General features: G+C 67.3%; 61 protein-coding genes and 1 other RNA gene (1 of these 62 running past the window's edge). 15 read left to right on the top strand and 47 right to left on the bottom strand.

Annotation, left to right across the window (positions count from 1 at the left end; translation table 11 throughout):
- Together lptC and VKF82_00305 are read right to left on the bottom strand one after the other, a co-directional pair.
- Nucleotides 1–1602: the 5' portion of an LPS export ABC transporter periplasmic protein LptC gene (gene lptC / locus VKF82_00310; protein ID HME80495.1), read on the bottom strand. The gene continues 246 nt to the left of window position 1, outside the view; 1602 of the gene's 1848 nt are visible here — the first part of the coding sequence; the start codon lies at nt 1600–1602; its stop codon lies off the left edge, out of view.
- The gene (locus VKF82_00305; protein ID HME80494.1) at nt 1599–2201 is read right to left on the bottom strand and encodes an L-threonylcarbamoyladenylate synthase; all 603 of its coding nucleotides are present in this window, start codon (nt 2199–2201) and stop codon (nt 1599–1601) included. The genes lptC and VKF82_00305 overlap by 4 nt, the downstream gene beginning before the upstream one ends.
- A gap of 81 nt (nt 2202–2282) precedes the next feature.
- On the opposite strand from VKF82_00305, the gene VKF82_00300 reads away from it, so the two are divergent.
- Nucleotides 2283–2477, top strand: coding sequence for a hypothetical protein (locus tag VKF82_00300; protein ID HME80493.1), 195 nt, complete (start codon nt 2283–2285; stop codon nt 2475–2477).
- Between the two features lie 30 nt (nt 2478–2507).
- On the opposite strand, the gene VKF82_00295 is transcribed toward VKF82_00300, so the two are convergent.
- The 13 genes from VKF82_00295 to VKF82_00235 are packed head-to-tail and all read right to left on the bottom strand — an operon-like array spanning nt 2508 to nt 12904.
- Entirely contained in the window at nt 2508–3308 is an 801-nt protein-coding gene (locus tag VKF82_00295) for a transporter substrate-binding domain-containing protein (protein HME80492.1), read from the bottom strand.
- A gap of 16 nt (nt 3309–3324) precedes the next feature.
- Nucleotides 3325–4302, bottom strand: a complete 978-nt coding sequence (locus VKF82_00290; GenBank protein ID HME80491.1) for a rod shape-determining protein — start codon at nt 4300–4302, stop codon at nt 3325–3327.
- 43 nt (nt 4303–4345) lie between these two features.
- Nucleotides 4346–5701 carry a UDP-N-acetylglucosamine 1-carboxyvinyltransferase gene (murA, locus tag VKF82_00285; GenBank protein ID HME80490.1) on the bottom strand — a complete coding sequence of 452 codons (1356 nt, stop codon included), beginning with the start codon at nt 5699–5701 and terminating at the stop codon, nt 4346–4348.
- Between the two features lie 20 nt (nt 5702–5721).
- Nucleotides 5722–6114 carry an ATP synthase F1 subunit epsilon gene (gene atpC / locus VKF82_00280; protein HME80489.1) on the bottom strand — a complete coding sequence of 131 codons (393 nt, stop codon included), beginning with the start codon at nt 6112–6114 and terminating at the stop codon, nt 5722–5724.
- A gap of 6 nt (nt 6115–6120) precedes the next feature.
- The gene (gene atpD, locus VKF82_00275) at nt 6121–7536 is read right to left on the bottom strand and encodes a F0F1 ATP synthase subunit beta (protein ID HME80488.1); all 1416 of its coding nucleotides are present in this window, start codon (nt 7534–7536) and stop codon (nt 6121–6123) included.
- Between the two features lie 3 nt (nt 7537–7539).
- On the bottom strand, nt 7540–8394 hold the full coding sequence (atpG, locus tag VKF82_00270; protein HME80487.1) for an ATP synthase F1 subunit gamma: 855 nt from the start codon (nt 8392–8394) through the stop codon (nt 7540–7542).
- Nucleotides 8395–8441: 47 nt separating this feature from the next.
- A complete protein-coding gene (gene atpA, locus VKF82_00265; protein HME80486.1) occupies nt 8442–9953 on the bottom strand; it encodes a F0F1 ATP synthase subunit alpha in 1512 nt (503 codons plus the stop codon).
- 1 nt (nt 9954) lies between these two features.
- Complete coding sequence (atpH, locus tag VKF82_00260; GenBank protein HME80485.1) at nt 9955–10536, bottom strand: ATP synthase F1 subunit delta; 582 nt, start codon at nt 10534–10536, stop codon at nt 9955–9957.
- Nucleotides 10529–11026, bottom strand: coding sequence for a hypothetical protein (locus VKF82_00255; protein HME80484.1), 498 nt, complete (start codon nt 11024–11026; stop codon nt 10529–10531). Before VKF82_00255 ends, atpH begins: the two co-directional genes overlap by 8 nt.
- On the bottom strand, nt 11027–11461 hold the full coding sequence (locus VKF82_00250) for a hypothetical protein (protein ID HME80483.1): 435 nt from the start codon (nt 11459–11461) through the stop codon (nt 11027–11029). It lies immediately after the preceding gene.
- A gap of 7 nt (nt 11462–11468) precedes the next feature.
- Nucleotides 11469–11756, bottom strand: coding sequence for an ATP synthase F0 subunit C (gene atpE, locus VKF82_00245; protein HME80482.1), 288 nt, complete (start codon nt 11754–11756; stop codon nt 11469–11471).
- 9 nt (nt 11757–11765) lie between these two features.
- Nucleotides 11766–12491 (bottom strand): F0F1 ATP synthase subunit A, encoded by a 726-nt coding sequence (gene atpB / locus VKF82_00240; GenBank protein ID HME80481.1) that lies wholly within the window; start codon nt 12489–12491, stop codon nt 11766–11768.
- Nucleotides 12492–12499: 8 nt separating this feature from the next.
- Nucleotides 12500–12904 (bottom strand): hypothetical protein, encoded by a 405-nt coding sequence (locus tag VKF82_00235; protein HME80480.1) that lies wholly within the window; start codon nt 12902–12904, stop codon nt 12500–12502.
- 103 nt (nt 12905–13007) lie between these two features.
- Between VKF82_00235 and VKF82_00230 the strand changes: the two genes are divergently transcribed.
- Complete coding sequence (locus VKF82_00230) at nt 13008–13991, top strand: hypothetical protein (protein HME80479.1); 984 nt, start codon at nt 13008–13010, stop codon at nt 13989–13991.
- 12 nt (nt 13992–14003) lie between these two features.
- On the opposite strand, the gene VKF82_00225 is transcribed toward VKF82_00230, so the two are convergent.
- From VKF82_00225 to rpiB, 6 genes are read right to left on the bottom strand one after another with little or no spacing between them, the layout of a single operon-like run.
- Nucleotides 14004–14204 carry an AtpZ/AtpI family protein gene (locus VKF82_00225; GenBank protein HME80478.1) on the bottom strand — a complete coding sequence of 67 codons (201 nt, stop codon included), beginning with the start codon at nt 14202–14204 and terminating at the stop codon, nt 14004–14006.
- A complete protein-coding gene (gene wecB / locus VKF82_00220) occupies nt 14201–15367 on the bottom strand; it encodes a UDP-N-acetylglucosamine 2-epimerase (non-hydrolyzing) (GenBank protein HME80477.1) in 1167 nt (388 codons plus the stop codon). The genes VKF82_00225 and wecB overlap by 4 nt, the downstream gene beginning before the upstream one ends.
- Nucleotides 15367–16422 carry an MraY family glycosyltransferase gene (locus tag VKF82_00215; protein ID HME80476.1) on the bottom strand — a complete coding sequence of 352 codons (1056 nt, stop codon included), beginning with the start codon at nt 16420–16422 and terminating at the stop codon, nt 15367–15369. The genes wecB and VKF82_00215 overlap by 1 nt, the downstream gene beginning before the upstream one ends.
- Entirely contained in the window at nt 16419–16892 is a 474-nt protein-coding gene (locus tag VKF82_00210; GenBank protein ID HME80475.1) for a cytidine/deoxycytidylate deaminase family protein, read from the bottom strand. The genes VKF82_00215 and VKF82_00210 overlap by 4 nt, the downstream gene beginning before the upstream one ends.
- 12 nt (nt 16893–16904) lie before the next feature.
- Nucleotides 16905–18158 carry a serine hydroxymethyltransferase gene (gene glyA, locus VKF82_00205; GenBank protein ID HME80474.1) on the bottom strand — a complete coding sequence of 418 codons (1254 nt, stop codon included), beginning with the start codon at nt 18156–18158 and terminating at the stop codon, nt 16905–16907.
- A 2-nt stretch (nt 18159–18160) separates the two neighbouring features.
- Entirely contained in the window at nt 18161–19144 is a 984-nt protein-coding gene (gene rpiB, locus VKF82_00200; GenBank protein ID HME80473.1) for a ribose 5-phosphate isomerase B, read from the bottom strand.
- A 59-nt stretch (nt 19145–19203) separates the two neighbouring features.
- On the opposite strand from rpiB, the gene VKF82_00195 reads away from it, so the two are divergent.
- The gene (locus tag VKF82_00195; GenBank protein ID HME80472.1) at nt 19204–19896 is read left to right on the top strand and encodes a TIM barrel protein; all 693 of its coding nucleotides are present in this window, start codon (nt 19204–19206) and stop codon (nt 19894–19896) included.
- 29 nt (nt 19897–19925) lie between these two features.
- On the opposite strand, the gene ssrS is transcribed toward VKF82_00195, so the two are convergent.
- Nucleotides 19926–20107, bottom strand: a non-coding RNA gene (gene ssrS / locus VKF82_00190) — 6S RNA.
- A gap of 144 nt (nt 20108–20251) precedes the next feature.
- On the opposite strand from ssrS, the gene VKF82_00185 reads away from it, so the two are divergent.
- Genes VKF82_00185 through VKF82_00155 form a run of 7 tightly spaced genes read left to right on the top strand, consistent with a single transcriptional unit; the run spans nt 20252 to nt 26780 of the window.
- Entirely contained in the window at nt 20252–20677 is a 426-nt protein-coding gene (locus tag VKF82_00185) for an Mpo1-like protein (GenBank protein HME80471.1), read from the top strand.
- A complete protein-coding gene (locus tag VKF82_00180; protein HME80470.1) occupies nt 20674–21096 on the top strand; it encodes a hypothetical protein in 423 nt (140 codons plus the stop codon). The genes VKF82_00185 and VKF82_00180 overlap by 4 nt, the downstream gene beginning before the upstream one ends.
- Nucleotides 21097–21107: 11 nt before the next feature.
- Nucleotides 21108–22130, top strand: coding sequence for a dipeptide epimerase (locus VKF82_00175; protein HME80469.1), 1023 nt, complete (start codon nt 21108–21110; stop codon nt 22128–22130).
- A 9-nt stretch (nt 22131–22139) separates the two neighbouring features.
- Complete coding sequence (locus VKF82_00170) at nt 22140–23216, top strand: DUF1611 domain-containing protein (protein ID HME80468.1); 1077 nt, start codon at nt 22140–22142, stop codon at nt 23214–23216.
- A complete protein-coding gene (locus VKF82_00165; protein HME80467.1) occupies nt 23189–24838 on the top strand; it encodes a peptide ABC transporter substrate-binding protein in 1650 nt (549 codons plus the stop codon). Before VKF82_00170 ends, VKF82_00165 begins: the two co-directional genes overlap by 28 nt.
- A complete protein-coding gene (locus VKF82_00160) occupies nt 24826–25896 on the top strand; it encodes a peptidase C39 family protein (protein HME80466.1) in 1071 nt (356 codons plus the stop codon). Before VKF82_00165 ends, VKF82_00160 begins: the two co-directional genes overlap by 13 nt.
- Nucleotides 25897–25904: 8 nt before the next feature.
- Entirely contained in the window at nt 25905–26780 is an 876-nt protein-coding gene (locus VKF82_00155) for a hypothetical protein (GenBank protein HME80465.1), read from the top strand.
- A gap of 2 nt (nt 26781–26782) precedes the next feature.
- Here VKF82_00155 and VKF82_00150 read toward each other — a convergent pair whose 3' ends face one another.
- From VKF82_00150 to hisS, 16 genes are read right to left on the bottom strand one after another with little or no spacing between them, the layout of a single operon-like run.
- On the bottom strand, nt 26783–28189 hold the full coding sequence (locus VKF82_00150) for a DUF2079 domain-containing protein (protein HME80464.1): 1407 nt from the start codon (nt 28187–28189) through the stop codon (nt 26783–26785).
- Nucleotides 28190–29062: a halocarboxylic acid dehydrogenase DehI family protein gene (locus tag VKF82_00145; GenBank protein ID HME80463.1), complete on the bottom strand. Its 873-nt coding sequence runs from the start codon at nt 29060–29062 to the stop codon at nt 28190–28192.
- Entirely contained in the window at nt 29059–30912 is a 1854-nt protein-coding gene (aspS, locus tag VKF82_00140; GenBank protein ID HME80462.1) for an aspartate--tRNA ligase, read from the bottom strand. The genes VKF82_00145 and aspS overlap by 4 nt, the downstream gene beginning before the upstream one ends.
- The gene (locus VKF82_00135) at nt 30909–31853 is read right to left on the bottom strand and encodes a glycosyltransferase (protein HME80461.1); all 945 of its coding nucleotides are present in this window, start codon (nt 31851–31853) and stop codon (nt 30909–30911) included. Before VKF82_00135 ends, aspS begins: the two co-directional genes overlap by 4 nt.
- Nucleotides 31850–32833: a glycosyltransferase family 9 protein gene (locus tag VKF82_00130; protein ID HME80460.1), complete on the bottom strand. Its 984-nt coding sequence runs from the start codon at nt 32831–32833 to the stop codon at nt 31850–31852. Before VKF82_00130 ends, VKF82_00135 begins: the two co-directional genes overlap by 4 nt.
- A 60-nt stretch (nt 32834–32893) precedes the next feature.
- Complete coding sequence (locus VKF82_00125; protein ID HME80459.1) at nt 32894–33814, bottom strand: glycosyltransferase family 2 protein; 921 nt, start codon at nt 33812–33814, stop codon at nt 32894–32896.
- Entirely contained in the window at nt 33811–34857 is a 1047-nt protein-coding gene (locus VKF82_00120; GenBank protein HME80458.1) for a glycosyltransferase family 9 protein, read from the bottom strand. The genes VKF82_00125 and VKF82_00120 overlap by 4 nt, the downstream gene beginning before the upstream one ends.
- Complete coding sequence (locus VKF82_00115) at nt 34854–35861, bottom strand: glycosyltransferase family 9 protein (protein HME80457.1); 1008 nt, start codon at nt 35859–35861, stop codon at nt 34854–34856. Before VKF82_00115 ends, VKF82_00120 begins: the two co-directional genes overlap by 4 nt.
- Nucleotides 35854–36732, bottom strand: coding sequence for a glycosyltransferase (locus tag VKF82_00110; protein HME80456.1), 879 nt, complete (start codon nt 36730–36732; stop codon nt 35854–35856). The genes VKF82_00115 and VKF82_00110 overlap by 8 nt, the downstream gene beginning before the upstream one ends.
- Before the next feature lie 2 nt (nt 36733–36734).
- Nucleotides 36735–37976 (bottom strand): hypothetical protein, encoded by a 1242-nt coding sequence (locus tag VKF82_00105; protein ID HME80455.1) that lies wholly within the window; start codon nt 37974–37976, stop codon nt 36735–36737.
- Nucleotides 37973–38464 carry an adenylyltransferase/cytidyltransferase family protein gene (locus tag VKF82_00100; protein HME80454.1) on the bottom strand — a complete coding sequence of 164 codons (492 nt, stop codon included), beginning with the start codon at nt 38462–38464 and terminating at the stop codon, nt 37973–37975. Before VKF82_00100 ends, VKF82_00105 begins: the two co-directional genes overlap by 4 nt.
- Nucleotides 38448–39497 (bottom strand): PfkB family carbohydrate kinase, encoded by a 1050-nt coding sequence (locus VKF82_00095; protein ID HME80453.1) that lies wholly within the window; start codon nt 39495–39497, stop codon nt 38448–38450. The genes VKF82_00100 and VKF82_00095 overlap by 17 nt, the downstream gene beginning before the upstream one ends.
- Nucleotides 39494–40081: an HAD family hydrolase gene (locus tag VKF82_00090; protein ID HME80452.1), complete on the bottom strand. Its 588-nt coding sequence runs from the start codon at nt 40079–40081 to the stop codon at nt 39494–39496. The genes VKF82_00095 and VKF82_00090 overlap by 4 nt, the downstream gene beginning before the upstream one ends.
- Nucleotides 40078–40659, bottom strand: coding sequence for an SIS domain-containing protein (locus tag VKF82_00085; protein HME80451.1), 582 nt, complete (start codon nt 40657–40659; stop codon nt 40078–40080). The genes VKF82_00090 and VKF82_00085 overlap by 4 nt, the downstream gene beginning before the upstream one ends.
- Nucleotides 40656–41114, bottom strand: coding sequence for an acetyl-CoA carboxylase biotin carboxyl carrier protein (accB, locus tag VKF82_00080; GenBank protein ID HME80450.1), 459 nt, complete (start codon nt 41112–41114; stop codon nt 40656–40658). The genes VKF82_00085 and accB overlap by 4 nt, the downstream gene beginning before the upstream one ends.
- Complete coding sequence (hisS, locus tag VKF82_00075) at nt 41101–42396, bottom strand: histidine--tRNA ligase (protein HME80449.1); 1296 nt, start codon at nt 42394–42396, stop codon at nt 41101–41103. Before hisS ends, accB begins: the two co-directional genes overlap by 14 nt.
- Before the next feature lie 13 nt (nt 42397–42409).
- Here hisS and VKF82_00070 point away from each other — a divergent pair, with 13 nt between their 5' ends.
- Both VKF82_00070 and VKF82_00065 read left to right on the top strand, forming a co-directional pair.
- Nucleotides 42410–43270: a hypothetical protein gene (locus VKF82_00070; GenBank protein ID HME80448.1), complete on the top strand. Its 861-nt coding sequence runs from the start codon at nt 42410–42412 to the stop codon at nt 43268–43270.
- The gene (locus tag VKF82_00065) at nt 43270–43860 is read left to right on the top strand and encodes a hypothetical protein (protein HME80447.1); all 591 of its coding nucleotides are present in this window, start codon (nt 43270–43272) and stop codon (nt 43858–43860) included. The genes VKF82_00070 and VKF82_00065 overlap by 1 nt, the downstream gene beginning before the upstream one ends.
- Here VKF82_00065 and VKF82_00060 read toward each other — a convergent pair.
- Nucleotides 43838–44248, bottom strand: a complete 411-nt coding sequence (locus tag VKF82_00060; protein ID HME80446.1) for a hypothetical protein — start codon at nt 44246–44248, stop codon at nt 43838–43840. The two genes, VKF82_00065 and VKF82_00060, sit on opposite strands and share 23 nt — an antisense overlap.
- Nucleotides 44249–44255: 7 nt before the next feature.
- Nucleotides 44256–44732 carry a peroxiredoxin gene (locus VKF82_00055; protein HME80445.1) on the bottom strand — a complete coding sequence of 159 codons (477 nt, stop codon included), beginning with the start codon at nt 44730–44732 and terminating at the stop codon, nt 44256–44258.
- A 35-nt stretch (nt 44733–44767) separates the two neighbouring features.
- Between VKF82_00055 and VKF82_00050 the strand changes: the two genes are divergently transcribed.
- Nucleotides 44768–45103 (top strand): YbjQ family protein, encoded by a 336-nt coding sequence (locus VKF82_00050; GenBank protein HME80444.1) that lies wholly within the window; start codon nt 44768–44770, stop codon nt 45101–45103.
- A gap of 37 nt (nt 45104–45140) precedes the next feature.
- On the opposite strand, the gene purH is transcribed toward VKF82_00050, so the two are convergent.
- The 4 genes from purH to fabF are packed head-to-tail and all read right to left on the bottom strand — an operon-like array spanning nt 45141 to nt 52222.
- Nucleotides 45141–46712 carry a bifunctional phosphoribosylaminoimidazolecarboxamide formyltransferase/IMP cyclohydrolase gene (purH, locus tag VKF82_00045; GenBank protein ID HME80443.1) on the bottom strand — a complete coding sequence of 524 codons (1572 nt, stop codon included), beginning with the start codon at nt 46710–46712 and terminating at the stop codon, nt 45141–45143.
- Nucleotides 46705–50241 carry a chromosome segregation protein SMC gene (smc, locus tag VKF82_00040; protein HME80442.1) on the bottom strand — a complete coding sequence of 1179 codons (3537 nt, stop codon included), beginning with the start codon at nt 50239–50241 and terminating at the stop codon, nt 46705–46707. The genes purH and smc overlap by 8 nt, the downstream gene beginning before the upstream one ends.
- A gap of 4 nt (nt 50242–50245) precedes the next feature.
- The gene (gene rnc / locus VKF82_00035) at nt 50246–50971 is read right to left on the bottom strand and encodes a ribonuclease III (GenBank protein ID HME80441.1); all 726 of its coding nucleotides are present in this window, start codon (nt 50969–50971) and stop codon (nt 50246–50248) included.
- Entirely contained in the window at nt 50972–52222 is a 1251-nt protein-coding gene (gene fabF / locus VKF82_00030) for a beta-ketoacyl-ACP synthase II (protein ID HME80440.1), read from the bottom strand. It abuts the gene before it with no gap.
- Between the two features lie 368 nt (nt 52223–52590).
- On the opposite strand from fabF, the gene VKF82_00025 reads away from it, so the two are divergent.
- Entirely contained in the window at nt 52591–53772 is a 1182-nt protein-coding gene (locus VKF82_00025; GenBank protein HME80439.1) for an aminotransferase class I/II-fold pyridoxal phosphate-dependent enzyme, read from the top strand.
- A 52-nt stretch (nt 53773–53824) separates the two neighbouring features.
- Here VKF82_00025 and VKF82_00020 read toward each other — a convergent pair whose 3' ends face one another.
- The 3 genes from VKF82_00020 to VKF82_00010 all read right to left on the bottom strand — a co-directional run bounded on the left by VKF82_00020 (nt 53825) and on the right by VKF82_00010 (nt 55228).
- Nucleotides 53825–53965 carry a hypothetical protein gene (locus VKF82_00020; GenBank protein HME80438.1) on the bottom strand — a complete coding sequence of 47 codons (141 nt, stop codon included), beginning with the start codon at nt 53963–53965 and terminating at the stop codon, nt 53825–53827.
- A 154-nt stretch (nt 53966–54119) separates the two neighbouring features.
- Complete coding sequence (locus VKF82_00015) at nt 54120–55064, bottom strand: metallophosphoesterase (protein ID HME80437.1); 945 nt, start codon at nt 55062–55064, stop codon at nt 54120–54122.
- A gap of 26 nt (nt 55065–55090) precedes the next feature.
- The gene (locus VKF82_00010) at nt 55091–55228 is read right to left on the bottom strand and encodes a hypothetical protein (GenBank protein HME80436.1); all 138 of its coding nucleotides are present in this window, start codon (nt 55226–55228) and stop codon (nt 55091–55093) included.
- A gap of 153 nt (nt 55229–55381) precedes the next feature.
- On the opposite strand from VKF82_00010, the gene VKF82_00005 reads away from it, so the two are divergent.
- Nucleotides 55382–56020, top strand: a complete 639-nt coding sequence (locus VKF82_00005; GenBank protein ID HME80435.1) for a CGNR zinc finger domain-containing protein — start codon at nt 55382–55384, stop codon at nt 56018–56020.
- Nucleotides 56021–56030: the final 10 nt, after the last annotated feature.

Here is a 56030-nt window from a genome sequence, read left to right as displayed (position 1 = left end):
TGGCGTGTCGAACGTCCGGCCGTGCGGCTGCTCCGCATGCACGCCGCCGGTGACGTGCAGCAAGTGGGTCGAGTCGTTGAGGCTGATGACCTGACCGGTCATCCACTTCGTGCCCTGCGTGACCTTCGGATTGCCGGTGGCCGTGTAGGTCTTGGTGGCGCCGTCGATGCGCACGTGCGACGCGGTCAGCACCGTAGGATCTTTGTCTTGCGGCGTCTGCCGTCGCATGACGACGTTGCCGTCCAGATTGAAGAGGTTGTTCTTCGTGTTCCCGGTGGCGCGATCGGCCCGGAACGCGTCGGTCGTCGAGCGGCCCGTGACCTGAGACGGCGCCGAGATGGCCCCCGTGTCAGAATGGTAGATCACTTCGGCGGTATCCGCGCTGCGATCAGGCTGTTCCGTCGCGTGGACGCCGCCCGTCAGCTTCACGACGTGCACCACGTCGTCGAAGGTCAGCAGCGGCGCGCTCACCGTGCGCGTGGCCTGCGCGATCGTCGCGTTGCCCTCTGCGACGTAGCGCTTGTGCGCCTCGTCGATATGGATGTGGTCGGCTTTGAGCGCGGTCGGCGTCTGGTTGGCGCCGGTCGCGCGCTTGCCCGACGTGCGCACGACGGCATGGCCCGTCAGATCGTACACGCGCGTCTTCATGTTGCCGCGCACGCTATCCGCAGCGAAGTCGCCCTCGCGAGCCGACCCGCGGATCGCTCCGGGAACGGTGATCGCGCCCGTATCGACGTTGTACGTGAGCTGTTCGGTGTCGAACGTGCGATCGGGCGGCTGCTCGCCGTGCACGCCGCCGCTCAAGTGGAGATCGCCGGTCGCGTTGTCCAAGCTCAGCAGCGGCGCCGTCACCACCTGCGTGCCTTGTTCGATCTTGACGCTGCCGGTCGCTGTCACCGTCTTGGCCTGGCCGTCGTAGTGAAGGACGTCGGCGTAGAGCGCGACCGGTTCCTTCGACGGCCCGTTCGCTGCGGCGCCCGAATGGAGCACGACGTCGCCCGTCAGCGTGACCTGGCCCAGCTTGACGTTGCCGTCGGCGCGGTCGGCGCTGAAATCGCCGTTATCCGTGGTGCCGCTGACCGGCCCGGGCGCCGTGATGACACCGGAATCGTCGTGATACACCAATTGATCGGTCGCGAGCGAGCGGCCCGCTTCGGTGATGTGCACGTTGCCGCCAAGGGTGAACACATGGGCCGCGTCGTCGAGGCGCATCTGGTCGGCACTCATCGTCCTCGCGCCGACGATCGCGCTGACGTTCCCCGAGGCGATGTAGGTCTTGTTGCGCTCGTCGATGGTCGCGGTGTCGCTGTTGAGCGTGATCGGCGTGCCCGCGGACTTGCGATGGGCTTGGACATTGCCCACTAACGTGATCTCTTGGCGCTCGCGATTGCCGAACGCGCGGTCGGCGCGGAAATCGCCGTCCGGCCCCTTGCCGCTCACCCCGCCGGTGAGCACGATATCGCCCGTCTTCAGATTGTAGTTCGAATTGCGGAACTCGACCGAGAAACGCCCGATCTGCAGATCGGCGCGCGCGGCACGCGGCATCGCGCTCACGAGCAGCGCGAGCACGACGACGGCGGCGATGAGGTTGCGGGATCTCACGATGCGGCGGTCACCGACGCGATCGTCGCGTCGTCCACCGCGCCGCGGCGCACGATGCGCGCGGTCTCTCCGGTGCAATCAACGATCGTGCTTTCTTGCCGCAGTCTGGTCGGCCCTGTGATGAGCGCGAGCGTGGCGTCCGGCAATGCGCGCAGATCCGCACGCTCGCCCGTGTAGGCCTCGCCGCCTGAGACGTTCGCGGAGGTCGCGGCGAGCGGTCCAGTCGCGCGCAAGATCGCGGCGCACGCGGCGTCGTCCGGACAGCGAAGCGACAGCGTCGCGCCGCCGAGGGCGGCTGCGCTCGCCATGGCGGGCGCGCGCTCGACGATGATCGCCACCGGGCCGGGCCACAAGCGCTCGATGATCCGTCGTGCAGCGGGCTGGAGCGTGCGCGCGAACTGCGCCGCAGCTTCGGGCCACGCGAGATGCACCGCCAGCGGCTTGTCCGGCGGACGACGCTTGGCCCGGAATATCGCCTCCACGGCCGCGGTGTCGTCAGGCGCGCAGCCTATTCCATAGACGGTCTCGGTCGGGAAGATCAGCGTTCCACCGTGTGTGATGCAGGCGGCCGCCTCCGCCAGCGCGGCGGCGTCGGGCATACCCGCCGTTCGTATCACCCGCACCGAGGTATGCGCCTCGCGGCCGGAGGGCGAAACGAGCCGTTTGGAAAAGCTCTACTCATGATGTCCCGCCTTCGCAACCAGCTCTTCTATGCCGGACTCGCGGTCGTCTTCACGGCCGTCTATTCGGCGCTGGTGCCGATCGGGGTCGGTCGGGAACTGCGCCGCAACGCGGGCAACCGGGTCGAACGCGCGCGCCGCCGCGTCATGCGCGCGGGCGCGAGCTTCGTGCGCCGCCTGCGCTCCGCCGCCTAGACCTCGGCCGTCGCGCGCCGCGCGCGCGCCCTATTTGATGTTTTCGAAATAGATGCCCCACGTGCGTTGCCACGTGTTGAGCAAACCTGTCTTATCCATATCTGTGATCTGATCGGCGACCCACTTGGCGAGCGCATTCTCGCCTTTCTTGGTCGCGACGCCGTAGGGTTCGCTGCTATAGCGGCCCGGCAGGATGACCGCACCCGGATCCTGCTGCGCGTACGACTTGAGGATCGAGCTGTCGGTCGAAAACGCTTGGACCCTTCCGTTCTCGAGCGCGTTGAGCACTTGTCCGTAGGTGTCGAACGCGGCGAACGTCAGCAACGTGTCCGTGCCGGCCTTGGCCATGAGCGCGCTTGCCGTGGTGGTGTCCTTGGCGATGCCGATGGGCTTGCCGCTCAGATCGGACAGGCCCTTGATGCCGGAAAGCTTGGGCACCAACAGCGCGATGCCGTCCGTGTAGTAGGGCGGGCTGAAATTGTACACGATCTGACGTTCGGGCGTGATGGTGAACGTCGCGATCACCATGTCCACGTCGCCGCTGTCGAGCATCACGCCTCGGGTGCTCGGCGTGACCGCCGTGAAATTGATCTTGTTCGGATCGCCGAGCAAGCGCTTCGCGAGCTCGTGGGCGATGTCGATCTCATAGCCCTCGTAGTGCTCGGTCTTGGGGTTGAGATAGGCGAACCCGACCACGTCGGCCTTGACGCCGACGTTGAGCGTGCCGCGCGCTTTGATCGCGGACAAGGCGTCGGCGTGCGCCGGCCGCGCCAGCGCGAGACCGAGGGCGAACGCGGCGAACGCTAAGGTCGCGAGCAGACGAGTTCTCATGGTCGCCTTCCTATTCTCACATCCGTACGTGTTGGCCGGTGCCGATGACGACGCACGACATCGGATCGTCGGCCACGATGACCGGGATGCCGGTGACCTCGCTCAGCAGCGAGTCGAGTCCGCGCAGCAGCGCGCCGCCGCCGGTGAGCACGATGCCGCGATCGATGATGTCGGCCGCAAGCTCCGGCGGCGTCTTCTCGAGCACCGCTTTCACCGCGTCGATGATCGACCCTAATGGCTCGGCCATCGCTTCGCGCGCCTCTTCCGAGGTGATGGTCACGGTCTTGGGCAGCCCATTGATCAAGTCGCGGCCGCGGATATCCATCGTCATCTCTGGATCGAGCCGGTAGGCCGACCCGATGCCGAGCTTGATGTCCTCAGCGGTGCGCTCGCCGATCATCAGATTGTAGACGCGGCGGATGTGGCGCGCGATAGCCTCATCGAGCTTGTTGCCGGCGACGCGGATCGACTGGCTGACGACGATGCCGCCCAGCGAGATCACCGCGACGTCGGTGGTGCCGCCGCCGATGTCGACCACCATGTTGCCGCTCGGCCCATCGATCGGCAGACCGGCGCCGACGGCCGCGGCCATCGGCTCTTCGATGATGTCGACGCTCTTCGCGCCGGCGAGCTTGGCCGCGTCGCGCACCGCGCGTTCCTCGACCGACGTGATCTCGGCCGGCACGCAGATGGTGACCGCCGGCTTTGGCCGCAGGAACGAGAAGAAGCCGTTGCTGCGCGTCACCTTCTTGATGAAGTAGTTGAGCATCGCCTCGGTGACTTCGAAGTCGGCGATGACTCCGTCGCGCATCGGGCGGATGGCCTGGATGTTGCTCGGCGTCTTGCCGAGCATCAGACGCGCCTCTTCGCCGACCGCCAGCGTCTTGCCGCTGCGCACGTCGCGCGCGACCACCGACGGCTCGCGCAACACGATGCCCTTGCCGCGGACGTACACCAAGACGTTGGCGGTGCCCAGATCGATTCCGATTTCCAAGATTCTTCCTTATATATCTGTAGCGGTCGAATTCATTCGACCGTCACGGTGCGAACGGCGTCACGACCCGCGGCAGCGTCTCTGTCACGGTGATGTCAGGTCTCGGCAGCACCGGCGCGAGTCCGCTGACCCGCATCGCCGACGCGCCGAGCGCGGTGAGCTTCTCCTCGATGAACTCGTAGCCGCGGTCGATGAACTCCAGGCCGCCGATCTGCGACGTCCCCTCGGCGGCGAGCGCTGCCAACACGAGCGCGCCTCCCGCTCTGATATCCGGCGCCTCGACGACGGCATCCTTGAGCTTGTCGACGCCGTTGACCACCGCGTTGCGACCGGAGACCTTGATATCGGCCCCCATGCGCGCCAGCTCGCTGACGTAGACGAAGCGGGCGTCGAATATAGTTTCTTCGACGAGCGACGTTCCCTTTGCCAAACTCAGATATGAGACGAACGGCGCTTGCAGATCGGTCGGAAAACCCGGATAGGCCGATGTGACGACGTCGACCGGACTCCAAGCAGGAATCCCCTGCACGCGCAGGCTCACGCCCTGCGCATCGACGGTCGCGCCGGTGGCGCGCAGCTTGACCGACAGCGCGTCTAACATCGCCGGGTCGAGCCCCTGCAGCGTGACGTCGCCTCCGGTGATGGCACCCGCGATGAGATACGTGCCCGCGACCACGCGGTCGGGAATGACGGTGTGCTCGCAGCCGTGCAGCTTGCGCACGCCGTCGATCGTGATGGTCGGCGTGCCTTGCCCGTGGACGCGCGCGCCCAACGCGTTGAGGAAGTCGGCCAGGTCGACGACCTCGGGTTCTTGCGCCGCGTTCTCGATGACGGTGGTGCCACGCGCCTTGGTCGCGGCGAGCATGATGTTCTTGGTCGCTCCGACCGAGCGCTTGGCAAGCGTGATCGCGGCGCCGCTCAGGCCTTCCGCGTTCGCGATGATCGTGCCGTGTTCGAGATTGATGTCAACGCCGAGCGCTTCGAAGCCGCGAAGATGCAGATCGACGGCGCGCGGGCCGATGACGCAGCCGCCCGGCTGCGGCACTTCGGCACGGCCGAAGCGCGCGATGAGCGCGCCGGTGACGTCGAACGATGCGTTGAGTCGGCTGACGAGCGCGTAGGGTGCGCGATACGAATTGACCGACGACGTGTCGATGACCAGCGTGCCGCCGGCTTGTTCGCGTACGCGTGCGCCCAGGCTCTCGAGGATGGCAGCCATGACGTCGACGTCGGTGATGCGCGGCACGCGGTGCAAGACCACCTCGCCCTCGGCGAGGATCGCCGCGGCCATGATGGGCAGGGCTGCGTTCTTGGCGCCGGGCGCGTGCAAGACGCCTTCGAGCCGGCGACCGCCGTCGATGACGAGCCTCGTGGAGAGCCCGTCCAGCGAATCAAGCATGACGGCATCCGGCTGCTGGCTTACTCTCCGGTTCGGCCTGCGACCTCAAGCTTGGCGTGCGCCCATGCCAAAGCGGCGCGTTCCTCGGAATCATCGGGGCCTTTCTTCTGCGCAAGCGCCTCCTCGGCCCGCTTTAGCTCGGCGCGAGCGGCCTCGACGTCGACCTCATCTTTGGCGAGCGCCATGTCCGTCAGCACGATGACCCGGTCCGGCAAGACCTCCATGAATCCGCCGTTGACGGCGAATTCGACGTCGCCGGCTTTCACAAGGCCGATGCGCAGCGTGGTCAGCAGCGGCGCGTGATTCGGCAGCGCGCCCAGATCGCCGGCCGCGCCCGGCGCGATCACCAGCTCGACTTCGCCTTCGAATTTCTTCGATTTCGGCGTGACGATGAGCAGGTGCGTCGTCGCCACTGATCGCTACGCCTTCGCCGCGAGCGCGTCGGCGTTCGCCTTGGCTTCCTCGATGTTGCCGCACATGTAGAAGGCCTGCTCGGGCAGGTCGTCGAGCTTGCCGTCGACGAGCTCCTTGAAGCCCGCGATCGTCTCCTTGAGCGGCACGTACTTGCCCGGGCGCCCCGTGAACGCTTCAGCGACGAAGAACGGCTGGCTCAAGAAGCGCTGGATGCGCCGCGCGCGGCCGACGATGACCTTGTCCTCCTCGGAAAGCTCTTCGACGCCGAGGATGGCGATGATGTCCTGAAGATCTTTGTAGCGCTGCAGCGTCTCTTGCACGCGGCGCGCGACCTGATAGTGCTCCTCGCCGACGTAGCGCGGTTCGAGCAGCCGCGAGGTCGAGCCGAGCGGATCGACCGCCGGATAGATGCCTTTGTCCGAGATCGAGCGCGACAACACGGTCGTCGCGTCGAGATGCGAGAACGTCGTCGCGACGGCCGGGTCGGTGAGGTCGTCAGCCGGCACGTAGACCGCTTGCACCGACGTGATCGAACCCTTGCGCGTGGACGTGATGCGCTCTTCGAGCGCGCCCATCTCCGACGCGAGCGTCGGCTGATAGCCGACGGCGGACGGCATGCGGCCGAGCAGCGCCGACACCTCAGAACCGGCCTGCATGAAGCGGAAGATATTGTCGATGAACAGCAGCACGTCTTTGCCGGCCTCGTCGCGGAAGTACTCGGCCATCGTGACTCCGGTGAGGCCGACGCGAAGGCGCACGCCCGGGGGCTCGTCCATCTGCCCGAAGACGAGCGCGGTCTTGTCGATGACGCCCGAGTTCTTCATCTCCATCCACAGATCGTTGCCTTCGCGCGTGCGCTCGCCGATGCCGGTGAAGACCGAGAAGCCGCCATGCTCGGCGGCGATGTTGCGGATCAGCTCCTGGATGAGCACCGTCTTGCCGACGCCGGCGCCGCCGAACAATCCGACTTTGCCGCCGCGCACGTATGGCGCCAGCAGATCGATGACCTTGATGCCGGTCTCGAACATCACCGTGGTCGGATCTTGCTCGTCGACCTTGGGCGCGGGGCGATGGATGGGATAGAAGGCTTTGGCGTCGACCGGCTTGTCCGAGTCGATTGGCTTGCCCAGCACGTTGAGGATGCGGCCCAGCGTGGCTTCGCCGACGGGCACCGTGATCGGCGCACCGGTGTCGCGCACTTCTTGGCCGCGCACCATGCCGTCGGTGCCGCCCATGGCGAGCGTGCGCACCTGATTGTTGCCCAGTTCGCTTTGCACTTCGAGGGTCAGCTCGTGCTCTTTGCCATCGGCGCCCTTCAGCGTCGTGAGCAGTGCGGTGTTGATGTCCGGCAGCGTGTCGAGCGTGAACTCCACGTCGACGACGTTGCCCAGCACTTGGGTGACTTTCCCCGTACCTGGCATATCCTATCCCTTCAGCGCTTCCGCGCCGCCGACGATCTCCAATATCTCTTTGGTGATCGACGCTTGGCGCGTTTTGTTCATCTGCAATGTGATCTCGTCGATGAGTTTGCCGGCGTTGTCGGTCGCGTTGGTCATCGCGATGAGCCGCGCGGCGTATTCCGACGCCTGCGTTTCGAGCAGTGCCTGGAAGATGATGAATTCGAGATACTTCGGCAACAGCGCGGCCAAGACCGAACGCACGTCGGGCTCGAACTCGAACGAGTTCTTCGACGGGTCGCGTTGCCCGCCGGATGCCGCGATCGGCAGCAGCTGCATGGACGTCGGGCGCTGCACCATCGTCGAGACGAAACGGCTTGAGACCAGCGTTACCGAATCCACCGCGCCGGAGATGAAGGCGTCCGAAACTTTGGCGGCGATTTCTTTGGCGCGCGCGGCAAAAGGCATGCCGCCGAGCGTCCACTCCGCGGCGACCGGATAGGGTGAGCGTCGCAGCTGAACGCGTCCCTTGGTGCCCACAAGATACAATGCCACAGGAGCGTCGCCGCGCGCGTCCGCCGTCGCCGCGCGCACCAGATTCGAATTGAACGCCCCGCACAGACCCTTGTCGGCGGTCATGAGCAGGACGGCTCGCTTCTTGACGTCGCGTGCCTCGAGCAGCGGATGGTTGAGGCCGCTGCCGCCGGCCGATGCGAGCTGCGCCAGCATCTCGCCGATCGCCGCCGCGTACGGACGCGCCGCGCGCATGTCGAGCTCGGCGCGCCGGATCTTGGCGCCCGCGATCATCTTCATGGCACGCGTGATCTGCTCGGTGTTCTTGAGCGATTTAACGCGGTCTCTGAGCTGGCGTAACGTCGGCATCAGCGCGCCGGTCGACTAAAGTCGACCGCTCCATTTCCGCACATAGGCTATGATGCCGCCTTGAAGCGCTGCTTGAACTCGACGATCGCAGCGTCGAGTTTCGTGCGCAGATCGTCCGTCAGCTCTTTGCGGTCGGCGATGAATTTCGGGATGTCCGGATGCGCCGTCTGCAAGAACTCGTAGAACTGCTTTTGGAACTCGCGCACGCGCTCGGTCGGGATGTCCGCCAGGTAGTCTTTGACCGCGACGTAGATCTGGATGACCTGTTTGTCGAGATCGAGCGGCTCGAACTGCGGCTGTTTGAGCGTCTCCGTGACCTTCTCGCCGCGCGAGAGCTGGGCTTGCGTCGCCTTGTCGAGGTCGGACGCGAGCTTCGAGAACGCCGCGAGGTCGCGGTATTGCGACAGCTCCAGGCGTAGCTGGCCGGCCACCGCTTTCATCGCCTTGGTCTGCGCGTTGCCGCCGACGCGCGATACGGACAGGCCGACGTCGACCGCCGGGCGGATGCCCTGGTAGAAGAGGTTGGTGTCGAGATAGATCTGACCGTCGGTGATCGAGATCAGATTGGTCGGGATGTACGCCGACACGTCGCCTTGCTGCGTCTCGATGACGGGGAGCGCGGTCATGGAACCGCCGCCCAGCTCGTCGGAGAGCTTGGCCGCGCGCTCGAGCAGGCGCGAGTGCAGGTAGAAGATATCGCCCGGATACGCCTCGCGGCCCGGCGGGCGGCGCAGCACCAGCGAGATCTCGCGATAGGCCTGCGCATGCTTGGAGAGATCGTCGTAGATGATGAGCACGTGCTTGCCGGCGTACATGAGCTCTTGGCCCATGGCGCAGCCGGCGTACGGCGCGATGTAGCGCAGGCTGGCGGGATCCGCGGCATTGGCCGCGACGATCGTCGTGTAATCCATGGCGCCCGCGTCGGTGAGGATCTTGTAGACCTGCGCGACCGTCGACGTCTTCTGGCCGATGGCGACATAGATGCAGATGACGTCTTTGCCCTTTTGGTTGATGATCGTATCGAGCGCGATTGCGGTCTTGCCCGTCTGGCGGTCGCCGATGATGAGCTCGCGCTGCCCCTTGCCGATCGGGATGAGGCCGTCTATGGACTTGATGCCCGTCTGCAGCGGCTCGTGCACGCCTTGGCGCTGCACGACGTTGGGCGCTTGCGTCTCGATCGGGCGGGTGCGCGTCGTGTTGACGGGTCCCTTGTCGTCGAGCGGCTGGCCGAGCGGATTGACCACGCGGCCGATGACGCCTTCGCCCACCGGCACCGATACGATGCGCTTGGTGCGGCGCACGGTATCGCCTTCTTTGATCTCGTTGTCCGAGCCCATGATCACGACGCCGACGTTGTCTTCTTCCAAGTTGAAGACGATCCCGAACAGCCCGTTGGGGAACTGCACCAGCTCGCCCGCCTGGGCGGCGCTCAGCCCATAGACGCGCGCGATCGAATCGCCCACCTCGATGACGGTTCCGACCTCGTCTTCGCGCACCGGTGTCTGCGCGCTCTTGATCTGCTGCTTGAGTATTCCGGCGATTTCGTCGGCGTTGATCATTTCAATCCCCTGTTTTTCCGTTGGTCGAGGTGGCGGGCCACGTATCCGTGGTCGCGAGCAGATGGCGGCGAAGCTCTTCGAGCTTGCCGGAAACGCTCGCGTCGACGTAGCGATCGCCGACTTGGACGATGAGGCCGCCAAGCAGCTCTGGCTGCACTTTCACTTGCGGCACGATCGTCCGCTTGTAGACATCGCTGAGCCGGCGCGTCAACGCTGCCAACTCGTCCGCCGGCAGCGGCGCCGGCATGTCGATCGTCGCGCGTTCGACCCCTGCGTGCCGGTCGAGCAGCTCGTGCATCTGCCTCGCGATGATGCGGATGAGGTTCTCACGGCGCTTGCGGGCGAGCAGGATCACGAAATTGCGCACGAGCTCGCTTGCGCCCGACAGCGTCTTCTCGAGGATCTGCTGTTTGGTGGATCGGTCGACGACCGGCGACTCGAAGAACTGCGCCAGCGCCGGATCCTCGCCCAGGGCGGCGACGAAGGCGTCGAGCTCCGCCACGGTCGCGTCGACGGCGCCGGCTTCGCTCGCCAGCGAGAACAGCGCGCTCGAGTAGCGCCGCGCGATGCTGTCCTTAAGCACGTCGCGCCTCGAGACCGCCGAGCACGCCCTGGACCAGCTCGTCTTGGCGGGCCGGCGTGAGTTCGCGGCGCGCGATCGCGCGTGCGCCTTGCGTCGCGCGCTCGACCGTTTCTTCGAGCAGCTCGCGGCGCACGCGGTAGCGCTCGCGCTCGAGCTCGCCGTTGGCGTGTGCGAGCACGCGTTGTGCGTGCTCGCGCGCTTGCGCGTTCTCTTCGTTGATGAGACGCTCGGCTTGCGCCGTGCCAACCTCGACCATGCGCACCACGTCGACTTTCGCCTGTTCGATGGCGCGGCGGGAGGATTCAACGGCCTTCTCGGACGCGGCGCGCTGCGCCACCGCGTCCTCAACCGCCTTGTTCTGAGCCTCTTGCTGCGCGACGAGCCAACCCTTGCCGGCGCGCTGATAGATGTACGCGATCGCGGCGATCAAGAGGGCGAAGTCGATGACCTTCGCGATGAAGATCGGATCGCGGATGCTCGAGAAGTCCATCTAGGCCACCTGCTCGATGTCGAGCGCGCGCTGCGCCATCGTGCGGGCGAGCTCGTCGACGAACGGTCCCTGCTTCTCGACCGCTTGCGCGCGTTCGTCGGCGACGGTCGCGTGCGCGAGCGCGACCGTGGCGGCGGCCTCATCGGCCGCCTTGCGCTCGATCGCGTGGGTCTCGTCGGACGCCCGGGTCCCAGCAGCGCGCATCGCTTCGTCGACCGTGCGGCGCCCGCCGTCGAGGATCGTGCCCGCCTGCGCCTGCAGATCCCGCGCTTGCGCCGCAAGCGCATCGGCCTGCGCGTACTGATCGGCGATGAACCGCTGCCGCGCTTCGATCGCCCGCCGCGTCGGCGCGATGAACAGATAGTTCAACAGCACCCAGAACACGACGAAGTTCAGGATCTGGACGAGGAGCGTGCCGTCGAACGAGAGCAGCATGCGTCTGCTAGTGCGCCGCCAGCAGTGGCTTGAGCTGCGAGAACACGCCGAAGCCGCCGCCGCCGATGACCAAGAAGAAGGCGAGCGCGATCGCGATGATCGGGAACGCCTCCAGGATGCCGAAGCCGAGGAAATAAAAGAAGAAGATATTTCCGCGGGCTTCGGGCTGGCGCGCGATGGATTCGACGGCCTTGCTCCCGATGATGCCGTCGCCGATCGCGGAACCGAACGCCGCGAAGCCGACCATCAGGGCGAACGCCATGATGACCGTGGCGACCAGAATAGTGTTTTCCATGTCTGCTCCTTAGTGTTGCTCGTCAGAGGTCGGAGTGATGAGGTAGGCGATGGTGAGTAGCGTGAAGACCAGGGCCTGCAGGAATCCAATGAAGATGTTGAACGCGTAGATGAGCACGGGCGCGCCGTTCGCCAAGACCGATATAGCGCCGAGGTGCGCGGCGATCACCGCGGCGATCACCACCAGCAGGATCTCGCCCGCGAAGATATTGCCGAACAGCCGCATCGCCAGGGTGACCGGGCGTGCTAACTCGTCGATGATCATGATCGGCAGCATCGGAATCCCAAGACCGAGCGGCCGGATGACCAGATGCCCGAAATATCCGAGCCCTTTGCGGTAGACGCCGACGCCCCAGACCAAGCCAATCGCGAAGAGCGCGAGCGCGGCCGTCGTGTTGAGGTCAGCGGTCGGCGACTTGCCCACGAATGGGATGACGCCGATCTCGTTCATCACGAAGATGAACAGGAAGAGCGAGATGATGAAAGGCACGAACGGCACGCCGTTCTTGCCGAGGATCGTCTCGACTTGATTGCTCAACGCTGAGACGATGAGTTCAAGTATCGTGTAGCGTTTCGAGAGCTGCGTGACCGGATGCAAGCGCGCCAAGAGGCCGAGCGTGACGAGGACGATCGCCATGGCGAGCCATGTTATAAGCACCGTGTCGGAGTGCACGGTGTTGAAAGGAGCCGGCAAGGGGATGTGCCATAGAGGATGATCCCCGATCGTCTCGTGCATCGCGTCCTTTACACTGGAGTCGTTCCGGTCGCGCCCGTCTGCGCGGGACCGTCAACGATTCTATTCTTGTACACCCAGATGGCCACTGCCAGCGGTGCGACAAATCCGGCAAGGTACGTGAAGTAGCCGAGCCATGGACCGCGCCCGACGATGAAGAACGGGGCCGCCCCGGCGAGCAGCACGCGCAACAGCGATTCGATCGTCAAGAACGGCAGGTAGCGTTTGCCGCCTCTCGTCAGCCGGTCGAAGCTGGTGGCGATGTGGAAAAGGTAGGCCATGCCTATCAGCGTGCCCGCGAACAGCGCGATCGCCGGTAGAGGCTGATGGCTCAGGGCCAAAGCGACCGCAGCGGCAGCCCCGACCGCCAGGCTGCGCAACGCCACCGCTGCCTGAAACGTGCGGAAGCTTTCCATGGAATTTGGCTGGTTCGTGCGGCTCCGGAAACCGCCCTCCCCTTCGAACGCTCGTACGCCGATAATGACCCGTTAACGCGGCGCAGTTAGCATGAGGAAGTCTATGAGAAATGCCGCTTTCGCCATCTGCTGGCTCCTTTGTTTCGTCATGTCGGCCGTTGCGCCCGCGCGTGCGTGGGGATTGCGCGGCCACGAGATCATCGGCGATGCCGCGGTCGCGCATCTTCCCGCCGCGCTGCCCGACTGGATGCGCACCGATTCGGCGAAGGCGCAGATCGTCTACCTGCAGACCGAAGAAGACCGTCTCAAGGTCGGGCAACAGGACGAACGGGCGTGGTTTCGCGAGTGGTCGACGGACCATTACATCGATATCGGCGACGACGGGCGCATCGCCGGGGTCTTGGAGCTGGGCGCGCTTCCGCCGACGCGTGACGAATATATCGTCGCGCTCTACAGCGCGAGTCCGCCGATCGACGCATATTCCGTCGGATTCTTGCCATACGCGATCCTTGAAGGCTACGAACAAGTGCGCACCGATTTCGCGCTCGAGCGATTCGCGCAAGACGCGCTGGCCAGCGCTGAGCCGGGCGAGCGCGCGGCTGCGCAAACCGAAGTGGACCGGCGCCGCGCGCTGACCATTCATGACATCGGCATCTTCTCGCATTTCGTCGGCGACGCGACCCAGCCGCTGCATGTCTCGATCCATTACAACGGGTGGGGGAAATATCCGAACCCGAGCGGCTACACAACCGCAAGCAACACCCATGCCGAGTTTGAGGACGACTTCGTGGTCAAGTTCTTGACGCCGGCGGCCGTCACGCCGCTGGTCGGAGCGGTGCAGACCTTCCAGACCGTACCGCAACCGGAGGTCGCGGGCTACATCGCGGCGACGGCGCGCGAAGTGATCCCGTTCTACGATCTGCAAAAGCGCGGTGCGTTCGATCTAGCCGATTCGACGAGCGCCGCGCATGCGGACGGCGTGAGGTTCACGGCGTTGCGGCTCGCAGCCGCGGCGCAAATGCTAGACTCGCTCATCCTGACGGCCTACGTGACGAGCGCGACCATCAAGCCATATACGGGCCAGTAGCGCGCTACTACATCACTTGAGCGCGGCGAGCTGACGGAACATCGAGAAAAAGCCGGACACGAATCCGACCAGGATCCCGACCGGCACCGCCCATCCCCAGTGCAGATACTTGTAGGCGGCAAAACCAAGCAGCCCGCCGGCGATGACGTTGGCGATCAGCGAGAACCCGATCGCGCCGAGCGCAGAGACCGAAAGCGGCGTCTGGTCCTTCACCGCGCGGCGGACGGCAGCGTCGGCGGGCGTGACGGATCGAACTCGTCAGGCAGTGCGCCGTTGCGGTGAAACGCCCAGAGCGCGTCCGCGATGCGCCGCGCGGCTTGGCCGTCGCCGTATGGATTGGCGGCATGCGCCATGTGCGCATACGCCGCGGGATCGTCGAGCAATTCGTCGAGCGCGGCGGCGACCGCCGCTTCCTGCGTGCCGATCAGCCTCAGCGTGCCGGCTGCCACGCCTTCGGGCCGTTCGGTGACGCGGCGCAGCACGAGCACCGGCTTGCCAAGACATGGCGCTTCTTCTTGCAGTCCGCCCGAGTCGGTCGCCACGAGCGTGCAGCGTCCGATCGCGCCGACCAAGCTGCGATAGCTCATCGGCGGGACGAGGTGCACGCGCGGCTGACCGTCCAAGATGCGCCGCACCGTTTCGACGACCTCCGGGTTCTGGTGCACCGGCCAGAGTACCGACACGTCTTCGTGGCGCTTCACCACCGAGCGCAGTGCGCGGCAGATCGCTTCGAGCGGTTCGCCGAGGTTCTCGCGTCGGTGCGCTTCGACGAAGATCATCCGCTGCGTGGCGACGGCAGGCGCATCGCCTGCCGTCGTGCGTCCGTGCATCCACAGGAGGGCGTCGATCACGGTGTTGCCGGTGACCACGATGCTGTGCGGATCCTTGCCTTCGCGCAGCAGGTTCTCGCGCGCCGTCGGCGTGGGCGCGAAATGGTGGGTCGCGAGCACCCCGGTGAGGCGCCGGTTCATCTCCTCGGGGAACGGCTCGTAAATGGTGTCGGTGCGCAGGCCCGCCTCGACGTGGCCGACTGGGATCTTCTTATAATAGGAAGCGAGCGCCGCGGCGGTCGAGGTGGTGGTGTCGCCGTGGACGAGCACCGTATCGGGGCGCACGTCCCCCAGCACGGGCCCAAGGCGCTCGAGGACTCGCGTCGTCACGTCGGTGAGCGACTGGCCCTCGGTCATCACCTCGAGATCGTGTTCGGGCGCGATGCCGAACAGCGCGAGCACGTCGTCCATCATCTCGCGGTGCTGCCCGGTCGCGATGGGGACGCACTCGAAGCGCGCGTCGCGCGCGAGTTCGAGCATCACCGGCGCCATCTTCACGGCGTCGGGTCGCGTGCCGAAGACGACGGCTACCCGCAGCGGACACATCAAAAGATGTGCGGTCCTTTGGGCAGCGAGAGCACGATGGCGACCACGCCTAGGATGCCGCACACGGCGTAGATCAGCAACACCGCCTGGCGCTGCGACAGGCCTAGATCGAGCAGCTGGTGGTGCACGTGTTCGCGGTCCGCGCCCGAAAGCGGAGCGCCCTTGTGGAGGCGGCGCGCGATGACTTTGGCGGTGTCGAGGATCGGCAGCGCCAGGATGAGCAGCGGCACGACGAGCGAGATCGCGACCGCTTGTTTCTCGGTTCCCATCACGCCGACCGTGGCGAGCACGAAGCCGATGAACAGCGACCCGCCGTCGCCCATGAAGATGCGTGCCGGACTGTAGTTGAACGGCAAGAAGCCGGCCGCGGCGCCGGCGAGGGCGCACGTCGTGATCGCCACCAGATACTGCCCTTTGAGCAGCGAGATGACGGTGAGCGCGACGCACGCGATGGTGGTGTACCCGGCGACCAGGCCATCGAGCCCATCGAGGAAGTTGATCGCATTGACCATTCCGAGGTACCAGAAGAGCGAGAACGGGATCCCGAACCAGCCCAGTTCGACCAGACCGAAGTGCGGCAGGCGCAGATGGTAGATGGTGAAGCCGTAGAACAGCACCGCGACGAGCGCCACCGCGAACTGCGCGATGAACTTGTTGCGCGCGCGCATTCCCATCACGTCATCCCACAGGCCGACGCCCATCATCAGCGTGCCGCCGAACAGCAAACCGATGATCTTGGCCAGATCCGGCGTGTCGAGGTAGCGCGCGATGACGCTGTTGTTGGACAGCGCCACGTTGAGCGTGACGAACAGCGCGAGCGTGAACCCGAGATAGATCGCGATGCCGCCGAGACGCGGCGTCGGTTCGGTGTGGATGCGCCGGTCGCCGTCGGGCTCGTCGAAGTGCCCAAGCTTGATCGCCGCGCGGATCACCAGCGGCGTCACCAGCGCGCACGCCGCGAACGCGAGCACGAACGTCACCGCGCACAGCGCGTAGATGTTGATGCTGAAGCGGATCGGCGCCGCCAGCGTCACGAGAGCCGCGAGCGCCGTCATCGCGTCCGCGTCGCGAGCCGGTCGAGGCGCGTGCCGGCCTCGTTCAGGAGCGCGGCAGCCAGATCGTCGGGATAGGCGGCTTCGTACACGACGCGCGTGATGCCGGCATTGATGAGCAGCTTCGCGCACGTCAGACACGGGTGATCGGTGCAGTAGATCGTGCCGCCGGCGATCGACGTGCCATAGCGGGCGGCTTGCACCAGCGCATTCTGCTCCGCGTGCGTCGAGCGCGCGCAATGGCCGTCGCGCATGTCGCCGCCGTTCGTATGATCGCAGTGGCGCATGCCGATCGGCGCGCCGTTATAGCCGGTGGCGAGGATGCGTTTGTCTTTGACGATCACCGCGCCGACGCTGCGCCGCGAGCAGGTCGCCCGCGTCGCCACCGCGCGCGTGATCGCCATGAAATACTCGTCCCAGGACGGGCGGTCGTGGGTGGTCGGCTCGGGGATGTGCGGCAGCGTCTCTTTCACAGCGATGGCGGACTACGGCACGTCGAACTGCGCGGTCAACTCGTAGACCCGGTCGCGCAGCTGACCGACGCGCGCCCGCGGGCCGATGTCGTCCATCGCCGCGCCGATGATCGCCGCGATCTCGACCATTTGGTCTTCTCTCATGCCGCGCGTCGTGATCGCCGGCGTGCCGATGCGCACGCCGCTGGCGACGGTGGGCGGATTCTTGTCGAACGGGATGGTGTTCTTGTTGACCGTGATGCCGATCTCGTCCAGATAGACCTCGACGTCCTTGCCGGTCAACCCGCGCACCGACACGTCCACGAGCATGAGGTGGTTGTCGGTCCCGCCGGTCACGATGCGCAAGCCGTGCGTCTGCAGCGCCGCCGCCAGCGCCTTCGCGTTGCCCACCACCTGGCGCGCGTACGCGCCGAACTCGGGGCGCAGCGCCTCCCGGAACGCGACCGCCTTGGCCGCGATGATGTGCATGAGCGGGCCGCCCTGGATGCCCGGGAAGACATTCTTAGCGATGGCCTTGCCGCGCTCCGCGTCGCACATCACAGCGCCGCCGCGCGGGCCGCGCAGCGTCTTGTGCGTCGTCGTCGTGACGAAATCGGCGTGCCCGACCGGCGTCGGGTGGATGCCGGTTGCCACCAACCCGGCGACGTGCGCGATGTCGGCCATGAGCACCGCGCCGACCTCGTGCGCGATGTCGGCGAACGCCTTCCAATCCGGGATGCGCGAGTAGGCGCTCCAACCGGTGACGATCAGCTTGGGCTGATGCTCTTTGGCGAGCGCGCGGATCTCGTCGTAGTCGAACTGCTCGGTCTCGCGGCTTACCGTATAGCCGACCGAGTTGTAGAGCTTGCCGCTGAAGTTGACCTTGCTGCCATGCGTCAGATGGCCGCCGTGATCGAGCGCGGCGCCCATCACCGTGTCGCCCGGTTTGACGGCGGCGAAATAGACCGCCATGTTCGCCTGCGCGCCCGAATGCGGCTGCACGTTGGCGTACTCGACGCCGAACAGCTTCTTGAGCCGCTCGATCGCCAGCGTCTCGGCCAGGTCGACGAATTCGCAGCCGCCGTAGTAACGCTTGCCGGGGTAGCCCTCTGCGTACTTGTTGGTCATGACGCTGGCCGCGGCTTCGCGCACGGCCGCGCTGACGTAATTCTCCGAGGCGATCAGCTCCAGGTTCTTGCGCTGGCGCTCTTCTTCTTTGAGGATCGCGTCGTAGATCTCGGGGTCTTGCGTCGCGAGCACGGCGTGCTCGAGCAGGCGCGCGTTCACGTCTAGATGTGCTCCTTGCTGTCTGGATCGTATTCGTCGATCTCAGCCACACGCCGCGCATGGCGGCCACCTTCGCCCTCGGTCTGCAGCCACACGCGCAGGCACTCGACGATCATCTCCCAGCCGACCAATCGCTCCGCGAAGCAGATGATGTTGGCGTGATTGTGCTCGCGCGACAGCTGCGCGGAATAGGGTTCGGCGACCGGCGCGGCGCGCGCGCCGCGTACTTTGTTGGCGGCCATCGCGATGCCGATGCTCGAGCCGCACACCAAGACGCCGCGCTCGAACTCGCCGCTGCCGACGGCCTCGCCGACCTTGAACGCGATGAGCGGATAATCGACTGGGTCGGTGGAGTAGGTGCCGAAATCCACCACTTCGTGGCCCCACTCGCGCAGCAGTTCTGCGAGCTTCTGCTTGTACAGGAATCCCGCGTGATCGGCGCCCACGGCGATGCGGTAGACGTGCGCATTCGAATCGTTCATACGGACCTGGTCATCGTTCGCGCCTGCCGCATGCCTGGCCTTGAGCTCGGCCAAGACGCGGGGCATGCCCGCCACGAGCATGTCGCGCACCGCCCGATATTCTTCGAGGCTTCGACCGTATGGGTCGGGCACGTCGCCCAATCCGGTGAGCTCGTCGAAGCTGACGATGTGTTGGGCATCCGGCTCGTGCACGCGCAACCACGAGCGGTGTGAACCGGTGGCGGCGACGACCAGCGCGGCTTCGCGCACGTGTTCGCGGGTCGTCTGGCGAGCGCGATGGCGGCGCAGCGTCAACCCCAGCTCTTCGATGACCTGACAGGCGGTATCTTCGGCCGGCATGTCGACCAGGCCCATCGTCCCCGAACTCGCGACGCGGATGTCGAAGCCGGACTCGCGCGCTGTATGTGCCGCGATGGCCTCAGCCATAGGGCTGCGGCAGATGTTGCCGCTGCAGACGAACAGCAGCATCGGTGCGGCGCGGGGGCGCGGATCGGAGGTCGACATCTCCTCGCCGGCTTTCGACCCGAAAGGGCGCGAGTCCGTCGCGAAGAACGGCGCTCTCGATGAGACTAGCGCTCAGCTCCCGCAGTTTTGCACTTGCTTTGGACGACAAGCGCCTCACGCAGCTCGAGTGGATCGACCTGTGCGGCGCCGAGCCGGCGCTCGATGGCGTCGACATGAGCATCGAGCACTTCCCGCGCCGCGATGACGACTATCTCGCGCAGCTCAAGAAACTGTGCGTCGACCGGCGCTTGACGATCGCCGGCGTGAACACCGCGCTTGCGCTCGGCGCGGGCGAGTTCGATCCGCAGGTCGATGAGATGAAAGCGGTTTTGGACGCCGCGGCAACGCTTGGCGCGCCGTTGGTGCGCTTCTCGTGCGGCGCGGCGGCGGGTTCGCCAGGCGTCGCGTGGCGCGAACTGATCCGAGCGTTGAAATATTCGAGCGATCACGCCAAGCGCCGCAACGTGACGCTGGCGGTGACGCCTCGCGACAATACCTTGATCGCCGACGAAGCCGACATCAAGCGGGCCTTCAAGGAGTGCGACTCGGCATGGCTGCGACCAGCCGTGCCTGCGACGGTGTCCTGGGAGAGCCACGCCGGCGATGCGGTGATCATGACGGCGGGGCCGAGCGGCGATGATCTCGCCGCTGCGCTGCGCTTCCGCGGCTTCGTCAGCTTAGAAGATGAAGGCGGCTCGCTGGACGCGCTGCGTCTGCGCCGCTGGGCGCAAAGCTTCTACGCCCCCCAATAAAACGGCCCGCTGTTCGCGAGCCGTCTATGCTCTGCCCCGAAGTGCCGTTGCCCGCAAGGGATCTGAACCTGCTCTCGCAGGTGGGTGCTCACCCGGCCGGACACAGGCTTCCCTCTCGTGGAGGGCTTGCTCAAAGCGGCCCGGAGATCGGCTCCCGTTGTGATTGCGTTGGCTCAATCACAAAGCGGACTGGCGCACACCGCAGGGAGATCTCGCGCGATCGCTCGCGCGTGGCCCCACACTAGCACTTGGCGCGCGACAAAACAAGTCTTGACTTTGGCGCGGAGGTCGTTCTCGAACAGAATAGGTGCGCGCCCGCCGCGATGCGAAGAACGTGTGAAGGAGCTGCACAACGATGGTCGATCGCTACTTCGCAGAATACGCGTCGTATCACACGGACCGGCGCAATCTCATCTGCCACGAGATCGGCATCCCGCTCATCGTCTGGGCGCTGTTCTCGCTGCTCGAACTGGTCAAGATCGGCCCGATCGACCTCGGCATGGTCGTCGGTGTGCTGATCATCGCGTTTTATCTGCGTCTGGACGTGCGCCTCGCGCTCGTCGCGCTGGTCGCCTTCGCGGCGCTCTACGTCGCCGGACGCTACACGCCCTGGCCGGTCGCCGTCGGCGCGTTCGTCGTCGGCTGGATCTTCCAGTTCGTCGGCCACGGGTACGAAGGCAAGAAACCGGCATTCCTCAACAACCTGGTCCACCTGCTCGTAGGTCCGCTGTGGATCTGCTCGTTGGCGATGCCGCCTCGCGCGCGCAGGTACCAGCCGTGAGCACCGTCGTCGGTATCTTCCCCACCAGCGACACGATCTCGACGCTCGCGCACGAGATCAAGGCGCGCGGCCTCGACCCCTCGCGTCTCGTCGTGATCAGCAACGACGAACCTTCGGGGTACCTCGCGTCGATCGGGGCGCGCTTTGTCGGCGCGCTGGAGCCCGCTCGCATCTCGGGCGACGTGGACGTGGCAGTGCCCGGATTGCGGACCGGGGCGCCGTCCGATCTGAACGACCAAGAGACCTCGCCCGCGCTCGAAGCGCTCAGCGATCTTGCCGTCCCTGACGGCCGCACCGATGATTTCATGCGAGCCGTTGACGCCGGACGAAGCGTGGCCGGTTTCCCGGCCGCCGACGACGCCGACGCGTTGCGCGCGATGTTCTCGGCTGCCGGCGCCAACCCGGTCGCGGTGTTCTAAAGCCCGACCGCATGAAGGAAGGCCGGCCCCGGCTTGAGCTCGAGCCGCTCGACCTTCGATTGCGCCATCGCTTCACCATCGCGCGCGGATCGGAAGACGTCTCGCGCACGCTGATCGTGCGCCTGCTCGCGCATGGCATCGAGGCGCTGGGCGAGGTGACGCCGTCGGAACGTTACGGCGAGAGCGTCGAGCTCATCGAGAGCCAGCTGCGCGCGCTCGCGCTGCGCGACGAGGATCTGCTCGACGTCCACGCGGCGCTCGCGCGCGTGCCGGCCGGGGAACGCGGCGCGATGTGCGCGCTCGATCTCGCGCTGCACGACTACGCCGGCAAACTCCTCGGCATGCCGGCCTACGCGCTCTTCGGACTCGATCCGGCGCAGGCCAAGGCGACGTCGTTCACCATCGGCATCGCAAATATAGACGAGACGCTCGCCAAGGTGCGCGAGGCAGCACATCTGCCGATCCTCAAGGTCAAACTAGGCGCGGGCCGCGAGATCGAGACGCTCGAAGCGATCCGCGGTATCTTCCGCGGCACGATCCGCATCGACGCGAACGAGGGCTGGACCCCCGAGCAGGCGGTCGCATGCCTGCGCGAGCTTGAGCGCTTCGATCTTGAGTTCTGCGAGCAGCCGGTGCCAGCCGGACATCCTGCGCAGCTGCGCTACGTGCGCGAGCGCTCGCCGATCCCGATCTTCACCGACGAAGACTCCGTGAGCGCCGGCGACCTTCCGCGGCTGCAGGGCTGCGTCGATGGCATCAACGTCAAGCTGGTCAAGTGCGGCGGCATGCGCGCCGCGGCGCACATGATCCGCGACGCGCGCGAGCGCGGCATGAAGGTCATGATCGGCTGCATGATCGAGTCGTCGGTGCTTTCGACCGCCGCCGCGCATCTCACCCCGCTCGCCGACTACGCGGACATCGACGGTCCGCTGCTCATCGTCGACGACCCGTTCGAAGGCGTGACCTACGACGGCGCGCAGCTGCGCCTGCCTGACGCGCCTGGGCTGGGGGTCCGCGCCCGCGCGACGGCGTAGTCCGGACGCATGGCAGCGCGCCGCTACGCGATCCTGACCGAAGGCCAGCTCGTCGACCGGCGGGCGAAAACCGCGCATGGAGTCATCCAGTACGGCCGCGACGAGATCGCGGCGGTGATCGATTCCCGTTATGCGGGGCGCGACGTCGCTGATGTGCTGCCGCGCCTGCACAGATCTGCGCCGATCGTCGCGTCGCTGCGCGAGTCGCTTGCTTATCGCCCGACCTCATTGCTGCTCGGGGTGGCGAATCAAGGCGGTTTCATACCCGACGATTTTCGTCCGCACATCCTCGCGGCGATCGACGCCGGGCTTGAGATCGTCAGCGGTCTGCATCAGTTGCTGCGCGACGACGCCGAGTTCGTCGCCCGCGCGCGCCGCTCGGGCTCCAACCTGTGGGACGTGCGCGTGCCGCCTGACGACATCCCGCTGTTCTCCGGAGCGGCGTATCGCGCCGCCCAGGTGGTCGCACTTGCGGTCGGCAGCGACTGCGCCGTCGGAAAAAAATCGGTGATGATCGAGCTGGATCGAGCGGCCCGCGCCGCCGGCGACCGCAGCGAGTTCGTCGCGACCGGCCAGACCGGCACGCTGATCGCGGGCAAGGGCATCGTCGTCGATCGCGTCATCTCGGATTTCATCACCGGCGCCGCCGAGCAGCTTGTGCTGGGCGTCGCTCGGGATGCTCGCTATGCGCTGGTCGAAGGACAGGGAAGTCTGTGGCATCCCGCATATGCGCCGGTCACCGTCGGTCTACTGTACGGCTGCGCCCCCGACGTGCTCGTGATGTGCATCGACACGGAGCGCGAGGCGGTCGAGGAGTACGGCGTAACGCTCCCCGCTTTGCCTGACATGATCGCCGCGCACGAAGCGCTGCTCGCCCCCATCAAAGCGGCAAGCGTGGCGGTCGTCGCGGTCAACACCTCAAGTCTTGACGATGCGCAAGCGCGTGCGGCGATCGCGCAGGCCGAGGCGAGCTCCGGCCTGCCCGCCGACGACGTCGTGCGCTACGGCGGCGCGCGCTTGTGGAACGCGTTGCGCGACGCCGCGCAGCGTACGGGTAAGTGGCGCGCGCGCGTCGCGATGCCGTGAGAAGCGCCGGCATCGCGCTCTTCGCCATCCTCGTGCTCGGCGGATGCGGCGTATCGCACGGTCGAATGAATTCGACCGCTCCAGGGAAAGGCGCTGGGAATCCGTGGACCGTGCACGGCGTCGTGCGTTTTTCGGAACAAGAAGAGCCGAACACGCTCCTCAAGATGTTCTCGAACCAGGAATCGGCCGACGACGTCAGCGCGCTGCTCTTCGAGCCGCTCTTCCGCTTCGATGAACGAGAGCGGCCGGTGCCGGCGCTTGCGACGGCCTTCCCCAGCCTGGACAACGGCCTTGTCAGCAAGGACGGGTTGCGCATCACCTTCCGCCTGCGCCCGGACGCGGTGTGGTCAGACGGTGTGCCGGTGACGGCCGACGACGTCATCTTCACCTGGCACGCGATCGTGGATGGGAACAACCCGGTAACCCACACGGCTGGGTATGACAAGATCCGGACGATCATCGCGGACAATCCGCACCAGGTGACGATGATCTTGCGCCAGCCCTTCGCGCCGGCGGTCTACTTGTTCTCCGAAGGCGACTTTCCGCCGCTGCCCAAGCATCTGCTCGCCGGTTACCGCACGCTGAACGATATCCCGTACGACGCCGCTCCCATCGGAGACGGTCCGTTCATGCTCAAACGTTGGGAGCATGGCTCCGAGCTTGTGTTCGCCGCCAACCCCCGCTATTGGCGCGGGCGCCCGAAACTCGACGAAGTGGTCATCAAGATCATCCCGAACACCGACACCGCGATGCAGCTGCTGCGCTCGCACGAGATCGACGTCATCGACGGCGTCCAAAAGGCGCACGTCCGCGAACTTGCGGACGCCCCCGGCATCCGCGTCTACGTGCATCTCATCGCCGCCTACCGGCACCTCGATTTCAACCTCAAGAATCCGATCCTGGCCGACGCGGCGGTGCGCCGCGCGCTCGCTCGCGGCATCGACTTCGAGCGCATCATGAAGACGGTCTACGCCGGCTACGCGCGACGTGCTTCGACCGACATACCGCCGTTTTCGTGGGCGGCGAGCGATCTTGCACCCATCCCATACGACCCCGACGAAGCGAGGCGCACGCTTGACGATGCCGGTTGGCGGGTGGCGGCGGACGGCATCCGCGAAAAGGCCGGCGAACGCTTGGCGCTCTCGATCTCCAGTGCGGCGGGCAACCGCGCTGCCGAGTCCGCCGAGGCGCTGATCGCGCAGCAGCTCAAGTCTATCGGCGTCGAGCTTGCGATCAAGAACTATGCCGGGCCGCTGCTCTTCGACGAACGCGGTCCGTTGTACGGCGGCACGTACGATATGGCGTGGATCGAGAACACGGAAGGGGTCGATCCCGACGATCTCGCGGCCTGGGGCTGCGATTACTTCCCGCGTGCCGGCGCGAACACCGACTTCTACTGCGACCCGCGCGTGGACGCGCTGCTGCGCGACGCGCAGCGGCAGGCCGATCAAGACGCGCGCCGGCGCGATTACCGCCAAGCGTGGGTCATCATGCTCCGCGATGTCCCCGCGGTCATCGTCTATTGGGATAAGAGCGTCGTCGCGGCGAACTCCGATCTGCGCAACTACAAGACGTCTCCGGTCATCACGGATTTTTGGAACTGCTGGGAATGGGAAATCTAGCATATGCGGCACTGCTGGCCGCGCTGTCGACCCTTGCCGGAACCCATATCGTGAACGGCGGCGTAGCCGATCCCAACGACCGCATATGGTTCGTGGATCCCACCGCAGCCTCGGCAGCCGTAGAGCGCAGCGCGCAGGTGCCGGGCGGCTTCGTGACCGCGATCGCCTCCTGGAACGTGCAAACGCCCGGCGGCTCGAGCGTCGCCGTCGAGTTGCGCGCGCGCATCGGCGCGCGCTGGACCCGTTGGTATTCGATGGGCATGTGGAGCGCGGACTTGCAGGGCGGCAAGCGCCGCTCGGTGGACGGGCAAAAGGACGCAGACGGACGGGTGGACACCGACACGTTGACGCTTGCGGCGCGCGCCGATGCGTTCGACGTGCGCGTGACGCCGTCGGCTGGAAGCGACGGTTCGCTACCGGTCGTGCGCTTGCTCGCTGTCGCGACGTCGCTGGCGCCCGACGGCGGCGGCTCGGCCCGCCCCGCCGGCGGTCTGGTCGCAGAACTGCCCGTGCCCGAGCGCAGCCAACGCATCGCGACGTCGCCGGACGCCAAGGGCGGGGGCGGCGATTCGTGGTGCAGTCCGACCAGCGTGTCGATGGTGATGGCGTATTGGGCGCGCGTGCGCAGCCAGCCGCGATGGGATATCGATGTCGCGCAGGTGGCCGACGGCGTCTACGATCCGGTGTACGACGGCTGCGGCAACTGGCCGTTCAACGTCGCGTTCGCGTCCGAGCACGGCCTAGCCGGATTCGTACGGCAGTTCCCTTCCCTTGACGACGTCGCGCAGCTCGTCGCACGCGGCGTGCCGGTGATCGCGAGCATCGCGGTCAAGCCCGGCGAACTCGATGGCACGCCGTATCCGAAGACCGAAGGGCACCTGCTGGTCGTCCGCGGCTTCACCTCGGCCGGGGACGTCATCGTCAACGATCCGTACGCCTTGCCCGGCGCTATCCGGCGCGTCTACCGGCGCGATCAGTTCGCGCGCGTGTGGCAGGGCGGCTCGAACGGGACGGTGTACATCATCGCTCCGCCCGATATCGTCCAGATGCTGCGTTAGGGCCCGCGATGTCAACCAAAGCCGTCGGACTTTTCGCCGTCGCGACTGGCGCGTGCGCAGCCCTCATCATCTGCGCCTCGCCCGCCCGCGCCGGCGGCTATATCGCCGTGCAGTCGGAGCCGGGCGCGAACGAGATCTTCGACCGTGCGCTCACGTTCGTGCGCTCGCAGACCTATCCGCCCTACGTCTCCTCTGTCATCACGGTGGACACGCAAGCCAAAGGCCGTTGGCTCGTCGAGCAGTTCGCGTCGGTCTGCCGCTCGCGAGACGACCGGGTCGACACCACCGCGAAACCGCTGAGCTCGACCGAACAGCCGGACAATCCGTACCGCGTCACGCTCAAGGTCAAAGGTCTTCCCGTGAAGGACAGCCCCAACATCGACGAGCCGTTCGGCTTGCCGCAGATCTCGCCGCTGTACGACTTCGGCCTCGCGCGGCTCGCGCCGGCGACGTCGGCTGCGCGCGCGTACGACGTCTCGCTCTTGGGCGTCGAGTCGCTGCACGGCCGGCACGCGTATCTACTCGAGCTGACGCCGCTGCTCGATCCCAAGGCCCACCGCGTGCGCGAGATGTGGGTCGACGCCAAGACCTTCGCGGTGTTGAAACTCACCAGCGCCGGCGCGTTTCGCACCGGCCAGGCGACGACGGTGACCTGGACCGTCAGCTACACCATCAATCACGGCCGCTGGCTGATCGAAAACGAGTCGACGTCGGCGTCGCTGCTGTTAGGCGGCTACGCGCCTGTCGTCGACCCGTACGTCGCGCTGCCGGGCGCGACGCGCTATGACGGCGTGAGCTATACGTTCACCGACTTTCAGTTCTTGAAGAACGTCTCCGACCTGCTGTTCCTCGAGAGCACGCCCAGCGAGGCCACCCAGCAGTAGCGTCAGAGGGCGCACGTCGGCGGGGATATGCGGGCGCGCGCGTAGACCTCGTCAGGCACGTCTTTGATCCGTTTGAAAAGCGTCACGCTGCCGTCTTTCGCGATCGGTTGGAAGTAGCCGCCGCACACGACAGCGGCAAGGCGCGGCACGATGTTCGTCCGCCACGTGAGGCCATCGTAACTCGCGTCATACACGAAGTAGTCCGGCGTCACGTACATGCCGATCCGCGCGTTAGGATCGAGCGACAGGTGGGTGTACGCCTCGTCGAACGAGCCCACCACCGCATCGGGCGGCACTTTGGCGATGATGCGGTCCAACGACGCGTCGCGCGCGCTGCGCAGATGGTAGTAGTGCGCCCAGTGCGTCGGGCTCGCGACGATGAGGTTCAGGACGCACGCGCCCATGCAGATCTTGACGAGCAGGCGCGCCCGCGCCGCGTCGCTCGCGGCGATCCCCGCCAGTCCGACTGCGAACGCGGCCAGCACGTACGATAGCCAGACGCCGGCATAGTGCGTGCCCATCGTGTAGGTGACGGGCCAGCGCGACGAAAGCACTTCGACCAGCCCAGGAACGGCAAGCCATAGCCAGCGGGATGCGAACGGCAAGAAGAGCAACGGCACGAAGACCTCGAGCAAGAAGGTCAATCGTTCGAGCACGATCGCGGCGCCGTGCGGCAGATCAGCGTCGTGCGCGAGGTAGAAATCGGCCACGAAATACCGGCCGCCCGCATTCGGCTGTATGACGTCGAAATACAGGGCCAGCACCGCCAACGACGCGACGGCGACGGATCCGCCGAACAGCGCTCCCGCACGATCGCGTTTGCGCAGGGACAGAATCAGGTATCCGCCTCCCAGGACCGCGAGGATGAGCGCTTGATCTTCCTTGATGCACAGCGCAAGCGCGGCGAAAAGCGCGGCCCAGCCGAAACGCCTGGCGTCGACCGCCCACAGCAGCCACGCGAGCGTGGCCGGCGCCATGCCGTTCTCGTGGACCTCACCCAGCGACATGGCGACCAGCGGCGGGTACAGCAGCGTCACGCATGCGATCAGCGCCGCCAGGTGCGGATCCGTCCGCTTGCGCGCGATCAGGTAGATCGCCGGCGCGGTGAGCGCGCACGCCGCCACCTGGATCAGTTGAAGCGTCAGCGGCGAGCGCGCGAGGAAGAGCAGCGGCGCCAGCAGATAGTACACCGGCGAGAAATGGACCATGAAGTGATTGCCGTGCTCGACCTGGTTGGAGAAGCCGTGGAACGCCGACGCGATGGTCTGTGTGTACAGCCCGAGATCCGCGCCGTAGCCGTAGGTCAGGTAGCGGTCGGCCGCAAGCGCACAGCCAAGCGCCGCGAACGCCGCGACGGCCGCCCACAAGAGGCGCCTGGCGCTCGTGTCCGCGCGCAGGTCGCCAGCCACCTACGAAGAGGGTTCGCTTTGGTTCAGCGCGCGATGCGCGAGCGCCGTGCCGATGATCACCCCTGGCAGCATCTCGCAGAAGACGTCGTTCGCGCGCGTGATGCGCGCGCGCTCGTCCGCGCTCACCTCCACGCGCACCAGCGCGTCTTCGCGCAGGTTGAAGACGTACGGCAGATGGCGCGCGGCGGTGATCGCCGCGTCGTCGACCTCGCGGCATAAGGCGGCGAAGCGCGGCGTCTGCATCGCGGCCTTCATGTCGTGCCAAAAGATCTCGAGCCAGTCGGGAAACGCCGCCATGGCGCGATACTCGCCGCTCACGAACGGCGCGCCGCTGGCCGCTTTGATCTCCTCGTACACAGCGCGCACGCGCAGCGGAGCGTCGCGCTCTTCGATGATCGCCACGCTCAGGCCGCGGTAGTCGCGCGCCAGGCGCTCTTCGTCGCCGCTGAACTGATGGGTCCCGGTTCCGGCGCCGCCGACCTGGGCGCCGCTCATCGCCAGGCGGACGGCATGCGCGATGACCAGCAGCTTGGGGTCGACGTCGACGACCATGGCTGCGATCTCGCGCATGCGCACGATGTCGCCCTCGCCGACGTTGCGCGCGCGCAGCTGCGCGGCATGATCGGCAAGCGGCCAGGTCGCCGCGGCGCGCTCGGTCTGTTCGCCCAACGCGCGCGCATGGTCGACGAACGGTTTCGCGAGCACGTTCGGCCGCAGGCGCCGCCACGTGTAGTCGAGGAAGCGCGGCACGGCCGCATACGCCTGAAAGAGGCTGCTCACGACGGGCACGCGCAGGCTGGCTTTGATATCCCGGTATGCCTCGCGCACCCGTTCGTCGACGGCGTCGGGTTCGCGTACCAGCGTTATAGTCACAAATCGCTCCTCGATTCCCCCGGCCTCAAGAGGCCGGGACTACTGGGCTGGCCGGGGCTCCTGGGTTGTTCGATCTTGAGGCGCAGCTCGCGCAGCAGCTGCGGCTCGATGCTCGACGGCGCGTCGATCATAAGATCTTGGAACTTCTGGTTCTTCGGAAACGCGATGACCTCGCGGATCGACTCTGCGCCCACCATGAGCTGGATGATGCGGTCGATGCCGAGCGCCATGCCGCCGTGCGGCGGCGCGCCATACGCGAACGCCTCGAGCAAGAATCCGAAGCGGTGCGCCACCTGCTCCTCGCTGTAGCCCAGCAGTTCGAACACCTTGCGCTGCATGTTCGGATCGTGGATGCGGATCGACCCGCTGCCCAGCTCCGATCCGTTGAGGACGACGTCGTAATGCTGCGCGCGCACGTGCAGCGGATCGTCCTTGGACAGGTCTTGGCCCGGTGCCGGCGCGGTGAACGGATGGTGCATGGGGCCGATCGCCCCGGTCTGCGGATCTTTCTCGAACAGCGGGAAGTCGAGCACCCAGCAGAACACGAAGCGCGCAGGATCGCGCAGGCCGCGCTCCGTGCCGAGGTGCAATCGCAACTTGCCGGCGATCGTCTGCGCCGCCGCGCGTTCGTCCGCGACGAAGAACAGCGCGTCGCCGTCTGAGGCGGTGCCGATGGCGCGCAGCTGCGCCAGGGTCTTGTCGTCAAGGGCTGCTTTAGGCAACGAGGTCTTGACGCCGTCGGACGCAAGCGCGATCCATGCCAATCCCTTGGCTCCCCACTCGGACGCAGCCGTCTGGGCAAGCGCATCGAACTCGCGCCGCGAGCGGCTGGCGCCACCCGGATCGACCAGCCCGATGATCGCGTCGCCCTTGGCGAGCGCCGCGGCGAAGATCTTGAACTCGGTCCCGGCAAAAGCCGGCGAGAAATCCGCCAGCTGCATCTCGAAACGCAGGTCGGGTTTGTCCGAGCCGTAGCCGGCCATGGCTTGCGCGAAGGTCAGGCGGCGGAACGGCGGCACGACGTCGGTGCCCAGCGCGCGCTCGAACATGTGCGCGAGCGTCCCCTCGATCACCCCGATGACGTCTTCTTGGGTCGGGAACGTCAGCTCGATGTCGATCTGCGAGAACTCGGGCTGGCGGTCGGCGCGGGCGTCCTCGTCGCGAAGGCAGCGCGCGATCTGGAAATAGCGATGGAATCCGCCGACCATGAGCAGCTGCTTGAACAGCTGCGGCGATTGCGGCAGCGCGTAGAACTCTCCCGGGTGCAGGCGGCTGGGCACGAGAAAATCGCGCGCCCCTTCGGGCGTCTGCTTGATCAGCAGCGGCGTCTCGATCTCGAGGAAGCCTTGCGCGTCGAGGTAGTCGCGCGCCGCTTTGACGGCGCGATGGCGCAGCGCGATGTTGCGCTGCATCTGCGGCCGGCGCAAGTCGATGTAGCGGTATTTCATGCGCAAGCTCTCGTCGACGTCGCTATCGCCGTGCAGCGGGAACGGCGGCGTCTTCGACTTGTTGAGCACTTCAAGCGTGTCGACCGCCACCTCGACCGTGCCGGTGGCGAGATTCGCGTTCTCGGTCCCGGCCGGCCGGCGCCGAACGGGTCCGATCGCGAGGATGACGTCTTCCGAACGCAGATGACCGGCGGTCTCGTACGAGGCCTTGTCGGTCGTGCGCGGATCGAAGACCACCTGGGTCATTCCGAAGCGGTCGCGCACGTCGATGAAGATCAGTCCGCCGTGATCGCGCGTGCTGTTCACCCAGCCGCGGACGCCCACGCGCGCGCCCTCGTCCACGACGCCGATTTCGCCGCAGGTGACGAATCGATATGCGCTGCTCTGACCGGCTGATGTCACGTGCGTCTGGCTCCGTCGGGCTCGCGCAACGCGCGCTTCACCCCGTTCAAGTAGTGGTATTGGTAGGCGATCTGGCGCGCTATGAAGGGCCATGTGTTCTTGCGCGGCGCCTCCTGGCCTTCAGCCGCACGCTCGATCGCACGGCGCACCGGTCCTGCCGCTTGCAGCAGCGAGTGCAAGGCGAGCGACAGCGGCGTCATCCCGAGGTTCGCCATGACCGCCACGTCGCGATGCTTGCGGTAGAAGCGCACGGTGGAGACGCCCGCCAGCTCCATCTTGCTCTTCTGCTCTTGGTAGCCGACCGGGTGCCAATGGTAGTTGATCGCGTCCGGGTCGTAGCGCAGTTCGACGCCGGCCTTTTGCAGCCGGTAGCCCAGCTCGAGATCTTCGTGGCCATAGCCCGTGAAGTCCTCATCGAAGGCGCCGACCGCGAGCAGGTCATCGCGCCGCACGGAGGCATTGCCGGTCAAGAAGTAGAGCCACGAGAGCCGGCGTTTCGACGCCGGATGGAGCGGCTTGCGGACCTCCGGATGGTCGCGCTGCGTCTGATAATCCGCAAGCGAATTCACCTGCAGCTCGCACCCGACCACGGCCACGCGATGCGCGGCGGCACCGTGATCGGCGACGTGGCGTTCCAGCAGATCGGGAGACGCGATGATGTCGGCGTCGGTGAAGAGGACGAGCGGCGCGCTAGCCGCTGCGATGCCGGCATTGCGCGCCGAGGCGCGGCCGGCGTAGTCGCCCGGAAGATGGCGCAGCGCCGGTGCGCCTGCCGCTTGTGCGAGGCGCGCGATGAGCTCCGCCGTGCCGTCGGCGCTCCGCGAATCAGCGACGATGATCTCATACTCGCGCGCGGGCAGCGTTTGGCCCAGCAGCGAGGGCAACACTTCCCGCAACGTGTCGACGCGGTTGTAGGTCGGGACGACGACCGAGAGCTTCATATCCTGGATCGGATCGCTGGGCTGGGCCGGCACAGCAGCGCGCGCACGCCGGAAAGCACGTCGTCGATGATCGGCGTCATCTCGGCGCCGAGCGGCGGCTTGCACAGCACGACCGACGGCACGCGCCACGGACTCCATTCCTGCGAGCTCAGCCGGAAGTAGCGCCGCTCGTACACGCCGACCACGGGCACGCCTTGCGCGGCCGCGACATGCACGGCGCCGCAATCCACGGTGATGAGCACCGCGCATCTGCCGATGGAGGCCGCCCATTCCAACGCGGGCGCCTCACCGGACCACACGACGTTGGGCGCGACGACCGCTTCGCGCAGACGCCCCGCGGCATCGCGCACGTCGGTTCCGTAGGTCACGAGCACGTCCTTGTGCTCGGCGGCGAGCCGCTCGATCAGCGTGCGCGTCGCGCCCGCACCGAAGTCGTTTTCGAACCAGCGAGGCGCGAGGTTCACGCCGATGGCGCCCGCGGGCACGAGGGCGGCTGCGACAGTTCGTGCCTCGTCGCCGACGTCGAGCACGAGCGCATCGGTGAGCATGTCGCCTCCCGCAAGCCGTACGAGCGCGAGCACCTGATGCACCTCGTGCGCGACCGGGCGGTCCGGATAGCGATCGGCGAGATCCGGGTCGGCTTCCGAGATCGCGTGCTGCGTGAGCATGAAGCGCGCGGCGAACCGGGAGAGGTAGCGGCGGCGATAGACGTAGCCGAGGCGCCGCGGGGCATGCGACCAGAGCGCCAGGCGATAGTCCGGCGTGCGCGGAGCGAGCGCGACCGCGACATCTGCGTCGCGTCCGAGACCCGCGGCGAGCACGCTTGCCTCGGCGCGGGAAGCCGATCGCGGCAGCACGTGGAGCGCGTCGACGTCAGGATTGTAGCGCACGATCGGCTCGTTGTAGTCTGAGACCAAGAGATCGATATGGGCGTCCGGCCACGAACGCCGGAACGACGCGATCGCCGGCGTGGAGAGCACGAGGTCCCCGAGCCTGTCGGTGCGGATGAGCAGGATGCGGCGATATGCGGGCAGCGGCGCCTACCGTTTCACGTCGCGCGCCGCGCGCGCGCGCCGCAATTCGTCGTAGTACTCCGCGCGCGCCAGCCGCGTAGCGGCCCAGCGGCGCAGCCCCATCGGCAAGCCGTCTTCGCCTGACCGTGGGGCGGCAAGACGCTCCAGCACGCGCGGCCAGCCGAGCGAATCGGCGACCCCGCTCCACCACAACAGCGGAGCGACTTGGCCGGTCGCAAGCGCGACGCGCCAGTGCGGATGTTTGTCGATGAACTGCACCGCGGTGCGTGCCTGAGCGCGCGCCTGTCGCCTCATCCCTGAAAATGCGCTTGGCGGCGCGGGCGGCTTATAATGGTAGACGAGCGCGTCCTTGGCAAGGATCGACGGCACGCCCATATGGCGCAGGCGCAGGCCGACGTCCAGATCCTCCCAGCCGTACTCGCGGAAGCTCTCGTCAAAGGCGCCGGCTTCTGTGAGCAGCGCGAGCGGCACGGAGACGTTGGTTGTCCAAAAGTACGCGCCGGAGTAATTGCGCCACGAGTATCGGGCGGGCGGCAGTTCGTCGAACGAGGCCACGTTGATGACGCCGCCGCGGCAGATCGCACGCGGGTGCGCGCGATGACAGCGGATGTGCGCGCGCAGCAGGCCCGGCGTGGCCAGCACGTCGTCGTCCATGAACATGATGAGTTCGCCGCGCGCGCGCGCGATGCCCGCGTTGCGCCCGGCGGCCAAGCCGGCGTTGCGCTGGCGCACGACGGTTAGCGCGCACGTCGGACGCAGGCCGGCGATGACGTCTTCGTAGGTGCCGTCGGTCGAGCCGTCGTCGACGAGCACGATCTCGTACTGCGAATGGTCCAGATCTTGCTCGAACAGCGCTTGCATCACGCGCCCGAGAAGCGCGCGCCGGTTGTACGTGCTCATCTGGACGGTGATGATCGGAGCGGTCATGCGACGCTCGCAGTCATCTGCGCCGCGGCACGAGCCGCGGCCACGATCGCGGCGGGATCGAGCGCGCGATAGCAATCGAACGACTTGCAGGTCTCTTTGCGGCACCAGGGCGGACACGGGTACGATGGCCCGACGATGACCACGCGGTCGCCGAGCGGCCGCCAGCGTTGCGGCAGATCGGTGCGCAGCGCGAATATGCCCACGGTCGGTGCGCCGACCGCAGCGGCGATGTGCATCGGTCCGGAGTCCAACGCCACGACCACCTCAGCGCGCGCGAACAGTGCGGCAAGCCCGCGCAGGGTGGTCTCGCCGGCGATGACGGCGTGCGCCGCACGCATGCCGGCGCCGATGCGGGCGATCACCGGCGCTTCATCGGCGCTCCCGGTCAGCAGCACCGGCGCTTCGAATGCGTCGCCCAGCGCGTCGCCGATAGCCGCGAAGCGCTCGACCGGCCACTGCACTGCGGCAAGGCGCATGCCGCGCGCGGCGTGCCAGACCACGAAACGTCCGGCCGGCGCCACGCGCTGGATGAGGGCGTCCGCCTGCGCGCGGTCGTCCGCGCCGATCGGGATGACGATGCGATAGTCTTGCGACACTGGCGCAGCGCCGAGAGCGCGCGCGTAATCCATCTGCACGTCGCTCCAGTGGCTTGTGCGATCGCCGCGTTCGGTGCGCACCGGAACGCGGATCGTGTAGCGCCACGAGTACAGCCGGCGCGACTGGCCGACGCGTATCGGAATGCCGGCGCGATACACGATAGCCGCGACGCGCGCGGTGGACCAGAAGACCACGGCGTGAGTGCAGTTGCGCTGTTTGATGCGCGCGGCGGCCTCATCGACCGACTCGCGCCCGTCGTCGACCAGGACGGCTTCGACCGCCGGGTGGCCTTCCAGCAGCGGCGCCGATGCGGGCGACGCGAGCACGTACAGCTTGCGTCCGAAGCGGCGCGCGAGCGCCTGCATCGCCGGCGTCGCCGCCAGCAAGTCGCCGCTGCCGCCGCCCGTGCACACCGCCAGCACGCGAGGTTCGGTCGTCAGCGTCATGGCCGGACGTCGAGCGCACGCAGCTCGATGATCTGCGCGCCCAGCTGCTCGCCGAGGCGCTGCGGCACGCCCGGACCGAGCAGCGGTTTAACGATGCAGCGCGCCGGGGCTGCCCACGGTCGCCACTGGCGCGAGAGCTGATCGAATCTCGTTTGGAGGAAGAGGTCGATCACCGGAACTCCGAGCATGCCGGCTGCGTGCGCAGCGCCGGTATCCGGCGTCACGAGCGCTGCGAGCGAGTCGATGGCGCGCAGCCACTGCGGCACGCCGGCGGGTGGTGACAGATGCGCGCACGCGCGCACGTCGCTTTCCAAATGTTCCATCAAGGCCGACGCCAGGCCCTGGTCGCGAGGTGCGGCGAGGAGCGTCAAATCATGCAAGCCTGAAGCCTTTAGGGTAGCGCCGCAGAGCTGCGCAAGCGCTGCAGGACCCCATCCGTCGACCGTGAGTTTCGCTGCGACCTGGAACCCGAGCGCGCCGGTGCGCGTTGCCGAGGTCGCGCAACCCGCGAGCCAGCTGCGCAGCGCGATGATGTCGCGCGGCGCCGGCTGCTGGGCGCCGAACGGCAGCGCGAGCCGATACAGCGTTTCGACTTCGTGCTCGGGTCGCGACGTCCACGCCGCGGGCCGGTAGACGCGATCGGTCAATCGGACGAACTGCCACAGCGACTTGAACGGTTTTTCGAGGCGATGCCAGAAGCCGGAGCGCCGGCTCGCGCCTGACGCGCGCGCGAGCTCGTACCCTGCGACCTCCTCGGTCGCCACGAGCGCATGCGTATAAGCGGCGCGTCGCAGCTCGGAGCCGAGCGCCGCGACAGACGTGCCGCCTCCGAAGACGTGCACCGTCACGCGCGGCGAAAACGCCTGTGCATTCGCCGGCGAGCACACCGCGCCGAAACCGGCACCGGGATACGCTTGTCGCAAACCTTCCAGCACCGGCACGCATGCGAGCGCGTCGCCGAGTCCGTCGAGCCGGACGAGAAGGAAGCGCGGGCCGTCAGCCATCGGCGCGCCGCAGCGCCGCACGCAGTGCGTCGATGTACGCCGCGTCCGCCAGTGCGTCGGCTGCGATCGCGCGCGCGCCTGAAAGGCGGTCTTCGCCGGCGCCGGCGATACGCGCATACAGGCGTCGCAACGGCGGCGCACCGACCAGCGCGGCGCGCGCGAAGTTCGCCGCATACGCTCCGGTCGCGAGCTTGACCGGCCACGTCGGAGCCTTGCGCACGAAGCGCGCCGCCATTTCTCCTTTTTCGCGCGCGAGCGCGACGCGGAGCGCCAGGGTCATCGACGACGGCGGCTTGACGTGATAGATGTAGGCGTCCCAGGCGAACACGCGATGCATCCCGTGCGCACGCAGGCGCACGCCCAGATCCGTGTCTTCCCAACCGTAGAGGTCGAACGATTCGTCGAAACCGCCGACCGCGTCGAGCGCCGCTCTGGGCGAACTGACGTTGCAGGTGCAAAAAAACGCGCGCGAGTAGTGCGCGGCCGTCACCGGGTGCAGGTGTGCCGAGTCGGACACGTTGACGATCGGACCGCTGACCACGCGATCGCTTGCGCCGCCGTGCGCCTCCAGATGGGCGGCGACGAACGTCTCTGGCGCTAGGGTGTCGTCGTCGCAGAAGATGACGATGCGCCCGGCCGCGGCGGCGATGCCCGCGTTGCGCGCTTTGCCCCGATTCGGTTCGGCGCTGAACACGCGCCGAGCGAGCGGCGCAGCGCCCTCGATGACCGCTGCAGTGCTATCGCTCGAGCCGTTGTCCACGACGACGACGTCGAACCGCCCGGCCGCCGTCTGCCGCGCGAGGCGGGCGAGGCAATCGCGCAAGAGCTCGGCGCGATCGCGCGTCGCGATGACCACCGTGGCCTCGGACATAGCTACGATGCCGCTCCGGCAGCCGACCCGAGGGCCTGCGCGGCGACGGCCAACGCCTCGCGTGCCATCCTGGCCGACGCGCCGACGTCGCGCGCATAGAGCCGTGACAGTTCTTCGCCCATCGTCCGCAAGGCGTCCGGATCCGCCAGCATGGCCAGCGCGCGGCGCGCGACGTCGTCTGCGGTCAGCTCGCCACGCATTTCGGGCACTAGCAGCTTGTCCGCGTCGATGTTCGGCTGCGCGACGTATTTGAAGCGGCGCTCGAAAGCGAGCGCGAGCCAGCGTTTGAGCGACGGCCCCACCAGCGGCACGTGTCGCAAGTAGCCGCCGATGCCCGGTATCACCGCGTCATCTAAGCGATTGAACGGCAGGATCACGAGCATGGGTCTGCCGAGCACGGCGGCCTCGACGCATTTCGTCCCGGGCGTCGCGATCACCAGCGCCGCACGCGCGAGCGCCTCGTACGACCCGGAGCGATCGACGTTGACCCGGACCCCATCGACGGCGATCGCGCGCCCACTGTCGACCAGTTCGCCGCGCACCCCTCCGAACGCCGGGTCGGGAGATCGCAGGCTAGCGCTGATCTCCGCATCAGTATTGAAGGGCGCGATTGAAACGCTCGCACCCAGCCCGGGCCGCTCGCGCATCACGCGCAGGGCGGCGTCGAGCAGGAACGGCAGCAGCGAGCGCAGCTCCGGCGGCCGGCTGCCGGGGAAGATGCACAGGGTGTCGCCGACGCCGGGCGGGGGCGCGGGTTTGGTCAGACTGTCGAGGACGGCATCCGCGACGAGATTGCCGACGACCTGGACGCGTTGCGGCGGAGCGCCGCTCGCGCGCAGCGACTGCGCGTTGGCTTCGTCGACGGCGAAGAAACGGACGAACGTGTGCGCGTAGTTGCGGCGCGAGAACTTGTACGTCATGGCCGTCAAGCCGATGCGCTTGGCGATCGTCTTGGCGTGATACAGGTCGCCGCCGAGATATTGGAGCGCACCCGGGCCGCGTTCCATCCCGGCGGTGGCGCGCCCCATGAGAAAGCGCGCGTATTGCTTGGGCGGCACCACGGTCGCTTTTGGGAACAGCGCTTGGGCCGTCGCCGGCTCGCGCCCCGTCGCATACGGACACGGCACGAAGACGATGGTCACGTGCGCATCCGCATCGAGCCCGTACAAGGCGCGCACGAACGGGCGGCACCACCCCATGAGCTCACCCGGTCCGTTGACCGCGACCACCATGCGCGGCGTCACAGGCCGCTGCTCTCGCGGATGCGCTGCAACAGCGCGCTGGTCGAACGGCCTTCGACGTGCGGCGCCAACACGATCGAAGCTCCGATCTCTGCGACCGTCGCCGCCTCGGGCAGCTCTTCGATCGTGTAACCGGCGCCTTTGACGTGTATGTCAGGCTTGATCACGCGCAGCGTTGCGTCTGGCCGCTGCTCGTCGAAGATGCATGCGTAGTCGACGCACGCGAGCGCGGCGACCAGCTCGGCGCGCTCGACGGCGGGAACGATCGGTCGTGCGGGCGCTTTGCCGAGCGCGCGTACCGACGCGTCCGAATTGACCCCGACGATCAGGATGCCGCCGAGCGCGCGCGCGAATTCGAGATAGCGCACGTGGCCGATGTGAAGCAGATCAAACACGCCGTTTGTGAAGACGACCGCGCCTCTTCGCGCGCGCAGTTCCGGCAGCAGTGCGGCGATGTCTTCGCGCGAACGGACCTTATCGGCGGCGTGCACGGCGCTGGCCTTTGGCGGGTTTGCCTTGGAGCCGCGTGGGATGCGCCACGCCTTCGCGTTGCGCGAACTGCCCGATCTCAGCGGCGGTCGCAGTCGCCGTGCCGAGCTTCTCCACGACGACGCCCGCGGCGAGCGATGCGAGCACCACCGCGTGGCGGATCGGCGCGCCGGCGGCAAGCGCGAGGGTGAGCGCCGAGATGACGGTATCGCCCGCGCCGCTCACGTCGTAGACCTGGCGCGCGATGGCCGGCACGGTGAACGGCGCAGAGCCGGCGCCGAACAGCGTCATGCCGTGCTCGCCGCGGGTGACGAGAACGTAGCGCGTCCGGGCTAGCCGCAGCAGCTTGGCGGCTGCGCGGGCGAGAGTCGCATCGCCGTCGATCGCCATCCCCGCGGCGCTGGCGGCCTCTACCAGGTTGGGTGCGATGCAGTCGACGCCGGCGAACGCGGCGAGGTTGTGCGGTTTTGGATCGCCGCTGACGACCACGCGATGCTCGTGCGCTAGCAGCGCGTGCACGATCGGCGCGCTCACCATCCCCTTGGCGTAATCTGAGACGATCGCGCCGTCGATCAGGCCGTCAAGCGCACGCAGTCGCTCCAACACCGTGCGCTGCGAGCGGGCGTCGAGCGGGCCGCTGACCTCGCGGTCGGCACGCACGACTTGCTGATTGTGCGCCACGATGCGCGTTTTGCGCGTCGTCGGCCGCCCGCGCGCGACGGCGACCCCCGATGCGTCGATGCCGAGCTGCCGGCACAGCTCGAGCACGCGTTGGCCGGCCTCGTCGGTGCCGACGACGCCGAGCAGCCGGACCTTCGCGCCCAGGGCGGCCAGGTTGTTGGCGACGTTGCCGGCGCCGCCCAGGGTGAACGACTGCGAGCTGACCTCGACGACCGGCACCGGCGCTTCGGGCGAGATCCGCTGGACGCTTCCCCACAGCCATTCGTCGAGCATGATGTCGCCCGCCACTGCAATGCGCTTGCCGCGCATCGACTTGAGCAGATCGGCGACCCAGGCGGGCCGGTCGGCGCTCATCGAGCCGGAGCGGGTCGAGCCGCGCTTGCGTCCGCCGTGATGATGAAGTGCGCCGCGTCAGCGAGATCCCGCGCGCGGTACTGCGGCGGCGCCGGCGAGAGATCTTCGACGGGCTCCTGCGGCGGCACGCCGGGGACGAACACGCAGCGGCAGCCCGCCGCTTGGCCTGCCTGCATGTCGAGCAGCCGGTCGCCGATCATCCACGAGCGGTCGAGGTCTATCCCTAAGTCCGCGGCAGCGCGCACGAGCATCCCCGGCTTTGGCTTGCGACAGTCGCATGCCGGCACGCCCGGTGGGCGCTGGTCGGACGGCCAATGCGGACAGCGGTACATGGCGGTGATGGGGGCACCTTGTGCGGCCAAGAGCTCGCGCACGCGCGCGTCGACCGCGTCGGCGTCATCCTCGCTGAAATAACCGCGCGCGATGCCCGACTGGTTCGAGATCACGACGATCGCGTAGCCGGCCTGCGCGAGCAGGCGCACGCCGTCGGCGGCGCCGGGGACGAGCGTGACGCGTGCGGGGTCGCTCACGTAGCCGGTATTGACATTGAGCGTGCCGTCGCGATCGACGAAGACGGCTCTCATGATCCCGCCAGCTCGAGCTCCGCCAGTTCACAGATGATGTGGCCGAGCGCGAACTGCACTTCCTGCACTTTCCACGATGGACCGTGGGGTCCGATGATGGCGATGTCAGCGTGTTGGACGATCGGGCCGCCGCCGTTGCCGGTGAGCGCGATGCACGTCGCCCCGCGTTGACGCGCCGTCTTGAGGCCTTCGATGACGTTGGCCGACTTGCCGGACGTCGTGATGCCGACCGCGACATCGCCGCGATGCGCCAGCCCTTCGAGCTGGCGCGCGAAGATGCGGTCGAATCCGTAATCGTTGGCGATCGCGGTCAGCGCCGACGTGTCCACCGTCAGCGCGATCCCCCCGTAGCCTGGCCGCTCGAGCAAGAAACGGCCCGTCAGCTCGGCGGCGAGGTGCTGCGCTTGCGCCGCGCTGCCGCCGTTGCCGAAGAAGAACACGCGCCCGCCAGCGCGGATGCAGCGCACGATGGCGTCGCATGCGGCGTGCACCGGAGCCTCATAGTCGCCCTCGCGCCACAGATCGGCGCGCTCTGCCATGCAGTCGGCGAAGCGCTTGCGCTTCGCCGGCGCGCTCACGTCTCGATCCAAAACAGCTCCTGGTGGAGCGCAGCGAGTTCGGCGTCTTGCATGCAGATCTTCACGACCTTGCCGTCGTATTCGCTCACGATCTCGTTCATCAATTTCATCGCTTCCAGGATGCACAAAACCTGCCCTTCGCTCACCGTATCGCCGACTTCGACGAACGCCGGCGCATTCGGAGCGGGCGCGCGATAGAACACGCCGACCAACGGCGCGAGGACCTTTCTGACGTTGGGCGGCGCTTCATCGTGGCGCGCCGCGTGCGCGACGGGCGGCGGCGCGCTCGCCGCTGCCTGCGGCGCGGCCGCGTGGCTCGCTGGCCCCGCGTCGTGCTTGGACGAGGTCATGCGCAGGTCGAGATCGAGGTCGCCGACGCGCACGCGCAGCCGGTCGAGCCCGTCGCGCTGCATGAGCTCGACGAGCTGATCGAGGATCTTCTTATTGAGATCCATGCTCGCGCTCCGTCGGTGTCTGCAGCCGCGCGGCGAGTGTGTCGGCGACGTCGGATATCTTGACGCGGCGGCGCTCGCGGGTCTGCAGGTCCTGGATGGTTGCTTCGCCGGCGGCGCGCTCATCGCCCCCGACGATGATCGCGAATCTCGCGCCGTTATCCGACGCCGCCACGATCTGCTTTTCGAGCTTGCGGCGCGTGTAGTCCATATCGGCGCCGATGCCGCGCCGCCGCAATTGGTGCATCACTGGCACGAGCACGCCGATGTCTTCTGCTTCCAAGGCGACCAGCGCGACGTGCACGGGGGCGGCGCCGTCGAGCTTCGTGCTGTGCGCGTCCTCGACCAGCATCAACAGCCGCTCCATGCCCATCGCGAGTCCGACGCCCGGCGTGTCGGGACCGCCCATGTCTTTGACCAGGCGGTCGTAGCGCCCACCGCCGCAGATGGAGTTTTGGGCGCCCAACGCATGCGACACGATTTCAAAGACGGTCCGCGTGTAGTAGTCGAAGCCGCGCACGATGTGCGTGTCCAGCTCGCTTGAGATTCCCATCGCGTCGAGCAGCTCGCGCACGCTCGCGAGATGTGCGCGGCACGAGTCGCACCAGAACGCGTCGATCGTCGGAGCGCCGGCGAGCACGCGGCGGTCGCCTTCATCTTTGGAATCCAAGATGCGCAGCGGGTTGCGCTCCAAGCGCGTGCGGCTTGTTTCGCTCAGCCGATCCGCGCGCTCTTCGAGATAGCCGACGAGCGCCGCGCGGAACTGCGCGCGGCACCACTCGCAGCCCATCGAATTGATGCGCAGCACGTGATCCGTGATGCCGATCGATTCGATGATCTCGATGCCGAGCGCGATCACTTCGGCATCGGCTTCCGGTCCGGCGACGCCGAAGCACTCGATGCCCCATTGATGCGCTTGGCGATATCGTCCCTTTTGCGGGCGCTCGTAGCGGAAGATCGGACCGCGATAGTAGAGCTTGAGCGGCAGATTCTGCAGCAGATTGTGCTCGAGCACGGCGCGTACCACCGGCGCTGTGAACTCCGGGCGCAGGGTGAGGCTGCGGTCGCCGCGATCGGTGAACGTGTACATCTCTTTGTCGACGATGTCGGTGCCGACCCCGATGGTGCGGACGAACACGTCCGTGCTCTCGAAGATCGGCGTGCGGATCTCGCCATAGCCGAAGCGGCCGCACACCTCGTCGACGATGCGCTCGAGGGCTTGCCATCGGCGTGCCTGCGTGGGAAGGACATCGAACGTTCCGCGTGGCGCTGCCGCATGCTTCACAAGGGTTCGATAGGTGAACCGCCGTCAGCAACCCTCCTTTGGGTTCGGGGCCGTCGCGCTCGTGCTTGCGGCTAGCGGCCTTGCGTCGAGCGATCCTTCGATCGCGACGCCTGGGCTGGCGGCGGCCGCGGAGATAGGCTCTCGCATCACGATCGATGCGACGTCGATCGTGTTGGCGGCCGGCCCCTACGTCGTCGCAGGCACGCTCGCTGCCGCGCTGCTCGCGCGCCTCGCGCGACGCGCAGGCGTCATCGCGGCGTTTGTCACCGTCGTCGCGCCCGGCTGCGACTGCAGCATGAACGGGTTCGCCGCCGCGTTGCGCGGATGCCGCATTCCGGTTGCCGGCGCTGCGCTCACCTGGGGCTCGGTCTGCAATCCGTTCGCGCTCGCGGCCACGGCCGCGGTGCTCGGCCATCATCTTCTCACCGCGCGCATCGCCGGCGGTTTGGTGGCGGCCGCCGGCGTCGCTCTTGCGTGGTCGCTTTGTCCGTCGGATGCGCCAGCATCGCATGCACATCCGTGCGCCGCGCAAGCCATCTCGTTGCGGGATCATCTCGAGAGCGCGCTTCGATTGCTATTGCCCGCGGCTTGCGGTGCGTCGCTCGCGCTGGTCGTGGCGCCGCGCGGGGAGCTCCATTCACCGATCGTCGCGGCGATCGCGGGCGCTTTGCTCTCGCCGTGCTCGAGCGCCGATCCTATCCTCGCCAAACTCGTCGCGCGGTCGCCGCATGCCCAAGCCGCGTTCATCATCGCGGCTCAATGCCTCGATCTGCGCCAGCTCTCTCTGCTGCGCCGGCATTTCGGCGCCGCGCGGATGCTGCTCGCTTGCGTCGCCGGCGCGGCGGGATGTGCCGCGGCCGCCGCGCTCGCTTGATGCGCACGTTCAGCTTTGCCGCGCTGCTCGCGGGTGTGGCGCTCGCCGCAGCCGCGACCGGCGCTAGCCGCGTCCTTGTCGCTGCGCCGGCTCTCGTCGTCGCGGCCTTCGGTTGTGCGACGCTGGTCATCGCGCTCATGCCCAAGCGCGCGCGCGCATGCACGTTGGCGTCGGCGTGCGCGGGTCTTGCTTTCGGATCGGCGCTGCCCCGCTCGCTGCCCATCGAACGTGTCGTCACGCAAGCGCCGGGGGGTCGCCGTGCGGGAGATCTCTTCGCGCTGCTCGAGCGATTAGATCAACAGCCGCAGGCCGTGGTCGGCCGCTCGGTTGCAGTGTCGGGAGTTTGGACACCCGCGCGCGCCGATCAAGACGCAAGCGTCTCGCGCCTCGTCATGGCCTGTTGCGCCGCGGACGCGCTTGACGTCGGGTTCGACGTGGCGCCGCGAGGACCGATCCACATCGAGGCCGGCACCGAGATCTGTGTCAGCGGGATCCTGAGCGCGCGCGTGCAGAGCGGCGAGCTGCGCTATCGCATCGAGCAGGCGACGGTCGAACGCGCGCGGTCGGCTAGTCGATGTACCTCACGATGACATCTTTGCCCGCCGCGACTTTGAGGAGGTCGGTCTTGTTGCGGGCCTCCATCTCGGAGAACATCACCTCGACGAGATCGCCCGCCGGCTCCGCGCCGGGCGGTCCGACGGATTCGATCGCGCGGACCTTGCGGACTCCCATGAAGACGAGCTGCTCGGCGCCGGCCTCCGACGAAGAGGGCTGGATATCGTCGCCTTCGTCGGGCTGCGTCGAATTCTCCGCCGCGTCGGCGTTGCCGAAATCGGTCAGCTTCTGCACCGCACGATCGACGTCATCGGCCTCGACCATCATGACGCGTTCCCAGAAGTGGCAGGGCGGGTCAGGGTTGTCGTCGTTCGGCGCCGCGGTGCGCGACCAGATGATGAGGCTTCCGGCGAACCATGTCATACTCGATCTAGCCCTTCGCGGTCATCAACCGCAGCGTGTCGAGCACGTCGGCCGCGTGACCCGGCACCGACACCTTGGGCCAGACGTGGCGGATCACGCCGTGCGTATCGATGAGAAATGTCGAGCGCTGCAGCCCCATCGACTTCGAGCCGTCGTCGGCCACGCGTTCGACAAGCGTTCCATACGCTTTGCACAGCGCCTCGCCGGTGTCGGCGAGCAGCGGGAACTGCAAGCCCTGCGCCTGCGCGAAGGACTCGTGTGATTGCACCGAGTCGCGGCTGACGCCGACGATCTGGGCGCCGGCGCGCGTGAATTCGGGTTGGGCATCGCGGAACTGCGACGCTTCGTTCGTTCAACCGCTGGTGTGGTCTTTGGGATAGAACCACAGGACGACCCACGAGCTTTTGAACTCATCGATGCTGCGCGGGCGTCCCGATTGATCCGGAACAGGGATTGACGGCGCGCGCGCGTTAACCTCGAGCATCCGATTCCTTCCTCGTCCGTCATTGGAGGACGCCCATGGCATTCGACCATTCACTCGTCACCACCGCTCTCGAACTGCCGGGTTACAAAGTCTCGAAGAATTACGGCATCGTACGCGGCATCGTCGTGCGCTCGCGAAGCATCTTCGGCAGCATGGGCGCGAGCCTGCAACAGATCATCGGCGGCAACATCACGCTGTATACTGAACTGTGCGAGAAGGTGCGCATGGAGTCGTACGAGCTCATGATCCGGCACGCCGACCAGATAGGCGCCAACGGCATCATCAGCATGCGCTACGATGCGACCGAGATCGGCCCGGGCGTCACCGAAGTGCTGTGTTACGGAACGGCCGTCACGCTGACGGCGGCATGACCGATTGGACGGTCGAATAAATTCGACCGCTACATTTTTAGTGTAGGAAGTAGCGGCGCGAGGTGAAGACGAGCGCGACGTCGAGGCTGCGCGCCGCCCCGATCACTTCCTCGTCTCTGATCGAACCGCTTGGCGCGACGACGGCTCCGATGCCCGCCCGCGACGCGGCTTCGATGCCGTCGGCGAACGGGAAAAAGCCATCGGTCGCCAGCACGGCGCCTTTGGTCCCCTCGCCGGCGCGCTGACAGGCGAGCTCGACCGCCGCCACGCGGTTGGTCTGGCCGCCGCAGATGCCGAGCGTCACCTCGTCGCCGATGACCACCGCCGCATTCGACTTGACCTGACGGACGACGCCGAAACCGAACAGCATGTCGCGCCATTGCGCGTCCGTCGGCCGCCGCTGCGTGACGACGCGCCACTCATCCGGCGCGGCATCGGGATCCGGGTATTCAAGCAGCACACCGCCCAACGCGGAGCGCACCTTCGCGGCCGCCAGCAGCCGGCTCGGCAGTTCGCGGTCGAACTGGAGCACGCGCAGGTTCTTCTTCTTCCGTAAGATCTCCAGCGCCGCAGGCTCGAAACCGGGCGCGGCGACGACCTCGAGGAAGCGTGAATGCAACAGCTCGGCTGCCGGCACATCGATCGGCGTGTTGCACGCGACGATGCCCCCGAACGCCGAAATGGGGTCGGCGCCGAGCGCCGCGTTCAGCGCCTCAAGCGGAGTCGCGCGCCCTGCGACGCCGCTCGGCACGGTATGCTTGACGATCGCCGCCAGGGCGCGGCGCGCCGAGCGAGCGGTGGCGGGGAATCCGCGCGGCTCTTCCACCGGCGCGAGCAGGCGCACGCACGAATCGACATCGAGCAGATTGTTATAGGAGAGCGTCTTGCCTGAGAGCTGCGCCGGTATCTGCACCGAGCGGCCGACGTAGAAGGCCGCGCGCGCCCAGGGATTCTCACCGTAGCGCAACCGGCTGGCCAACGGCAGATCGACGTGCAATGTGTCAGGCAGTTCGTCGTCGCCGCCGGTTGCCGCGAAATACCGCGCGATCGCCGCGTCGTACTGCTCGCAGCGCGCGAAGGCCGCTGCCGCCCAACGCCGACGCTCCGGCAGGCCTGGTCCGCCGCGCTCGAGCGCTTCGGCGAAATCTTCGAAACTCGCCGCATCCGGCAGCACGCTCACGCTGCCGTAGTTCTTGGCCGCCGCGCGCAGCAGCGTGACGCCTCCGATGTCGATCTGCTCGATCACCTCGGCGTCGGTCACGCCCGCCTGCGCGAAGGTGCGCTCGAACGGATAGAGATTCACCGCCACGACCGTGAACCGCGCGATGCCGTGCGCGTGCAGCTCGGCGGCATGCGTCGGCTTGCTCTCATCGGCCAAGATGCCGGCCACGATCTTCGGATGCAGCGTCTTGACGCGGCCGTCGAGCAACGGCGGAAAGCCGGTGACGTCGCCGACTTCTTCCGCCTCGAGGCCGAACTCGCGGATGGCGTTTGCGGTTCCGGAGGTCGCGACGAGGCGAAATCCGTGCTGCGCGAGGGCGCGCGCGAGCGGCTCCAGACCCGTGCGGTCCGAGAGCGAGAGCAGCGCGGCCGGTCGGGCGCTAGGCACCCACCTGCTCCAGCGCCAGCGAGAGCAGGTTCGAAACGCCGGGCTCGCCCATGGTGACGCCGTAGATGCGATCCGCGAGCGTCATCGTCGCTTTGTTGTGCGTGATGATGACGATCTGCGCGCGACCGGCGAATTCGGCGAGCACCGAGCCGAAGCGGCCGATGTTGGCCTCGTCGAGCGCGGCGTCGATCTCGTCGAAGATGTAGAACGGGCTCGGCCGTACGGTGAGGATGGCGAAGATGAGCGCCACCGCGGTGAGCGCGCGCTCGCCGCCTGAGAGCGCATTGAGGCTCTGCATCTTCTTGCCGGGCGGCTGCGCGGCGATCTCGACGCCGGCCTGGGCCGGATCGTCGGATTGCGCGAGCCAGATCTTGCCCACGCCGCCGGCGAATAGACGAGAGAACATCTCGGAGAACGCGGCCGACACTTTTTCGAAGACGGCGTTGAACTGTCGCACCGACTCGGCGTCGATCTCCGCGATCACCGCCAGGATGCTGGCGCGGGCGCGCTCGAGGTCGGTGAGCTGGCCGCGCAGGAAATCGCGGCGTTCGAGCAGCGCGGCATGGTCCTCCAGGGCGTTGAGATTGACGCCGCCCAGGCGCGCCAGCTCTTCGCGCAGACGCCGGATATCGGCGTCGGCGTCGCCCTCGTAGGCCGCGTAGCGCGCCGCGACGTCGTCGCATTCTTGCGGCGACGCGGGATTCTGCGCGAATTGCTGCTGCAGCACGGAGAGCTCGGCGTCGATCTCGGCGAGCCGGATGCGCTGGCGGTCGAGCTCGAGCGAACGTTCTTTGGTCTGCGATTGCTCCGCGTTGAGCTGTTCTTCGAGCTCGCGCACCGTCGCGGCGGAAGCGTCGCGCTTTGCGCGCAGCTCGTGCGCGTCGCGTTCGGCGCCCAGCAACGCGGCATCGGCCACGCTTCGCTCTTGGAGCGCCGTTGCGAGTTCGGCCTGCGCCCGTTCGCGCTCGCCGCGTGCCGCGGCCAGCGCGTCGATGCGTGCGCCGTGGGCCTCGCGGCGCTCGATCACGTGCGCGCGCGCCTGCTCGACGTCGTCGCCGGCCTGCGCGACTCGCTCGACCAACGCGGCCGCGGCGGAAGCGGCATCGCGATGCTGCTCGCGCAGCTCGTTGAGGGTCTTCTGCAAATCGTCGGACGCGTGCGCGGCGGCACGGCGCTCGGCCTCGACGGCGCCGACCGCCGCGCGCCCCGCGGTGTGACGTTCGTCGTGCGCGCGCCATTGCGCGTCGATGTTCTCGAGGGCGACCCGCGTCTCGCCGAATTCCTTCTCGAGCGCCTCGATGCTGCGCTCCAGCCCGGAGCTCTGCGCGGCGCTGCGCTCGATCGAGACCTGCGAGTCGTGCACTCGAGCTTGGGCTTCGTTGCGGCGCACGCCCGCCTGTTCGGCCTCGGCCGTCGCTTTGCCGAACGCGGCGCGAGCCTGCGCGAGGGCCGCTTCGCTGCGCTGCGCTGTCTCCCGCGCGGCGGACAGCAGACGCCCCAGCTCGGCGATCGCAGCGCGGCGGGCCAGCGGCCCGCGGTCGTCATCCCGGCTCCCCCCTGTCAGCGAAGCATCGCGCGCGACCTCGCCGGCGAGCGTGACCAGCGTCGCGTGCGCGAATTCGCGTGCCAGGCGCTGCGCGGTGCGCAGCGAGTCCACGACGATGACCCCGGCGAGGGCGTAATCGACTGCGGGGCGGACCTCGTCGGCGCAGCGCACTAGCTCCCGCGCCTGGCCGATGACGCCGTCGCGTCGGCCGGCCTCGACCAGCAGCGGCAGTTCCTGTTGGCCCACCGCATCGAGCGGCAGGAACGTGGCGCGCCCGGTGCCGCCCTTCTTCAGATGCTCGATCGCGGCGTGCGCGTGCGCGCCGGTGCGCGTGACCAGCGCGTGCGCGTTCGAGCCCAGCGCGACGTCGATCGCCTGCGCGTACGCGGCATCGGTCTCGATCCGCTCGGCGATGACGCCGAGAATCCCGTGCAGCGCGCCCGCAGCGGCGGCGTCGAGCACGGAACGGACGCCTGACGGCATGTCGTGCCTGCCCGCCGCCAGGTCTGCAAGTGCGCGCATGCGAGCGTCGGCCTCGACGGCGGCGGCGCGTTTGCGTTCCAGATCGGCGCGCGCCTCTTCTAATGCGGCGCCGGCCGCTTCCCGCTCGCTCGCCGCTCGCGCGATCTCTGCGACAGCGCGTTCGACCGCCCGGTCCAGCTCCGCGTACGTCTCTTTGAGGGATTGGGTCCGCTTTTTCTCCGAGGCGAGCTTTTCGCGCGCCGCGCCAAGCTCGCTCTCGAGACGCCGTGCGGCGTTGCTCAACCGTTCTTTGTGCGTGAGATGCGCCTGGGTCGCTGCATCCGCTTCTGCCGCGGACGCGGCCATCGTGGCGCGGCGGTCTTCGACCGCGCGGAGGGCGACGTACGCTTGATCCCATTGCGCGGCCGCGCCGCGTTCGGCGATCGCGCGTTCTTCGACGAGCCGCATCGCTTCGTCGCGTTGCGCGCGGGTCTGGGCAAGCGCCGACACCAGCGCTGCGACCCGCGCTTCGGCGGCCGCGATGTCGCGCGCGGCTGCGTCGACTTCCCGTTCCAACGCTTCGCAGCGGCGGCCGGTCTCGTCCACGCGCGCCTGCGCGGTCGCTTGCGCCGATGCCGCCGCCTGCACGGTGGTCGCCGCGGTGGCGTGCGCTGCGTTGCGCTCGTCGAGCGCGAGCGTGGCTTGATACTCTTCGTGGCGCGCCTTGGCCAGGCGCGCTTCCAACGTGGCGCGTTGCGCGTCCACTGCGGCGCGTTCGATCTCTTGCTCGCGGAGGGCCTCGCTCAGACCGGCGCGCTCCTCGCGCCGCGAGTGCGTGTTTCGCACGAACGAGAGGATCTCGAGATCGCGCAGCCGTTGGACGACTTTCTGATGGCGCTTCGCGCGCCGCACCTGTTGTTCGATGGCGGGCACTTGGCGATCGAGCTCGACGAGCAGGTCGTTGACGCGCAGCGCGTTGGCGTCGGTCTGCTCGAGGCGGCGCTGCGCTTCGTGCTTGCGCGCCTGGTACTTGCTCGTGCCGGCGACCTCTTCGAAGACCTCGCGGCGCGCGATCGGTTTGGCGGAGAGGATCCCGTCGATCTCGCCTTGCGAGATGATGGCCGATGCGTCCGGGCCAAGGCCGGTGCCGAGCAACAGGTCCATGATATCGCGCAGCCGGACCTGCGATTTGTTGAGGAAGTACTCGCCTTCGCCGTTGCGATAGACGCGGCGGGTGACGGCGATCTCGCCGAACGGCGTCGGCAGCGCCCCGTCGCTGTTGTCGAACGTCAGCGTCACTTCCGACATGCCCAGCGAGCGGCGGCGATTGTTGCCGGCGAAGATGACGTCGTCCATGCGGCCGCCGCGCAGCTGCTTCGCGCTCTGCTCGCCCAGGGTCCAACGCACGGCGTCGACCAGGTTCGATTTGCCCGAGCCGTTGGGGCCCACGATCGCGGAGATACCCGGTTCGAAGACGAGGCGCGTCCGCTCTGCGAACGTCTTGAAACCGAAGAGATCGATACTCTTAAGGTAGATTGACGGTTTGCCTCGTTAGTTTCCGGAGGGCCTGGGCAGCAGCCTCGGCCTGCGCCTGCTTCTTCGTCGAACCCGTGCCGGTTCCCACTACGCCGCCCGCGGCGACGTGCGCCCGGAAGACGCGCGCATGCGGGGGACCGCTTTCACCTTCGAACGTATAGCGCGGCGGCTGCTTGAATCTGGCCTGCACGAGCTCTTGCAACGCGGTGCGCGGATCGATGCGCGCGGCGTCGTCGGCCTGCGCGAGATGCGACCGCTCGACGAAGCGCGCCGCGGCGTCGTAGCCTTCCAACACCAACACCGCGCCGACCAATGCTTCGAACGCGCCCGCCAGAATGGAAGGGCGACGCTCGCCTTGACCGGCGGCCTCGCCCTTGCCGAGTCGCAGCATCGGACCGAGTCCGAGCCTAGCCGCGGTCTTCGCCAGCGCCGGCCCGGAGACGAGCGCTTGCCGGCGGCGCGACAGCCGGCCCTCGGGTTCGTCGGGATGGCGCGCATACAGCCACGCCGACGCCGCGAGTCCCACGACCGCGTCGCCCAGGAACTCCAGTCTCTCGTTGGCCGAAAGTCCGCGGCGGTCGCCGCGCTCGAAGGCGTAGGAGTCGTGCGTGAGCGCGGCCCCGAGCAGCTCACATTCGCCGCTCGCGGCCGCTTTGAGGCCGAGCCCCTTGCCGAAGGCACGCAGCGTCTTGCGCCGCGCGAGGCCTTGTGACAATCAGCTCTCCGCGAAACGGCGGAAGACGATGACCGCGTTGTGGCCGCCGAAACCGAACGAATTCGACATCGCGATGTCGACCGTGGCCTTGCGCGCGACGTTGGGCACGCAATCGAGGTCGCACAGCGGATCGACGTGGTGGTAGTTGATGGTCGGCGGGATGATGCCGTCGCGGATCGTCAGCACCGTGCAGATGCCTTCCAGCGCGCCCGCCGCCCCGAGCGCATGGCCGAACATCGACTTGTTCGAGCTCACGGCCAGCGTCTTGGCCCGCTCGCCGAACACGCGGTGGATCGCCTGGGTTTCGGCGATATCGCCGAGATCGGTCGAGGTCGCGTGGGCATTGATGTAGTCGACGTCCGACGGCTCGATGCCGGCGTCGCGCAGCGCGCGCTGCATGGCCAAGGTCACGCCGCGAGCATCCGGATCCGGCTGCACCATATGGTAGGCATCCGACGACGTGCCGTAGCCGACGAGTTCGGCGTAGATGCGCGCGTCGCGGCGCCGAGCGTGCTCCAGCTCCTCGATCATGAGCGCGCCGCCGCCCTCGGCCATCACGAAGCCGTCGCGCTCCTTGTCGAACGGCCGGCTGGCGGTCGCGGGCGAGTCGTTGCGCGTCGACAGCGCGCGCATGGCGCAGAAACCGGCTACCGCGAGCGGCGAGATGGGGGCCTCTGAGCCCCCGCAGATCATGGCGTCGGCCTCGCCCAATTGGACCGAGCGGTAGGCCTCGCCGATCGCGTTGTTCGACGAGGCGCACGCCGAGACCGACGTGAACGTCGGCCCGCGCACGCCCATGTTCATCGAGATGAGGCCGGGCGCGATGTTCGAGATGAGCATGGGGATGAAGAACGGCGACAACCGGTCCGCGCCTTGCGCGAGCATGACCTTGTGCTGGTTCTCGATCGTGATGATGCCGCCGATACCGGAGCCCATGACGACGCCGATGTCGTCGCGATTGTCGTCGTTGATCTCAAGGCCGGAGTCGGCCAGCGCCTCTTTGGCGGCGATGATGGCGAACTGCGCGAAGCGATCGGCCTTGCGCGCCTCTTTTTTGCCCATCAGGGCCGGCGCGTCGAAGCCGCGCACCTCCGCCGCGAAGCGCGTGGGCAGATGCGAGGCGTCGAACGCCGTGATCTCGCCGACTCCGCTCTTGCCGGCGACGACGTTGGACCAGAACTCAGGAACCGTGTGGCCGAGCGGCGTGACCGCACCGAGTCCGGTGATGACGACGCGCCTCGAAGGTCGCATAGGGTATACAGTATGAGTTGTGCCCGCATATGACTCCTGCCCCGCGCGCTCTGACAGAAAAGGGGAACGCTGCGTTGAAACGAACACACACTCCGTGGGCCAGTCGTGACCCCGTACCCTCCGGCATCGTGCATAACCGCGCGGCTCCGCACCGGCGGATCAGACTAGGAAACGAAATAGCGGCGTACAGCAACGCCCCGCGAGCACCGGAAGTTCAGAGGGAGGTGACCTGCGCACCGTGGCCAAGAAAAAAGCTAAGAAGAAAGCAACGAAAAAGAAGAAGCACTAACGCGTTAACGTTCGCGTTCTAGAAGCATTGAGGGGTGCCGCACCAGGCGGCACCCCTTCTTTACGCCAAGCGGTCGCCGATGGCCCCATCTGGCGACGGTTTTAGCACTCGCGGCGTCCATGACGCTCGCGCCGACGCGCCCGCGAACTCGCCTGCGCGCACGCCCATCTATCAGTCCGCGGGCTGGACGTTCGCCGACCTCGCGCAGGTGGATGCGATCTACGAACGGCGCATCGCCGGCGCGATCTACGGCTCCGACGGCAATCCCAATCTGCTCGCGCTCGAAGCGCAGGTCGCCTCGCTTGAGGGTGCGCCTGAGGCGCTTGCCACCTCGGCCGGCATGGCCGCGTTCGCGGCGACGTTCATGACGATATTGCACAGCGGCGATCGCGTCGTCGCGGCGCGCGAGGTGTACGGCAACACGCTGCGCCTTCTGGGCGATTTCGAGCGGTTCGGGGTGAGTGCCGTGCGCGTGGACGCGACCGATCCGTCTGCCGTAGATCGCGCTCTTAGCGGCGGCGCGCGCCTGCTCGCCGTCGAGACGATTTCGAATCCGCGCCTGCGCGTCGCCGACATCCCGTCGCTCGGCGCCGCGGCGAAACGGGCGGGTGGCGCGCTGCTCGTCGACAACACGTTCGCCACCCCGTATCACTGCACACCGCTCGCGCTGGGCGCAGATCTCGCGATGGAGAGCGGCACCAAGTTCCTCGGCGGCCATCATGACGTGGTGATCGGAACGCTGGCGGGAACGCGAGAGCTGCTCGCGCCGATCCGCACGTTTGCCGTGCGCGCGGGCATGGTGCCCGGAGCGTTCGATGCGTGGCTCGCGGAGCGCTCGATCGAGACGCTCGCCGTGCGCATGGCGCGTGGCGCGGACTCTGCCCTCGAACTAGCGCGCTGGCTGGCGAGCCACCAGAAGGTGCGGCGCGTGCACTACCCCGGCTTGCCGGATCATCCGGATCACGCGATCGCCAAGCGTGTGCTGCAGCGCGGTTTCGGCTCGATGATCTCGTTCGAGATCGATGGCGGCGCGGCGGCGGTGGATACGCTGTTGGCACGGCTGGCGCGGATCAGGCTTGTCCTGAGCCTCGGCGGCACGGCGACGACGTTGTCGCATCCGGCGAAGTCCTCGCACCGCGCCCTCTCGCAGGAGCTGCGCGACGAGTTGGGTCTGCACGACGGTTTTCTGCGGATGTCTGTCGGCATCGAAGACGTCGCCGACATCCAGACGGACCTCGCGCGCGGTCTGGACGCGCTGTAGAAAGAAAATGCTAAGGGCGTCGGCAGCCGTCGCCCTTAGCTCGAGAGCCGCATTAGAGCTTCGGGCCCCAGCCCCGGAAGATCGACGTGTCAGGACCGCGCCGTACGTGCACGAGCGTCGAGCGGCTGTCCAGCAAGTCTGTATCAACCTCTTCCTCATCCTGCGGAATGTATTCGTTCTTCTTGGCGTCCATTTCGATCTGCGTCCTTTCACGGTCGGCGGGCGAGGGCGGCCTGGGTGGTGCCCTTCGCTGACCTTATGGTACGCGGAGCGCAGGGGTGCCCGAATCGGTACAACCACGGGTAGTGGCGGCGAGGGGGTACTGAGAATGTCCTACGGGTCGCCGCTCAGCCGTGGCACGCCTGTGTCCCGGAGTCCCTAAACGTCGAGCCGGGCTCGGGGATGAAGCGCCAGTCAAAGGAGTGCTGGTTCAGCGTGATCGCCAGGATGCCGTAGGTCTGGCCGTTGGCGGTCTGGCTGTTCGGCTCAAGCTGGCCTATCTTATAGTGGCTGCGGCCGCCCGTTCCCGCCACGAACTCGGTGATGCCGTTCGTGGGGTCCGGTTTGGCGTCTGGCGTCTGCGGGGCGAACCGTTCGTAGTCGTGATCGTGTCCGCCGAGCACAAGGTCCGCGTGCGCCGCGTACAGCGCGCGCCAAAACGCGTCATAGGCCGGGTCGCTGTGGTGGACGGCGCCCGATGAGAAGCGCGGCTGGTGCCAATACGCGAGCGTGCAGGCCGCGTGGTGCGCTGCCAGATCGGCGGTGAGCCAGCGGACCTGGTCGGAATCGGCCCCGCAGCCTCCGATCGCTTTGCAATTGCCGTTGAGGGAGATCAGGTGCCAGCCCGCGAGATCGAAGCTATAGTAGCCGCGCTGCGGATCGCCGGCGAGCGAGCCGAAGTAGGCGAAATATCCGGCCGCGTTCGGCGTGTGGTATTCGTGATTGCCCGGCGCCGGATGGGTGATGCTCTTGAAAGCGCCCCACGACTTGGCGTAGCCCGCGTTGAACTGGGCCAGCGTGCCGTCCGCATACTGTTCGTCGCCGAGCGCGAGCACGGCCGCGGGATGCAGCTCGGCGATCAGCTTCGCGGTCGCATCCATGTGGCACGTGTCTGGTCCGGTTTCGTCAGCTGCCGGGGCGGCAGTAGCGGGCAAGAGGTCGCAGGCGATGTCACCCGCTGCCGCGATCACCTGCCCTGCAGCGACGGTGGTGCGCGCGCTCGAGACGGGGGCGAGCGCTGCCGCAGCAACGAGAACGCCAAGCCCCGCCACGATCATCATTTTCATTCTCATGGCGGTTTGGCTTGGCGTTGGCAGTACTAGATCCTTACGCCCCAGCCTCCGAACACCGAGGTGAAGAAGCCGTTGGGGCTGCGCACCAGCTCGGTGCGGGTCGTGGGAAGCTCGTAGTCGCCGTGGGCGACGCCGATCAGATGTGAGTTGCGACGCGGGTTCATGGTGCTCCAGCCTTTCTTTGTCGTCTGCTTGCAACCACATCATAATACGCGGCATATAACCTGTCAATAGCTTTAGAAAGTTATATTCTTAATAAGCCATGCGGGACGTTGGGATTGTCATATAACCCTCAAAGGTCATATAATGGCGTCGTAATGACTCTTCCCGCAAGGAACCTGGGGAGCAAGCCGGCACCGCCTGAGCTGGCGCTTGCCCAGGCCTTCATCAACACCGCCGATCACGAAAAGGGGACGGACGAGATCGACACCCCCCAGGGCCTGCGCGATTGGCTGACGACCGTTGGGCTCATTGACGCCGCGACGCCCGTCACGCAAACCGACCTCGCCGCCGCTGTCGGCGTGCGCGAGGCGTTGCGCAACCTCACACTCGCGAATAACGGATATCAAACCGATCCCAGCGCGCTGGACACGCTGAACCGGGCCGCGCGTTGCGCGCAGCTGGCGGTCAGTTTCAGAGCGGACGGCGGCGCCGGCCTCGAGCCGCGCGCGCCGGGCGTGGACGGAGCGCTCGGCAGCATCATCGCCGTCGCGTTCGACGCCATGGCCAATGGAACGTGGGCGCGTCTCAAAGCATGCCCCGCCGAGACGTGTCTATGGGCGTTCTACGACGAGACCAAGAACCGCTCGGGAACGTGGTGCTCCATGAGCGTGTGCGGCAACCGCACGAAGGCGCGCACCTACCGGCAGCGGCATACGCACGCGGGCGTCGCAAGCGACTTCTCGTCGTTGAGCGGCCGGATCGCTCCGGCCGCCAAACCCGACTCTGCTACGTGATCGAGGCCGG

The sequence above is a fragment of the Candidatus Eremiobacteraceae bacterium genome (assembly GCA_035314825.1).
In the GTDB taxonomy this organism is placed as follows: Bacteria; Vulcanimicrobiota; Vulcanimicrobiia; order Eremiobacterales; family Eremiobacteraceae; genus JAFAHD01.
The sequence above is the reverse complement of the archived record's forward strand: the minus strand, read 5'-3'. Positions and strand labels throughout refer to the sequence as shown.

Coding starts and splice junctions, on each gene's coding strand:
- VKF82_00305 (HME80494.1), bottom strand. CDS start 2,201: ATGCCCGACGCCGCCGCGCTGGCGGAGGCGGCCGCCTGCATCACACAC.
- VKF82_00300 (HME80493.1), top strand. CDS start 2,283: ATGATGTCCCGCCTTCGCAACCAGCTCTTCTATGCCGGACTCGCGGTC.
- VKF82_00295 (HME80492.1), bottom strand. CDS start 3,308: ATGAGAACTCGTCTGCTCGCGACCTTAGCGTTCGCCGCGTTCGCCCTC.
- murA (HME80490.1), bottom strand. CDS start 5,701: ATGCTTGATTCGCTGGACGGGCTCTCCACGAGGCTCGTCATCGACGGC.
- atpD (HME80488.1), bottom strand. CDS start 7,536: ATGCCAGGTACGGGGAAAGTCACCCAAGTGCTGGGCAACGTCGTCGAC.
- atpG (HME80487.1), bottom strand. CDS start 8,394: ATGCCGACGTTACGCCAGCTCAGAGACCGCGTTAAATCGCTCAAGAAC.
- atpA (HME80486.1), bottom strand. CDS start 9,953: ATGATCAACGCCGACGAAATCGCCGGAATACTCAAGCAGCAGATCAAG.
- VKF82_00255 (HME80484.1), bottom strand. CDS start 11,026: ATGGACTTCTCGAGCATCCGCGATCCGATCTTCATCGCGAAGGTCATC.
- VKF82_00250 (HME80483.1), bottom strand. CDS start 11,461: ATGCTGCTCTCGTTCGACGGCACGCTCCTCGTCCAGATCCTGAACTTC.
- atpE (HME80482.1), bottom strand. CDS start 11,756: ATGGAAAACACTATTCTGGTCGCCACGGTCATCATGGCGTTCGCCCTG.
- atpB (HME80481.1), bottom strand. CDS start 12,491: ATGCACGAGACGATCGGGGATCATCCTCTATGGCACATCCCCTTGCCG.
- VKF82_00235 (HME80480.1), bottom strand. CDS start 12,904: ATGGAAAGCTTCCGCACGTTTCAGGCAGCGGTGGCGTTGCGCAGCCTG.
- VKF82_00230 (HME80479.1), top strand. CDS start 13,008: ATGAGAAATGCCGCTTTCGCCATCTGCTGGCTCCTTTGTTTCGTCATG.
- wecB (HME80477.1), bottom strand. CDS start 15,367: ATGTGTCCGCTGCGGGTAGCCGTCGTCTTCGGCACGCGACCCGACGCC.
- VKF82_00215 (HME80476.1), bottom strand. CDS start 16,422: ATGACGGCGCTCGCGGCTCTCGTGACGCTGGCGGCGCCGATCCGCTTC.
- rpiB (HME80473.1), bottom strand. CDS start 19,144: ATGTCGACCTCCGATCCGCGCCCCCGCGCCGCACCGATGCTGCTGTTC.
- VKF82_00195 (HME80472.1), top strand. CDS start 19,204: ATGAGACTAGCGCTCAGCTCCCGCAGTTTTGCACTTGCTTTGGACGAC.
- VKF82_00185 (HME80471.1), top strand. CDS start 20,252: ATGGTCGATCGCTACTTCGCAGAATACGCGTCGTATCACACGGACCGG.
- VKF82_00175 (HME80469.1), top strand. CDS start 21,108: ATGAAGGAAGGCCGGCCCCGGCTTGAGCTCGAGCCGCTCGACCTTCGA.
- VKF82_00170 (HME80468.1), top strand. CDS start 22,140: ATGGCAGCGCGCCGCTACGCGATCCTGACCGAAGGCCAGCTCGTCGAC.
- VKF82_00160 (HME80466.1), top strand. CDS start 24,826: ATGGGAAATCTAGCATATGCGGCACTGCTGGCCGCGCTGTCGACCCTT.
- VKF82_00155 (HME80465.1), top strand. CDS start 25,905: ATGTCAACCAAAGCCGTCGGACTTTTCGCCGTCGCGACTGGCGCGTGC.
- VKF82_00135 (HME80461.1), bottom strand. CDS start 31,853: ATGAAGCTCTCGGTCGTCGTCCCGACCTACAACCGCGTCGACACGTTG.
- VKF82_00125 (HME80459.1), bottom strand. CDS start 33,814: ATGACCGCTCCGATCATCACCGTCCAGATGAGCACGTACAACCGGCGC.
- VKF82_00120 (HME80458.1), bottom strand. CDS start 34,857: ATGACGCTGACGACCGAACCTCGCGTGCTGGCGGTGTGCACGGGCGGC.
- VKF82_00115 (HME80457.1), bottom strand. CDS start 35,861: ATGGCTGACGGCCCGCGCTTCCTTCTCGTCCGGCTCGACGGACTCGGC.
- VKF82_00110 (HME80456.1), bottom strand. CDS start 36,732: ATGTCCGAGGCCACGGTGGTCATCGCGACGCGCGATCGCGCCGAGCTC.
- VKF82_00095 (HME80453.1), bottom strand. CDS start 39,497: ATGAGCGCCGACCGGCCCGCCTGGGTCGCCGATCTGCTCAAGTCGATG.
- VKF82_00090 (HME80452.1), bottom strand. CDS start 40,081: ATGAGAGCCGTCTTCGTCGATCGCGACGGCACGCTCAATGTCAATACC.
- accB (HME80450.1), bottom strand. CDS start 41,114: ATGGATCTCAATAAGAAGATCCTCGATCAGCTCGTCGAGCTCATGCAG.
- VKF82_00065 (HME80447.1), top strand. CDS start 43,270: ATGCGCACGTTCAGCTTTGCCGCGCTGCTCGCGGGTGTGGCGCTCGCC.
- VKF82_00060 (HME80446.1), bottom strand. CDS start 44,248: ATGACATGGTTCGCCGGAAGCCTCATCATCTGGTCGCGCACCGCGGCG.
- VKF82_00050 (HME80444.1), top strand. CDS start 44,768: ATGGCATTCGACCATTCACTCGTCACCACCGCTCTCGAACTGCCGGGT.
- fabF (HME80440.1), bottom strand. CDS start 52,222: ATGCGACCTTCGAGGCGCGTCGTCATCACCGGACTCGGTGCGGTCACG.
- VKF82_00025 (HME80439.1), top strand. CDS start 52,591: ATGGCCCCATCTGGCGACGGTTTTAGCACTCGCGGCGTCCATGACGCT.
- VKF82_00020 (HME80438.1), bottom strand. CDS start 53,965: ATGGACGCCAAGAAGAACGAATACATTCCGCAGGATGAGGAAGAGGTT.
- VKF82_00015 (HME80437.1), bottom strand. CDS start 55,064: ATGAGAATGAAAATGATGATCGTGGCGGGGCTTGGCGTTCTCGTTGCT.
- VKF82_00010 (HME80436.1), bottom strand. CDS start 55,228: ATGAACCCGCGTCGCAACTCACATCTGATCGGCGTCGCCCACGGCGAC.
- VKF82_00005 (HME80435.1), top strand. CDS start 55,382: ATGACTCTTCCCGCAAGGAACCTGGGGAGCAAGCCGGCACCGCCTGAG.